Consider the following 55,206-nt stretch of genomic DNA (forward strand, 5'->3'; position numbering starts at 1 on the left):
GACAGCCGCAGCAGCTCTTCCGCCGGCTCGGGCGCCGGGCCGGGCGGCGCCGCGAGGCCCTGCTCCAGACGCGCGAGCGTATCCGCGCCGATGCGCAGGATCAGATCGTCGAGATCGTCGAACACATTGTAGATCGCGCCGACGGCGCAGCCCGCGGCGGCGGCGAGATCGCGCGCCTTCAAATTCTGCAGCCCGCCCTCGGCTATGGCCGCGCGGCCCGCCGCCACCAGCCGCGCGCGCAGATCGGCGCGGCGCGCTGAGGTCTTGGCGCCGGGGCGTTCCGCGGATTCGGATTCAGTTTTTTGAACGTCGTTCATTTTTCTCTTGAGCGCTGTTCAGATCGTGCTATGGTCACGCCTGAACGATGTTCATAACAGGAGGCCACGAATGTTCAAGCCGCCTTTTCGATGACAGTGCGCGCGCTCGCGCCCCCTCCCCGACCCTCCCCCGCTTCGCGGGAGAGGGGGCAGACTCGGCGCTTCATCGAAAATTTCGCGTCACGTGCCGCTTTCCCTCTCCCGCCAAGCGGGGGAGGGTGAGGGAGGGGGCCGCCAGCTCCCGAGAATCTCATCGCCGCGGGCCGCGCCCGCGGCGTAGTATGTGCGGGCGCGCAACGCCTGCCGACCAACCCATCCTTAAACAGAATCGGCGAAACCTGCATGTTCTCGCCGCGCGCCGACGGAATTCACCCATGTCCGATCATCTGCTCCTCACCAAACGTTTCGCACCTTTGTTCTGGTGCCAGTTTTTCGCCGCCTTCAACGACAACTTCCTCAAGAACGCGCTCGTTCTGCTCATATTGTTCAAGATCGGCGGGCATGAGGGCGAGTCGCTCGTCACGCTGGCCGGCGCCATTTTCATCGCGCCCTATTTCGTTCTCTCGGCGCTCGGCGGACAGATCGCCGACAAATACGACAAGGCGCTGGTCGCGCGTCGCTTGAAATTCGTCGAGATGGGCGCGGCGCTGATCGCCGTCGCCGGCTTCGCGCTCTCCTCCGTTCCCGTGCTCTTCGCCGCGCTGTTTTCCTTCGGCGTGCTCGGCGCGCTGTTCGGCCCGGTGAAATACGGCATTCTTCCCGATCATCTGCGCCAGGAGGAATTGCCGGCCGGCAATGCGCTGGTGGAAGGCGCGACCTTCCTCGCCATACTCACCGGCACCATCGCCGGCGGCCTCGCCATGCATGGCGGCGGCGAACCGCTCATCACCACCATCGGCGTCACCGCCGCGGCCGTGGCCGCCTGGGGCGCCGCGCGGCTCATTCCCTCCACCGAGCGCGCCGCGCCCGATCTGCGCATCGACCCCAATATTCTGCGCTCCACCGCCGTGCTGCTGCGCGAATTGTGGAAGGACAAGCGGCTGTGGCGCGTCGGCGTGGTGACGGGAATTTTCTGGCTCGTCGGCGTCATCGCAATGTCGCTGCTGGCGCCGCTGGTGACGCATGTGATGCATGGCTCGGAGCTGGTCGTCACTCTGTTCCTCGCGGTCTTCGCCATCTCCATCGCGGTGGGCTCCGGCCTCGCCTCCTTCCTGCTCGCGGGCCGCATCGTGCTGCTGCCGGCGGCGATCGGCGCGGCGATCATCGCCGGCGCCTCGCTCGATCTCGGCTGGACTCTCGCGACGCTCACGCCGCAGGAGGCGACGACGCCGCTCGAGATCGCCGAATTCTTCGAGCTCTCCGGCGCCTGGCGCGTGACCATCGATCTCGCTTCTCTCGCCATCGCCGGCGGGCTGATGATCGTGCCGAGCTTCGCCGCGCTGCAGGCCTTTGCGCCGGCGCAAGAGCGCTCGCGCATCATCGCCGCGGTCAATGTGCTCAACGCCGCCTTCATGGCCGGCGGCGCCTTCGCCGTCGCGCTGCTGCAGAGCAAGGGCGTCTCCGTGCCGGATCTCTTCCTCGGCATGGGCGTCCTCATGGCGCTCGCTGCGATATGGATCTACAAAGCGGTCGTCGTCTCCCCTTTTCGTGACGCCCTGTCGATCATCTTCCGCGCCTTCTATCGGCTCGAGGTGAAAGGCTTCGGCAATTTCGCCAGGGCGGGCAAGAATCCGATCATCGCGCTCAATCATGTGAGCTTCCTCGACGCCGCCGCCATTCTCTGCGTGCTGCCGGTCGATCCCGTCTTCGCCATCGACTCGACGATCGCGACGAAATGGTGGGTGCGGCCCTTCCTGCGCTATGTGCGCGCCATTCCGCTCGATCCGACGCGCCCGCTCGGCACGCGCACGCTGGTCAATGCGGTGAAGAACGGCGATCCGCTGATCATCTTCCCCGAGGGACGCCTCACCGTCACTGGCAGCCTGATGAAGGTCTATGACGGCGCCGGACTCATCGCGGAAAAATCCGGCGCCTGGGTCGTGCCAGTGCGCATCGAAGGACCGGAAGCGACGATGTTCTCGCGTTTGACCCGCGAGCAGGCGCGCCGCCGCTTCTTCCCCAAATTCACGCTCACCGTGCTGGAGCCGACGCGGCTCGAGGTCGATCCCGCATTGCGCGGCAAGGCGCGGCGCATCGCCTCCGGCGCGGCGCTCTATGAGATCATGTCCGATCTCGTCTTCCGCACCAGCCCCATCGACCGCACGCTGCATCAGGCGCTCGTCGACGCAGCGCGCGAGCATGGCGCCGGCCGCGTCGCGATCCAGGACCCGATCACCGGCGCGCTCACCTATAAGCGCATCATGATCGGCGCCCATGCGCTCGGCCGCAAGCTGCAGCGCATTTCGCAAACGGGCGAGGCGCTCGGCGTCATGCTGCCCAATTCCAACGCCGCCGGCGTGACGATCTTCGCCGTCGTCGGCGCCGGGCGCGTCGCGGCCATGGTGAATTTCACCGCCGGCGCGGCGAACATCGCCTCGGGTCTCAAATCCGCGCAGGCGACGACGCTGCTGACCTCGCGCGCCTTTGTGGAGAAGGGCAAGCTCGACGCGCTGATCGCCGCGCTCGATAAGGAGTTCCGCATCGTCTATCTCGAGGATGTGCGCGGCGAGATCACGCGCGCCGACAAGCTCTCCGCTCTGCTGCGCCACAAGCGTCCGCTGGAGAAGCGGAGCCCCGACGATCCGGCGGCCATTCTCTTCACCTCCGGCTCGGAAGGCGCGCCCAAGGGCGTCGTGCTCTCGCACAAAAACCTGCTCGCCAACGCCGCCCAGGCTGCGGCGCGCATAGACTTCGGCCGCACCGACAAATTGTTCAGCGTGCTGCCGGTGTTCCATTGCTTCGGCCTCAATGTCGGCTTCATCCTGCCGATCGTCTCCGGCGTGCCGGTCTATTTCTACCCCTCGCCGCTGCACTATAAGATCGTGCCGGAGCTGGTCTACAACGCCAACGCCACAGTGCTGCTCGGCACCGACACATTCCTCAACGGCTATGCGCGCGTCGCGCATTCTTACGACTTCCGCTCGCTGCGCTATGTCATCGCCGGCGCCGAGCCGGTGAAGCAGGGAACGCGCGACGTCTATCTCGAGAAATTCGGCATTCGCATTCTCGAGGGCTATGGCGTCACCGAGACGGCGCCGGCGTTGGCGCTCAACACGCCCATGTTCAACCGCTTCGGCAGCGTCGGCCGGCTGCTGCCGGGCATGGAGCTGCGCCTCGAGACTGTTCCCGGCGTCGCCGAGGGCGGACGTCTCTTCGTGCGCGGCCCCAATGTGATGCTCGGCTATCTTTTGGCGGATAATCCCGGCGTGCTCGTGCCGCCGGCGCAAGGCTGGCACGACACGGGCGACATCGTCACCGTCGATGCGCAGGGCTATATAAAAATTCAGGGCCGCGCCAAGCGCTTCGCCAAGATCGGCGGCGAGATGATCTCGCTCGCCGCTGTGGAGACGCTCGCCGCGGAGCTGTGGCCCAATTCGCTGTCGGCAGCGGCGCGCGAGCTCGATCCGCGCAAGGGCGAGCGCATCGTGCTGGTGACGCAGCAAAAGGACGCCACACGTCCCGAGTTCCTCGCCTTCGCCAAATCGAAAGGCGCGTCAGAGCTGATGGTTCCGGCGGAATTCATGATCGTCGACAAATTGCCGCTGCTCGGCTCCGGCAAGCTCGACTTCGCGGGCGTCGCCACAATGGTGCGCGACCGCAACCGTTATGTTCTGCCCAGCCCACGCATTCCGAACGGCCTCGGCCGCATCGTCGGCGATGCGACGACGCAGAACGCCTGAGACGAAAGGTCGAAGACAATGGACTATCGCAAATTGGGCCGCACTGATCTTCGCGTGTCGGCGATCATGCTCGGCACCATGACCTGGGGCCAGCAGAACACCGAAGCGGAGGGACATGCGCAGCTCGACTATGCGCTCGATCGCGGCGTCAATTTCATCGACACGGCGGAAATCTACTCCATCCCGCCGCGCGCCGAGACGCAGGGCTCGACCGAGCGCATCATCGGCTCCTGGCTCGCGGCGCGAAAGAACCGCGACAAGGTGATATTGGCGACGAAAGTCTCCGGCCGCAGCGACAGCGCCTATCTGCGTCCCGAGGGCAAGGGAACCAGGCTCGATCGCAAGAACATCGGATATGCGATCGACGGATCGCTGAAGCGCCTGCAGACCGATTATGTCGATCTCTATCAGCTGCATTGGCCGGATCGCCCGCTGCCGCTGTTCGGCGCCGGCGGGACCATCTATCGCGCGCCGCCGAAACTCGATGAAATTCCCGTCGAGGAGACGTTGGAAGCGCTCGCCGATCTGGTGAAGGCCGGCAAGATTCGCCATGTCGCTTTGTCGAACGAGACGAGCTGGGGCGTCGCGCGCTTTTTGAGCGCGGCGGAGAAAGGCCATGGGCCGCGCGTCGTCTCGATCCAGAACGCCTACAACCTCATCAATCGCACTTTCGAGATCGGCCTCGCCGAATTCGCGACGCGCGAAGATGTGGGGCTTCTCGCCTATTCGCCTCTGGCGCAAGGCTATCTCACCGGCAAATACCAGAATGGCGCGCGTCCCGCCGGCGCGCGCACCACTCTGTTCGAGCGCGGCCAGCGCTATGAGAAGCCCGGCGTCACGCAGGCGATCGACGCCTATCTCGCGCTGGCGAAAGAGATCGGCGTGTCGCCGGCGAAGCTCGCCCTCGCCTTCGTCACCTCGCGTCCCTTCGTGACGTCGAACATCATCGGCGCGACGACGATGGCGCAATTGCAGGAAGATTTGGATTCGGTCGAGGTGACGATCACGCAGGAGATCGAAGCGCGCATCGACGAGATTCATCAGCTGCACAGCAATCCCGCGCCGTGAGGCGCAAGAGGAAAGCGCATCATGGACGTGCGACTGCGGCTCGCGCCGCTCGAGGAAAAGCGAGAGATCGCCGCTCTGCTGCGGCGCTATCTCATCGAGCTCGGCCCTTGGGGCTATGACGAGCCCGACAATTATCCTTTTCTCGATTCCTATTGGCGCGAGCCGCGTCGCTCTCCTTACGTGATCGAAGCCGATGGCGTCGCCGCCGGCTTCACCCTCGTCAACGCCATCTCTATCTCCGGCTATCCGGTCGAAGCTTCCATAGCGGAATTCTACGTGCTGCCGCATCTGCGCCGCGGCGGCTGCGGCGGCGCGGCGGCGCGCCAAGCCTTTCGCACGCGCGCCGGCTGGTGGGAGCTCTCTTTCCATCGCGACAATGCGGCGGCGTGCGCCTTCTGGCCGACGACCGCCGAACGCGCCGGCGGCAAGCGCATTCAGTTTTTCGACGTCGGCGAGAGCCGCATATTGCGCTTTCGTATGGCGCGCTGATCACTTCACCGGAATGAGCAGATCGGTGATCAGCCCTTCGGGCGGCGCGTCATAAGGCGTGTTGCGATAGATCTCGAGCGCCGGCCGATCGTCAGGCTCATGGCCGCTCGTCGGCAGCCATTCGCCATAGAGCCTCTGAAAGGCCACGGCGATGCCGCTATAAGGGCCGATGTGACGGTAGGAGGCGTAGCGCCCGCCGGGAATCTCGGCGATCGTCACCTCGCCCGAGGCCGCGACGCCATCTGGAAAAACCAGGCCGGCGCAATAGCGAAAGCCGCAATCTTCTTCCGGGTCGCCATAGCAGACGCCGATCGGATAGAGCGCCCGCCCGGCGAGGCCCGCCTGCATATGCCAGCGCCACAGGCTCGCCCATGTCTCCGGTATCGACGCCACCGGCCCCTTGTGCTCGAGGAGATGCGCGCGGATCGGCGCCAGCTCGACGATCTCGACATTCATGGCTGCGTCCTTTCTCATGACGACGATGGGGGAAGGCAAAGTGAAATCGGCGGCGGCGCGATGCGTCGCGCGAAACTGCGTAGGGCTCATGGCGACGAAGCCGCGAAAGGCGCGCGCGAAGCTCTGCGCATTCTCATAGCCCGCTTCCAATGCGATATCGGTGACGCTGCGCGCGCTCATCGCCAGCGCCCGCGCGGCGAGGGTGAGGCGGGCGCGGCGAATCGTGTCGGCGATGCTTTCGCCCTGCATGGCGCGATAGACGCGATGAAAATGAAAGGGCGAAAAATTGGCGAGCGCCGCCCACTCCTCGAGCGCGCGCGCTCGCGCGGGATCGCGAAAGATCGCCTCGGTGACGCGCGCGATGCGCCGCGCATAATCATTGCGTGTCGTCTGCTTCATGGATTTCACGAATAAATCAGCGCCGCGCCGGGCGCGTTGCAAGGATTGCTGATTTTCGTCCAATGCGCAAAAACCGCAATTGTCTCGGAATTATCGCATTTGTCGCGATGATCGCATCTCGGGCCGGGGCGAGCGAGAAGGATTTTGAAAATGCGTCTCATCGGAATGCTGGATTCGCCCTATGTCAGACGCGTCGCCGTATCGCTGAACGCATTCGGCCTGCCCTTCGTGCATGAGCCATTGTCGGTGTTTCGCGATTTCGACGCCTTCGCCGGAATTAATCCGATCGTAAAGGCGCCGACGCTGATCACCAACGAAGGGGTGACGCTGCTCGATTCGACTCTGATCCTCGATTATCTGGAACGCCTCGTCCCCGCCGAGCGGAGGCTCACGCCGGAACGGCCGGAGCATTTCTTGCGCGCGCAACGAATCATCGGGCTGGCGCTGGCGGCGAATGAGAAGACCGTGCAGCTCGTCTATGAGTCGAAGCGGCCCGACGAGAGGCGGCACGAGCCCTGGGTCGAGCGCGTCGAAGGCCAGCTTTTGGCGGCCTATCGCCTGCTGGAAAAAGAGGTCGCCGAGGTCGGGGAGAGCTTTCTCTTCGGCGCGCGCCTGCTGCAGCCGGATATAACGACGGCCGTCGCCTGGCGCTTCTCGCGCTTCGTGCTCGCCGATCGCCTCGAGCCTGCCGATTATCCGGCTCTCGCGAATTTTTCCCTACGCGCGGAGGCGCTGCCGGAATTCATCGCCGCGGATTTCGACTGAGGAATGCGAGCCTGAAGGCTCGCGGTCCGAAACGTCTCGGCCCCCGCGAGCCTTTCGGCGAAAATCAGCGGCCGATCTTCCCCAGCAGCCAGTCGAGCGCCTCGGGGAACACCAGCTCTTGCGTCGAGGCGATCTCCTCCGCGCTCCACCAATTCCAGCCGAGCACGTCGCTGCGCTCTATCTCGGTGAAGCCGCGCGTGTCGGGCGTGAACTCGCCCGTGCGAATGGCGTAGAAACGCTCGTCCGCCTGGAACCAATCCTCGCCGAGCTGCATCGGAAACTCGCGCGAGAAGACGATATCGCCGATCTCGACGTCGGTGAGCCCGGTCTCCTCGGCGAGCTCGCGGCGGGCGGCGGCGTCGAAGGTCTCGCCGGGCTCCAAAGCGCCGCCGATCGAGCCCCAGAAATGTGAATGTCCCTGCGCCACGAACACCGGCGACAGGCGCGTCGAATAGCGGAACAGAAGAACGCGATTCTGCTCGTCCAAAGGCAGCAGCCGCGCGGCCGGACGGCGCTCCAGCTTGCGCCCGTCATAGGGCATGACGACGCGCTCGCGCGCGCCCTCCTCCGCCCAGCGCTCGAGCGTCCAGCGTCCGTCCTCATAGAGGAACCAATTGGGCGCGGCGTGGAGCACGGGCGGATCGCGCTTCTCGGAGAGGCCGAGACCAGTCGCGAGGCGATAGCCTATGTCCAGCACGCCCGCATGGGCGACGACGAGCACCGTCTCGCCCGGATGCCGCGCAGCTATGGCGGTCAGCTCATCGCCGACGCGCGCGGCGAAAGCGGAGAGTGTCTCGCCGCCGGGAATGAGAAAATCCGCCTGACGCTGGCGATGCTTGGCGTGCTCGCTCGGAAAGGCGCGGTCGACATCGTCGAAAGTCATGCCGTGCCAGTCGCCATCGTCCTTCTCGCGCAGCGCGACGCTCGTCTCAATGGGTAGGCCGAGCCGGCGCGCCAGCGGCGTGACGGTCTGCACGGCGCGCTTGAGATCGCTGCTGTAGATGCGGTCGAAACGGGTGGAGTCGAGCTCGCGCGCCAGCGCCTCGGCCTGCGCCAGTCCTCTCACATTCAGGGGGATGTTCAGCTGCCCCTGAACGCGCCTCTCGAGATTCCAATTGGTTTCGCCGTGCCGTGCGAGACAGATGCGCGTGCGCGCCATTGACATTCTCCGGGATAGCCGCACGTCCTAGCGATGAAACGCCGTTCCGTCCAGCGGGACTGTGCGCCGCACAATGGCGGGCGACAAATCCTATGGGCGTCGCCGATTTCCTCCGTCGGCGCGCCGCGAGCGAACGGCCGCGTCCAAGCCGGCGCGAGAGCGCAGCCGCGGCCGCCCGCATCACTACAGCATTCTAGTGAATTAGTGATCCGCTCGCAGCACAAAGCGCGCGCGCAGGCGACGGAGCCCTTTCAGCGGCAGAATTTTTCCGCCCGGCGGCGGATTCGATGCTGGCGTTTTCCTTCTTGCGTGATAGTCGATATATCTATTCTATCCGCTTCGCCGTCATGGGTTTCGGCGCGCTCCCCTCGCGTTTCGCCATCGCGAAATCGCCTCGCTCGAGGCGCAGATCGCGAGACAGCCCATGGGGTTTGCCGACTTGCCGGAGGCGAGGCTCGCGCTCACTGCGGCGCGCGGACGGGAGAGATTGCGAACCGATGCTGTCCAACAAAGCGAAATACGGGCTCAAGGCGCTGATCCATCTCGCCGGCGCCGAAGGCCAGTGCCTCGCCGGCGACATGGCGGCGCAGAACAACATCCCGCGCAAGTTCCTCGACGCGATTCTGCTGGAATTGCGCAACGCCGGCATTCTCAACAGCAAGAAGGGCAAGGGCGGCGGCTATAATCTCGCCCGTCCGGCCGACAAGATCACCGTCGGCCAGATCATCCGCATTCTGGACGGGCCGCTCGCGCCCATCGCCTGCGCCAGCCGCACCGCCTATCAGCGCTGCAACGACTGCCCGGACGAGGACGCCTGCGCGATTCGCGATCTGATGCTGGATGTGCGCGACGCCATGGCGCTGATCCTCGATCGCACCAGCATCGCCTCGCTGCGCGGTAGGGGACGGCGATCGGCGCAAATCCTGCGCTGAGTCAGAGTCGTTTCGGTTCGAACCGAAACGACTCTATATCTCTTTGTTTGATCGTGTTTTCTTCACGCGAACCGGTTCCCGCTTCGCTCGAAAACACTCTACCCTCTCCATAAAGACTGGAGAAGGTGGGGCGGCCCGCGCCCCGCGCCGAGCGCGAGCGTGTCGGCAGCGCCGAGCGCCTCTGTCAGAAAATCCTTGGCCGAGCGAATCGCCGGGACCAGCTCGGCGCCATGCGCCAGATGCGCCGCTATGGCGGAGGAGAGCGCGCAGCCCGTGCCGTGCAGATTCCGCGTCGCCACGCGCGCCCCGTGGAACTCGTGAACATCCTCGCCCTCGACGAGAATATCGAGCGGCTCGCCCGAAAGATGCCCGCCCTTCATCAGCACGGCCCGGGCGCCGCGCGCCACGAGCGCCCTTCCCTGCTCCAACATCTCCCGCGGCGTGGCGGCCTCTGGCGCGCCGAGCAGGGCGGCCGCCTCCGGCAGATTGGGCGTGACCAGAGCCGCGAGCGGAAAGAGCCGCGCGATCACGGCCTCGACCAGCCCGGCGGAGGAGAGCGAATCCCCGCTCGTCGCGACCAGCACGGGATCGAGAACGATGCGCTGCGCGCCGGCGCGGGCGAGGGAGTCCGCCGCCGCCTGCGCTATGGCGGGCTCGGCCAGCATGCCGATCTTGACCGCATCCACTTCGATATCGGCGAAGATCGCGTCGATCTGCGCGGCGACAACCGGAGCCGGAACCGCATGGACGAGGCTGACGCCGCGCGTGTTCTGCGCGGTCAGCGCCGTGATCGCCGCCATGCCATAGCAGCGCAGCGCCGAAAATGTCTTGAGATCGCCCTGCACGCCGGCGCCGCCGCTCGGATCGGAACCGGCGATCGACAGAACCTTGGGAATTTGGGCGGCCATCTCGCCTCCCGCTCTTTGTCTTATTTTTTCGGCAGCGTCAGCACGCCGGCGACGCCATTCTCGGCGCCGACGAGGAGCCGCGTTCCCTTGGCGTCCCAGCTCAGAGCCGAAATGCGCGCCGGCTCGCCTCGGTCCGGCGCGCGCACCAGCAGCTCGGAGGCGTCGGTGAGGCGGCAGAGCATTACCATTCCATCCTCATAGCCGATCGCCACGGCGAGCGCGCTCGGATGGAAGGCGACGCGCGTCACCTTCACCTCCGGCCGCACGCCACATTCGCGCGGCGGCTCGCCCATCGGCCCGTCCTTGGATTGGAAGGGCCAGACGACGCAGGCGTCGGCGCCGGAAGTGGCGAGCCATTTGCCGTCATGCGACCAGGAGAGCGAACGCGTCTTCGCCGGATAGCCGGCCATGCGCATATTCTTGCCGTCGGAAACGCGCCAGCCATGCAGCATGTTCTCCTGCATGGTGGTGAGCACGAATTTACCGTCCGGTGAGACCGTCGCGTCGATATGCGAGCCCTTCCACTCCAGAAACTCCGGCGCGCCCGCATTGGGGAACCACAGCGAGACGCCGTTGTAATGAGCGATGGCGAGCCGATAGCCCTTGGGAAAAAAGGCGATTCCGCGCGAGCTCGACGGCAGCGGCAGCGTCTTGACCTCGCCCTTTGGCGTGCGCGCGCGCAGCTCTCGGCCGACGGACCAGGCGAGCGTCCCCTCGAAGCGGGCGGCGACGGCGTCGATCCATTTGCCCTTCTCATCGGCGATGATCTCGCGGCCGCCGGCGCTGTCGGACGCGACGACGAGGCCGTCGTCGCCGCCGGTGATCAGCCGCCGCCCGTCGATGGCCGCCGCCAATATGGCGCCGTCCGCATGGGCGACGAGATGGCGAATCTCGTCCCCATTCGGAAAGGCGAGCCGTCCATCGGCCAGCGCCAGCACGGGCGTCTCCCCGAGAAAGGCGGCGGCGACGACCTCCGCGCCGGCGTCGAAGGGCGTGAAAGCGGAAGTGAGGGAGGGAGCAGCGCCAAAGGTCACGATCAGGAACGCCTCGGGAAAAGCCGCGGCGGCGCGGCCCCTTCTCTATAACGGATTTGCGGGGCCGGGCTCAAATGGCGCGGCGGTGGCGCCGTTCTTTCATGCAAGCTGGGTTTCGAGCCGGCAGGGAGGAGCCCAATGCAGCAAAAGCCCGACAGCGACGATTATCTCGCTCTTTTCGGCCGCTACAAGGAGGATTTCGGGGACGTCTACATGGACCCGGAGGACGAGCGCTTCCGGCTGCTCTTCGACCAGATCTGCCGCATGCTCATGCAGCCTTCCTCTTTCAACCTCAGCCTGCCCGAGCAATTTCGAACGACCGCCTCCCGCTATCTGGCCGGCGACCCTCACACGGTCGCCCATATGAAGACGATCGAGAACCGCCATTTCATGCTCAGCGACCTTTTCGACTACATCCATCTCGTGAAGACGATGGGCGGCTCCTGGGATCAGCGCGGCCGGTGACTCTATATTTCTTTGTTCGGTCACGCGGCGGAGGCCGCCGTCGGCGCCGACGCGTCGGCGGCCATTGCGAGAAAAGCGCCGAGCGGCATCGGCCGGCCGAACAGAAAGCCCTGCAGGCGCTGGCAGCCGGCTAGGCCGAGCACGTAAGCCTGCTCCTCTGTCTCCACGCCCTCGGCGGTCACGGCCATGTCGAGCGCATTGGCCATGTGAATGGCGCCGGCGACGAGCACGCCGGTCGATTTCTCGATCGTCACCCGATCGACGAGCGATTTGTCCAGCTTGATACGGTCGAAGCCATATTTCCGCAGATAGGCGATGCTGGTGTAGCCGGCGCCGAAATCATCCAGCGCCACGGCGACGCCCAGCGTCTTCAAAAAGGCGATCACCGCCGCCGCCCGCTGCGGATGGTCGATCAGATAGCCCTCCGTGACCTCGAGCTCGAGACGCGCGGAGGAAAAGCCGGTCTCCAGCAATGTCCGCATCACCGCGCGCTCGAAATCAGGATCGCGGAACTGGGCCGGCGAGACATTGACGGCGACCTTGATCGCCTCGACATCGAGAAAATCCTCGCAGGCCCGGCGCAGCACGAAGAGGCCGAGCTGATTGATGAGCCCGCTGCGTTCGGCGACCGGCACGAATTGATCGGGCGTGAGCTCGCCCTCCGGCCGCCGCGGCCAGCGCACCAGCGCCTCGACGGCGACGACGCGATTTTCCGCCGCGCCGACGATGGGCTGATAGACCACATCGAGCTCGTCGGCGCGGAGGGCGCGGCGCAGCTGATCCTCTATGTCCTGCTGGCGCTGGCGCTCGAGATCGAGATCGGGCGTGTAGATCCTCATGCCCGATTTGCCATTGGCCTTGACGTGATACATAGCGATATCAGCGCGGCGGAACAGCTCCTGCGCGTCGCAGCCGTCCGCCTCCGTGCAGCAGACGCCGACGCTCGCGCCGATCTGCACCGCGCGATCGCCGATACGGATCGGACGCGCGAGAACCGTGAGCGCGCCGCTGGCGAAGGCGCGCGCCGCGCGCTCGGCGTCCGCGGCCGAGACCACCGCCGCGAACTCGTCGCCGCCGACGCGCGCCAGCATCGCGCCCTCGGGCAGAACGCGGAGGAACTCTTTGGCCACTATGTCGATCAGCCGATCGCCGGTCGAATGTCCGTAAGTGTCGTTGACGTCCTTGAAGCCATCGAGATCGATATAGACGACGGCGGTCGGCGGCGCGCCGGCGCCGCGGCTGCACTGGTCGAGCCTGGTCATCAGCGCGCGGCGATTGGGCAGGCCGCTCAGAGCGTCCATATTGGCGAGACGCGAATTCTCGTCGCTGAGCCGCTGCGTCTCCGCCTGCTTCTCGAGCAGCGAGCGGCGCGAGGCCACGAGATGCGCGAAATCGCGATAATAGATCATCAATATCGCGATCATGCCGACGGCGGCGAGCGCCAGATTGACCGCCGCCGCGCGAAAATGCCCATCATCGGCGAAGAAGAAGAACAGGCTGAAAGGCGCGACGCCGACCAAGGTCACGTTGAGCGCCGCCGACCGAAGATGCATCAGGCAGAAGTTGCAGCTGATCATCGTCAAGGCCAGGAAGAAGACGATCTGCGCCTTCGCATAGGCGTCGCCCTCGCCATAGGTGTAGAGCGACAGGCCCCAGGCGGTGAAGGCCACGGCGATGAAGAAAGCCAGTCTATTGGTGCGCTGCATGTGGCGGATGGCGATGTCGTCCGGCACTTGCGAGCGCCCGATCCGCCACCAGGCGACGCCACGCAGAAGGCAAAGGGCGCAGAGCGCGCTCGGCGCATAGACGGATAGCCAAGGATGACCGAATTTCGCGAAGGTGAACATCACAGCGAGCGCATTGGTCGCCAGGATGAAATAGAGAAGCGGGATCTGCCGCGCGAATGCGCGAAACTGCGCGCGAATCAGCTCCACGTCGTCGGTCGGAACGCTGAACAAATAATGTAGTTTTCTGATGAGATTATTCTTCAAGATCAACGACCTTTCAGGCGCTCGTCACCCGTAAATCGAAAAATGGCCGCACCGGAAGCTTAGACAGGAACGGTGGCGAACTGGTTAAGATCGAGAAAACAATTCCACTGCGACGATGCAACGCGACGTCGCCCGGCGGAGGCCTGGACGAAACGCGAAACGGACCAATGTCATGCGGGGGCCGGCTCCCCCGTCGGAGAGCCGTCGCCTCGCGGCATTCGAAAATTCCGAGGAGCCAAGCATGAGCACGAGCAGCGTATCCGGCGATCCGTTTCGCGGCAGCCCGTTCGATCTGAACAAGCTCGAGGCGAAGAACGCTATTCTCGCCCATAATTGGTGGGCTATCGGCCTGCGCGGCCTCGCGGCGATCATCTTCGGGCTCATCGCCGTGTTCCAGCCCGGCGTGACCATATTGTCGCTGGTGCTGGTCTTCGCGATCTTCGCGGCCGTGGACGGCATAGCGACGATCGTCGCCGCCGTGCGCGCCGCGCGGCAGGGCGAGGCTTGGCTGTTTCTCTTCCTCGCCGGATTGGTGAAGATCGCCGCCGGCGCCTTCGCGGCCTTCTGGCCGGGCATCACCGCCCTCATCTTCGTGGCCGTTTTCGGCGCGGGCGAGGTCGTCGGCGGCGCGCTGACCTTCGGCTCGGCGCTCGATCTGAAGGAGGATCACGGCCGCTGGTGGCTGGCGCTGGGCGGCCTGCTGGCCGTGGTGTTCGGCCTGTTCCTGCTGCTGACGCCGGTCATCGGCGCGGTGGTGCTCACCTGGTGGGTCGGCATCTACGCCATAGCGCTCGGCATTGTGGAGCTGATCCTGGCCTTCCGGCTGCACGCCCGCCATGTCGAGCATCCGCCGCTGGCGCATCCGCAGGGCGCGTGATCGCCGGATCGGACAAAAAAATCGGGGCGCCCGCAGCCACAGGCGCCCCGTGCCCCCTTCCCGCCCCCGCGGAAAGCTCGAAAAATCAGTCGATCGAGGAAATCTTGATCGGCGAATCGAGATCGGCGTGCACGACCTTGAGGCCCGCCTTGGCGACGGCGGCCTCATCGGCGTACCAGGTCGACTCATGGTCGAGTCCGCCGTATTTGTTGAAGACCATCACATATTTGGCCTTCAGATCCACCTCGCAGCGCAGCCCTTTGCCGGGCTGGCCGATGGGCCGCATCTTGCCGTCCCAATCGATGAAATAGCCCCCGGTCTCTTCGGACATTTCCTGTTCCCTTTCGGACATTTGTCTCCGTGTCCGCGAGGAAGCACGTTTCAGGCCAGAGAGGTCGGGAGCGATTATTCGCTGCTCGCTCATATTGCAGAGCCCCTCGCATTTCCCTAACTTCCGCTCATGACTCTCTCCCCCGCCCTTTCCATCACCCGCGATCTCCTTCGCTGCCCCTCCGTCACCCCGGCCGACGCCGGCGCGCTCGGCGTGCTCGAGCAGCGCTTGAAAGAGGCGGGCTTCACGACGCATCGGCTCGTCTTCAAAGAGGAAGGCACGCCGGATATCGACAATCTCTTCGCCAAGATCGGCGAGGGCCGGCCGCATCTCGTCTTCGCCGGCCATACGGATGTGGTGCCGAGCGGCAATCCCGAGCGCTGGCGCTTCGATCCCTTTTCCGGCGAGATCGCCGACGGCAAGATTTTCGGCCGCGGCGCCTCCGATATGAAGGGCGGCATCGCCGCCTTCGCCGCCGCCGCAATCGATTATGTGAAGGAGCATGGCGCTCCCAAGGGCGCCATCTCCTTCCTCATCACCGGCGACGAGGAAGGCCCCGCCGTCAATGGCACGGTGAAGATGCTCGATTGGGCGAAAGCGCATGGCGAGGTCTTCGACCATTGCATCGTGGGCGAGCCGACCAATGTCAAAGAGCTCGGCGACACGATCAAGATCGGCCGGCGCGGCTCGCTCAACGGACGCCTCACCGTGCGCGGCAAGCAGGGCCATTCCGCCCATCCGCATCGCGCCGACAATCCCACGCCCGCCGTGGCGCGCATCGTCACCGCTCTTTCGACTCATGTCTTCGACGAAGGAACGGAGCATTTCGACCGCTCCAATCTCGAGGTGACGTCGATCGACATCGGCAATCAGGCGGCCAATGTCATCCCCGGCGAAGCGCGCGCGCGCTTCAACATTCGCTTCAACAATGTGTGGACGCTGGAAACGCTGCAGGCGGAAATCCGCCGCGTGATCGAGACGGCCGCGGGGGGCGCGAAAGTGGAGGTGGAGTTCCTGCCCTGCAATTCTCTGCCCTTCCTCACAGCGCCGGGCGATTTCAGCACGCTGGTCGCCGGCGCGATCGAGGAGATGACGGGCCGCCGTCCGGGCCTTTCGACCAGCGGCGGAACCTCGGATGCGCGCTTCATCACGCGCGATTGCCCGGTGCTGGAGTTCGGCCTCCTCAACGAGTCGATCCATGCGGTGGACGAGCATGCGTGCGTCGCGGATGTCGATGGGCTGACGGCGATCTACAAGCGCATCATCGAGACTTATTTCACGCGCTGAGGCCCCGAAACAACAAAGGTTCGCGCTCCCTTCTCCCGCGCAGGGGGAGAAGGTGGCCCGACGAAGTCGGGTCGGATGAGGGCTCGCGCCGCCACAGCATTATCTACAATTCAGAGCGCAGCAAACCCGCAGCGGCCCTCATCCGACCTCGCTTCGCGAGGCCACCTTCTCCCACAAGTGGGAGAAGGGGAGCACGCCCTCACTGCGCCAGCGCCTGCGCCGCCGGCACGGCGAGCGTCCATTCGAAGCCGTCGGGCGGAAAGCCGATCGTCGCCTCGCCGCCCAGCGCCTGCGCGACGAGGCGCTTGATGACCTTGTGGCCGAAGCCTTCGGACGGCGCCTCGGAAACAACCGGACCGCCGAACTCGCGCCACTCCACCACAAAGCGCCCGTCCTCGAGGCGCCAATGCAGCTCAATGCGCCCGTCCGGCTGCGCCAGCGAGCCATGCGTCAGCGCATTCACCGAAAGCTCGTGCAATGCGAGGCCGATGTTCTGCGCGGCCTCCGGCTTCAGCATAAGATCGGGACCGCCGGCGCGCGTCTGCTCCTCGACGCAGCCGACGTCGAGACAATAGGACAATTGCGCGCGCGCCAGCTCGACCATGGATGCGCCGCGCCAGTCCTGCGACACGAGAAGATCATGCGCCATGGAGAGCGCCTGCAGACGCGCGGCGAATTTGCGTTGGAAATCGGCGAGCGAAGGCGCGCCCGCCGCCGTCTGCCGCGCCATGGCCTGCACCACGGCGAGAAGATTTTTGGAGCGATGCACCAGCTCGCGCAGCAGCACATGGACATGATCCTCGCGCCGCTTGCGATCGGTTATGTCGCGCGCCGTGCCGATGATGCGCGCGGCGCGTCCGCCTTCGAAGAAAGTGCGGCCGCGCACCGCGATCCAGCGCTCGACGCCGTCGGTCTGGCCGATGACGCGATATTCCGCCTCATAATCGCCGAGCTCGCCGGGATCGAGCGCGGCCTGAACGGCCTCGCGCGTCTGCGCCTTATCGTCCTTGTGCTTGTCGTCCTTATGCATCGCATTGCGGAAAATCTCGAAGCTGCCCGGCGCATCGTCCGGCAGCGCCCAGAGCGCGCGCACGCGCGAATCGAGATGCACCTCGCCGGTGACGAGATCCCAATCCCAAATTCCGGTGAGGCTCGCGTCGAGCGCCATGCGCATGCGCTCGAGCGCCAGAGCTTCGTCGCGATCGTCCCGCCGCTGCGGCGCAGACGACTCGCTTCTTCCGTCGATGTCCGTCAAGCTCGACCTCTCGACGCCCGCCGCCCGCTTCGAGTGGCGCGGACCATAGCCCAATGGCCTCCGGCGGGCGAGAAAATCATTTCCAAATCACTCGTCGCCAATGCGCTCCCAATGCGCTCCATTGCACGAAACGGTAAACGTCGCCGCCCGGGCCGCGGTTCCCGCGTCACACATCCAATTCCGTGGCGAAAGCGGCGCGCTCCTGAATGAAGGCGAAACGCGCCTCTGGCTTGGCGCCCATCAGCCGCTCGACGCAATCGGCGGTCTCCTCGCGCTCGTCGCCGGCGATCACGACCTTGAGCAATGTGCGCTTCTTGGCGTCCATCGTCGTTTCCTTGAGCTGCGCCGGCATCATCTCGCCGAGGCCTTTGAAGCGGCTCGTCTCGATCTTGCCCTTGCCGGTCAGCACTTTCTTCACCAGCTCGTCGCGATGCGCGTCGTCGCGCGCATAGACGGTCTTGGCGCCTTGCGTCAGCTTGTAGAGCGGCGGCACGGCGAGATAGAGATGGCCGCCGTCGATGAGCTTGGGCATTTGCCGAAAGAAAAAGGTGATGAGCAACGACGCGATATGCGCGCCGTCGACATCGGCGTCGGTCATCACGATGATCTTGTCGTAGCGCAAATCCTCGTCGCGATAATGCGAGCCGATTCCGCAGCCGAGCGCCTGCACCAGATCGGCGAGCTGCTGATTGGCGGCGAGCTTCTCGCGCCCCGCCGAGGCGACATTGAGAATCTTGCCGCGCAAAGGCAGCACGGCCTGGCTGGCGCGGTCGCGCGCGGCCTTGGCGGAGCCGCCAGCGGAATCGCCCTCGACGATGAAAATCTCCGAGCCTTGCGATGACGTATTGGTGCAATCGGCGAGCTTGCCCGGCAGGCGCAATTTGCGCGTCGGGGATTTCCTGGCCTGCTCCTTCTCGGCGCGTCGGCGAAGCCGCTCCTCGGAGCGCTCCACCGCGAAATCGAGGAGCTTGGTCGCCTGCGACGGCGCGCCGGCGAGCCAATGGTCGAAAGCGTCGCGCACCGTCCCTTCGACGAGGCGCGAAGCCTCGACATTCATCAACCGCGTCTTGTTCTGGCCCTGGAATTCCGGCTCGCGAATAAAGACGGAGATCATCGCCGCCGACTGGCCCATGAGGTCCTCGGCCGTCACATTGGCGGCGCGCTTGGCCTGGCCGATGCGCTCGGCGTGATCCTTCAAGCCGCGCAGCAGAGCGAGGCGAAAGCCCGCCTCATGCGTGCCGCCGTCCGGCGTCGGAATCGTGTTGCAATAGGAGTGGGAAAAACCGTCCTCATTGGAGAACCAGGCGATGGCCCATTCGAGCGAGCCATGGCCGCCCTCGCGCTGCACCTTGCCGACGAAGGGCTGATCGGCGACCAGCTCCTTGCCCTCGGTCTCGCGCGTGAGATAATCGCGCAACCCGCCGGGGAAACGCAGCACGGCCTCGGCCGGCACATCCGAGCCCGGCTCGATCAGCGCCGGAGCGCAATGCCAGCGAATCTCGACGCCGCCGAAGAGATAGGCCTTGGAGCGCGCCATGCGGAACAGCCGCGCCGGGCGCCAATGCGTCGCCGGGCCGAAGATTTCCGCGTCCGGCTTGAAGCGCACCTTAGTGCCGCGGCGATTGGCGATGCGGCCGAGCTTTTCAAACTTGCTGGCGACGAGGCCGCGCGAGAAGACCTGACGATAGAGCTGCTGCTCTCTGGCCACCTCGACCTCAACCCTCTCCGACAGGGCGTTGACTACGGACACGCCGACACCATGCAGGCCGCCGGAGGTTTGATAGGCCCCCGAATCGAATTTGCCGCCGGCGTGCAGCATGGTCATCGCGACTTCGAGCCCGGTCTTGTCCGGAAACCGCGGGTGTCGATCGATCGGAAAACCGCGGCCATTATCCACGACGGTGAGCCAGCCCCCCGGCTCGAGCGTCACCTCTATGAAGCTGGCGTGGCCGGCGACGGCCTCGTCCATCGCATTGTCCAGCACCTCGGCGAAGAGGTGATGCATGGCGGCCTCGTCCTTGCCGCCGATATACATGCCGGGTCGCCGCCGGACCGGCTCCAGCCCCTCGAGCACCTCGATAGAGGCGGCGTCATATTCCGCCGGCGCCTTGGGCGCTTTCGCGGCGGGAGCGGCGGCGGCGGGCTTGCGCGGAGCACCGCCGAAGAGATCATCGGATTTGGCCATGGAGGGATTTTAGCGATTCGCGAGGGGGAGCGCGAGGGGGTATGAGAACATACAATGAACTTCTTTGAATTGGGACGTCCGCCTATCTCGCGCTCTGCCTGTTCCAGCCGACCAGAACGAAAGCTGCGCCGGACCTGGAGAAGAATCGGGTTGAGGTTTCCTCATCCTGAGGAGGCGGCGCAGCCGCCGTCTCGAAGGACGAGAAAACCGTCAGCGCCGCCTTCTGGAGATCGCCCTCGTGCTTCGAGACGGTCGCTTCGCGACCTCCTCAGCATGATGGCGAGGGGGATTGCCCTTCGCGCGCCCGCCTCACCCAGCAATTGATCGAAAATCTCCCAGCGGCAAATGCGCTCGCGCAGCGCGTCGGCCGCACCTCGTGAAACGCGGCGGAGGGAAAAGCGACGAGACGATCATAGACCGGCGCTATGTCCGCAAAGCCGTCCAGCGAAAAGAGCCGCAGCGCGCCGCCCTCGAAACGCTTGGGCAGCGCGTGAAAATAATAGACGAGCGTGAGCGCCCGCACGCTGTCGTGTCCGTCTGGCCGCGGCGGCGCATCGGCGTGGCGCTTGAAGAAGCCGCCATCGCCATAGCGCACCATCTCGATCTCTTTTTTCGTTTCGGACGGCAGACAAACATTCAGCTCGCGCGTCAAACGCGCGAGAACCACATCGACCGATGCGGCGAAAGCCGCGCGCAGCGGGCCGAGCTCGAGAAGATGCGAAGAATCGCGCACCGACGTATCGACGCGCGCCTCGCGCTCGGCTGTATAGAAACGCGATTGGTGAAATTCGCTCTCATGCTCCAGCGCGAATTGCATCAGCTCGCCGGCGCGCGCCGCGCCGAGAAAGCCGTCGATGACGACATGCGCAGGCGTGGCGGCGGCGGTCATAGGCGCATCCATTGCGGCGACAGAAGCGCTCGATAGAGCACAGAAAGCCGCACCTTAAAAAGCCGCGCCGCGCTCAGCCATGCAAAGCCGCGAAACGCGCCTTTCGCTCGGCGAAACGCGGCGATACGAACTCGACCAGCGCTGCGCCCGCCATCTCTGGACGCCCGCTGTCGAAAGGCGGCGCCGGCGCATATTCGATCGACAATTGGATCGCGCGCGCGACCTGCTCGCCAGCGATATCGGCTGCGAGCGTCAAAGCGAAATCAATGCCCGCCGTCACGCCGCCGCCGGTGACGACACGGCCGTCACGCACGACGCGCGCGGCGTCTGGAACGGCGCCGAACAATGGCAGAAGATCGCGCCAGGCCCAATGGCAGGCGGCGCGCTTGCCGCGCAGCAGGCCTGCGGCGCCGAGCAGCAGCGAGCCGTTGCAGACCGAGGTCACATAGCGCGCGCCTTCCGCGAGCCGCGCGATCTGCTCGAGAAATTCGCGATCGACCGACGCCGCCTCGACGCCGGGGCCGCCGGGAACGCAGAGGAGATCGCAGCGCTCCACGCCGGCGAGCATGCGCGTCGAGCCGAATTCGAGTCCCGTGTCCGAAGCGACGCCGCCGCCCTCGCGCGAGGCGACGACGACCTCCGCGCCGGTCAGCCGCGACAGCACCTCGAAAGGCCCGGTGAAATCGAGCTGGGTGAGACGCGGAAAAATCGCGAAGACGATGCGAAAGCTTTGGTCGGACATTGCGAGCCTCCCCTTGTTGACGAAGGCAGAGTAGCGCCGCTAGGCTCTGTCTCAAATGACGGTTTTCCAACTTTTTCGGACAGAGCCATGAGCGCGCGGATCATCGCTCTGCTGATCTTCGAGGATTTTCAGATTCTCGACGCCGCGGGTCCGATCGCCGCATTCGAGATCGCCGCGCGCATCGTCCCCGGCGCCTATGCGATACGGACCATCGCCGCCGCGCCCGGCCTCGTGCGCTCCTCTTCCGGCGTCGCCATTGCAGCCGCGGGCTTCGCCGCGGCGCGACGCTGCGACACGCTGCTGATCGCCGGAGGCCTCGGCACGCGCGGCGCCGCCACGGACAAAGCAACGCTCGCTTTCGTCGCCCGCGCAGCGACGCGCGCGCGACGTGTGGCGAGCGTGTGCTCGGGCGCCTATGTGCTGGCGGCGGCCGGGCTGCTCGACGGCCGCAGAGCCACGACGCATTGGAGCCGCAGCGGCGATTTTCAGCGACGTTTTCCGAAGGTTCGGCTGGAGCCGGATTTGATCTTCGTACGCGACGGGCCGATCTGGACCTCCGCCGGAATCACCGCGGGGATCGATCTCGCGCTGGCGATGATCGACGACGATCTCGGCGAGGATATCGCGCGCGCCGTGGCGCGGCAGCTCGTCGTCTATCATCGGCGCCCCGGCGGCCAATCGCAATTTTCCGCGCTGCTGGAATTGGAGAGCCGGCAAGACAAATTCGCGACGCTGCTGCGCTGGGCGAGCGAGCGTCTGCAACATCGCCTCACCGTGGAGGAGCTTGCCGAGCAGGCCGCGATGAGCCCACGCAATTTCGCGCGCGCCTTCTCCCGCGCGACCGGCGCGACGCCGGCCAAGGCGATCGAGCGCCTGCGGCTCGACCGAGCGAAGAGCGCGCTGGAGAGCGGCGCCGACGCGATCGAGCAAATCGCGCGCGACAGCGGCTTTCGCGATCCAGAACGAATGCGACGGGCGTTTCTGCGCGTTTACGGGCAGCCGCCGCAAGCGTTTCGGCGTGGGGGGCGGAGCCGGGCATGATTTTGTTCCACACGTTTGGGGCGGCTGATATATTTCCGCGCACTGACCTTGATGACCTTGGGATCGTTCGAATGGATGAAAAGGCATTTTCTGCGGCAATCGAGAAATTAAATCATGCTAATAGAAAGCTCAGGGATATGGAAGCGGCCAAAACTTTAGATCAACTTGCTTTGCTCTGGGAAGAATTTCTGATAGCGCAGAATGGCGTGTACACACGCTTAAAAAAGGCGACCGAGCTTGGAAGCGCCAAAGGCTGGTTTGACAGAATATCAAACGAGCGTAGTTCAGATGAGCTATTGAGATACCTTCTGCACGCCAGAAACGCAGCGGAACATGGAATTGAAAGGATTACCAGTCAGGAACCAGGAAACGTGACGCTTAACAGCGAACCAGGAAAACCTCTGCATATCAAACGTCTTGAAATACGATCTGGCCATGATGGCATGAGAATAATTGGAGATAGGGAAACGCTTAGCCAACTCCGTATTGGCTTTACCCCCGGTGAAGTGCGGCTAATAGCGGTTAAAGATCGTGGCATCATTTATCTACCGCCGAACATGCACTTTGGAAAACCGATCCAGAACGTCAGTCCCGTCGTATGTGCGAATTTAGGAATCGCTTACCTGACGTCAAAGGTCTCTGAGGCAAGAGCAAATTGGTTCCAGAACTCGCTACCGCCGTCCTGAACGATGGCGACCCGGAAAAATGCGCCGACGCTCGGACTCGAACGAACAGCTTCCATTCGCGCACCCTGCAGCGAGGCATCGAACTGGCGGAAGTGGTGTCCGCCGAACTATCGATCCATCGCGTCTCACTGAAAATCACCCTGACGCAATAAGCCAATGAAATATTGGATTATCTGTTTCATGGCGTCTTCCCATGAGTCACGCTATCGCTTATAAGCGCAGTCCATAAGTGGGGCCGGTAGTGGGGCCAAATGTGGGCGGGGCCGATGGCTCGGGCAAGAAATAAGCTAACGGCGCGGCAGGCGGCGGCGCTCACAAAGCCGGGCCGACACTCGGACGGCGGCGGGCTCTATCTGGTCATCGACGGCGAGGGCGCGGCCATGCGCCGACGCTGGCTCTATCTCTTCCCCTGGAGCGGGAAGCGTCGAGAGATGGGCCTCGGCGGCTTCCCTGCGGTCTCGCTCGCCGACGCCCGCAAGGCTCGCGACGACGCCGAGCACGTTGCCCGAGAGGGCCGAGACCCGATCGCGGCGCGCGACCAAAGTCGGGAAGTTCCTGCCAGCAAGCCGACCTTTGGGGAAGTCGCTGATGCGCTCATTGCCGCCAAAGAGGGCGAGTGGCGCAATTCCAAGCATCGCGAACAATGGAAGATGACGCTCCTCAAATATGCCGCGCCGCTGCGTACGCGCCCGGTCGACGAAATCGACACGGCAGCCGTGCTCGACGTGCTGAAACCCTTGTGGACGGCAAAGCCGGAAACCGCGTCCCGCCTTCGCGGCCGGATCGAGGCCGTTCTCGATGCCGCCAAGGCTCAGGGCCAGCGCTCCGGTGAAAACCCCGCCGCATGGCGCGGCCACCTGTCTCACCTTCTTCCGAAGCGCCAGAAGCTCTCGCGCGGCCATCACGCCGCAATGGCCTACGCCGATATGCCGGCGTTTATGGCCAGCCTGCGCGGTCGCGACGCGATGGCGGCGCTGGCGCTGGAGTTCTGCATTTTGACCGCGACGCGCTCGGGGGAAACGCTCGGCGCGCAGTGGTGCGAGATCGACACAGAGAAAAAGGTCTGGACCGTTCCGGCCAAGCGCATGAAGGCCGCACGCGAGCATCGCATACCATTGTCGGATCGCGCCTTGGCGATCGTGAAAACGCTCGAAGAGGGAAAGGCCGGAGACTTCGTGTTCCCTGGACGGAAGGCAACCCGTCCCCTTTCGAACATGGCAATGGAAATGATGCTGCGCCGTATGAAGGTCGAAGACATAACAGTCCACGGATTTCGATCGGCGTTCCGCGATTGGGCTGGAAACGAAACCCATTTCCCGCGCGAGATTGCGGAAGCGGCGCTTGCGCATGTCGTCGGCGACAAGGCAGAACAAGCATATCGGCGCAGCGATGCGCTGGAAAAGCGCCGAGCGCTCATGGCCGCCTGGGCGAGCCATTGCGAGCCGAAGACGGGCGGCAACATTCTGAAATTCGAGAGATCGAGCGGCAATCCAGCCGCTTGAAAGTGACCGAACAAGATGTTCGCGCATCTGGCGCAATGGCGATAAATCCGCTGGAGCTCGCCTGCAAGGACTACTTCGCGCATCTGACGACGCGCCATTTCATCGAGAAGGCGGCGAAAAGCGACATCAAGATACCGATCGTCCGCATGGAAGCGTCGAGCCAGAAGGCGGCACGGGGCGTCCATATCGACGATCTTGCGAATTGGATCGACGCTCAGCGCGAGGCTGCGACGAAAGAGCTGAAGGCGATGACAAGCTAATCTCCGCAGCAGCACGACGCGACCAGATCGACCAACTGGGCACGGAGCGAACCCGCTTCCGTGCCCAGACTGCTTTTGAGCCGCAGATACGCACATCGCGTCCATCGTCGGCTTGCGCGCTGAGGAAGGGCAACTGATTCGAGGCGGCACAAAAAGACACGCCAAGGCCTTCTTGGATATTTTCAAATATACGAAAATCAAACGACCGGAACATGCAGCATTTTTGTTTTGCCAGATTGCGCGTTGTTTCGCGACATTTCAGCGAAGTGCAATTTTATGCTTTGAGGAACTCTCAAATCGAGTGACCATGCCTGCGATCAAATGATCAAGCAGTTTCTCCATAGCTCGCAGGAGACGATAGATGACTGACAACAACACCGCCCGCAAACTCGTCCCGATCCCCGAAGCCCGCGCGCAGCTCGGCGGCGTGAGCCACGCGACTATCTATCGTTGGGCACGCCGTGGCCAAATCAACTTTGTTCGCATCGGGGGTAGGACGTTCGTGAGCGCCGCAGAGATCGCGCGTCTGGCGCGTGGCGACGAGCCCGCTCAGGCCGCCTAAATGCAAAAACGCCCGCTGGGGGCAAAGCCAGCGGGCGCTTACGATTTATGATGCAGGGCAGAGAAATGAATATCGAATGCTCTAATTTCCGTCAAGCTGCCGAACTGCGACGCCGCGCCTTCACAATTTTTGCAGCGACCCCGCGCCTGCATGAGTGCCAAGACGCAATCGACTCGACGGTCAGCAAAACCTTTAATCGCTTGAGGCTCCTCGAACGAGGCCGAACTCCGGGCATGAATGACGAGCCTTTCGAGCATCGTCGATTTTCACGCCTCTCTTTCGAAGAGCGTGAGCGCATCGCCGCCGAAATCTATCTCGCCGTCGATGATTGCGGCTTATCACTCGACGACGCCGAGGATGTAATAGTTGGTGTCCTTATCGCGGTCCTTCACTGAGGAGGACGGCGTGCTCGCTTCGGATATCGACGTTTTCGATCCGCTCGCCTATGCGCCGCCGACCTCTGCGCTCGACGAGCTGCGCGCTATTCCGCACTGGGTCTCGTGGAAATATTTCCATCGACCCGGCGCGCCGAAGCCGACCAAGCCGCCCGTCGATCCGAACACGGGCGGCGCTGGCAATCACAGCGATCCGAAGACCTGGGCGGCCTACGAGAAGGCGTGCTGGCGCACGCGCATCGCGCGCCTCGCTGGCGTCGGCTTCGTTCTCACGGATGGCGACGGGCTCACTGGCATAGACCTCGACGCCTGCAGAAACGTCGAGACTGGCGAGCTGGAGACGTGGGCGGCCGAGATCGTCGAGCTTGCGGAAACCTACGCCGAGGTCAGCCCGAGCGGCACAGGCGTCCGCCTCCTGGCCAGAGGGAAAGTCGAGAGCACGACGAAATGCGATCCGGCGCATGTCGAGATTTACGGCTCGCATCGCTATCTGACGATCACCGGCAACCACATCGAGGATACCCCAGAGGATATCCGCCCTGCCCCGCAGACGATCGAGCGGCTGCTCGCGCGCGTCGCGGCGCACGCTCCTCAGCCAGCGCCAGAGCGCAAGCCTGCGGTGATCCGAGCGGCCGAGAAGCTGCCGGCCGGCGACGGCAAGAGCTTCTTCCGCGCGGTGAATGAGCGCGCGCTCGCCAATCTCGACCTGTGGGTCACGGCGATCTTCCCGCGCGCCACGAAGCAGGGATCGGGCGGGTTCAGGGTCAAATCGAAAGACCTCGGCCGCGATTTGCAGGAAGACATAGGCTTTGACCCAGGCGGGATTATCGACTTCGGCGTGGCCGACATGGGTGACCCGAACCACGGCAAGCGCACGGCCATCGACATGGCGATCGAATGGGGTGGGGCCGAGGATGCGACCGCCGCAGCGCACTGGCTCTGCGACAGGCTCGGCGTGACGCCGGAAGCGCTCGGCTGGCGCGACGAGCAAGCGGAGATCGCGGCGCTTGCCGCAGAGATCGGGCGCACCTTGAACCAGGATGGCGCGGTCGAGCCAGGAATGGCAGCCGGCGCGCCTTTGAACCGGCGGGCGCATGATATTCCAGTCATTCGCGCCACGCCCTTTCGCTGGCCAGACTGCTCTTCGATACCCCCGCGCGAGTGGGTCTATGGCGACCATCTCATCCGAGGATTTGTCTCCGCCACGGTGGCTCCGGGCGGCGTCGGCAAGTCTTCTCTGCTCTTTGCCGAGGCGGCGTCCATGGCGAGCGGACGCGCATTGCTTCACGGCGTCGCGCCAGCCACTCCGCTGAACGTATGGATTTGGAACGGCGAAGACCCGACGGTCGAACTCGAACGTCGACTTTCGGCAACGATGAAGTTCTACGGAATTCGGCGGCAGGACTGTCAGGGGCAACTGTATATCGACTCCGGTCGCGAAATGAAGATCGTGATCGCCGAGACGCAAAAGTCTGGAACGGTCATAATCCGTCCGGTTGTCGATGCGATCAAGGCGGCGATCATCGAACATAAGATCGACGTGGTTGTCATCGACCCGTTTGTGTCGAGCCATCGGGTCCCGGAAAACGACAATACGTCGATCGACGCCATAGCACGCGAGTGGGCCGACATAGCCGACAAGACGAATTGCGCCATCGAGCTTGTTCACCATGTCAGGAAGGTCGGCGACGTCGAGGTAACGGTAGAGATGGCGCGTGGAGCCTCGGCTCTGATTTCGGCGGCGCGCAGCGCTCGCGTTCTCAACCAGATGACATCCGACGAAGGCGAAAAGGCAGGCGTCGAAAATCGACGCCTTCATTTCCGCGTCAATAGCGGAAAGTCGAATATGTCGCCGTCATCCGAGAAGGCCACATGGTTCCGCATGTGCTCTGTCGATTTGGATAACGGCGGTCAGCTACCGTTCGGCGACTCAATCGGAGTTGTGACGGCGTGGAGGTGGCCCGATCCTCTCGACGACATAACGGCAAGAGACCTTATCGCCGTTCAGAGTGCTATTTCCACGGGCGAATGGCGCGAGAATTCGCAGGCGAAGGATTGGGCCGGACACGCCGTCGCAGACGCTCTCAAGCTCGACGTGGGAAATAAGCAGTGCAAGTCCAAAATCGCCGGGCTTCTCAAAATATGGATAAAAAACGGCGCGCTGGTCGTCATCAGGCGGCCTGACAAGAACGGCGACGAACGACCGTTCATCGAAGTCGGGAGGCCAGCCGATGAATGATCGCGATCGGCTTACCCGCACCTTCAAAGGTGCGGTGCGGATATGTGCGGAAGGTGCGGGTTTTTGACCGCCCGCGCTACCCGCACCCGCACCCCCTTATAGGGGTGTGGGGTGCGGTGCGGGTAAGAAACCCAGGATCGAGAGTCGAGAGTGAGGTGCGGGTGCTGCACGGGTTCGACGCCCATGCGGCGGAAGACACGAAAACGAGAGGAGCGATGATATGGCCCGCGATGACCTTAATGCAAAACAGCGTGCTTTCGTTTTTGAATATCTTGTCGATTTAAACGCCACTCAAGCGGCCATCCGAGCCGGATACTCCAAGCGCACGGCGCGGCAGATCGGCGAGGAAAACCTGACTAAACCGTCCATCAAGGAAGCCCTGGCAAAAGCGATGTCCGAACGCGAATGCCGCACAAAAATAAGTCAAGATAGGGTGCTGATCGAGCTGGCTCGACTTGCGTTCTTTGATATCGGTAAAGCTTTTACTACCGATGGCACCTTGCGGCCTATTCACGAGATCGACGAAGATACTCGTCGCGCGCTCATTGGGCTCGAAATCGTGGAGCTGCGCGCCGCCGATGACGCGCCGGCAGGCACGCTCAAGAAGGTCAAGCTCGCGAACAAGATCGAAGCGCTCGACAAGCTCATGAAGCACCTGGGCATGTTCTCGCCTGTGCGTGTGAAGTTCGACGATCCTATCAGCGTGCTCGTCAAACAGGTGCAGGGCTCGTCTTTCAAGACGACCGAGACGAATGAGCAGCCGGCCGCGCTGGTTCAAGGAGACGGCAACTGAAAACGAATATCGGGCCTACCGACGAAAGCAGCCCGTGCCACAGTAGCCGAACTTTGCGGCCGCCCCGCGTCTCCGCCGCGCCCAAAACCCCACACCGGCCGCCGCTCTCCGCGGGATCGAGCGTCGGAGGCGCGATTTGACGACTCGCCCGCTTTCATGAAAAGTTGCTCAGAGGCGTCTCAGTCGTCACAACAGCCTCAATGAGATCAATCACTTCGTTTATCGAACACCCAATGGAATCACTCGATGGCGGGCGCGCGTAACGGTGGGGGCGACCTCGATTTCGAGGCGGAGCTTTTCAAGGCGGCCGACAAGCTGCGGGGTAATCTGGAGCCCTCGGAATATAAGCACGTCGCCCTCGGCCTCATCTTCCTCAAATATATCTCCGACGCTTTCGAGCTTCAGCACGCCAAGCTGCAGCAGGAGGAATTCGCCGATCCCGAGGACCCGGAGGAATATCTCGCCGCCCGCGTCTTCTGGGTGCCGGAGATCGCCCGCTGGTCCTATCTGAAGGCCAACGCCCGCGCCCGCGACCTGGAAATCGATGATCCCGCCACGGGCAAGCCGCGCCGCGTCGACATAGGCGGGCTCATTGACGCCGCCATGGAGGCGATCGAGCAGGCGAACGAATCGACGCTTCAAGGCGTCCTGCCCAAGGATTACGGCCGGCCGGCGCTCGACAAGCAGATGATCGGCGATCTCGTCGAGCTGTTCTCCGACATCGGCATGCATGAGGAGGGTGAGGAAACCAAGGACCTCCTCGGCCGCGCCTATGAATATTTCCTCTCGGGCTTCGCGGGGGCGGAGGGGCGGCGCGGCGGCGAGTTCTTCACGCCGCGCTCGGTCGTGCGCGTGCTCGTCGAGATGCTGGAGCCCTATAAGGGCCGCGTCTATGATCCCTGCTGCGGCTCGGGCGGCATGTTCGTGCAATCGGAGAAATTCGTCGACGAGCACGGCGGACGGCTCAACGACATTTCCATCTATGGGCAGGAGCGCAACAACACCACATGGCGCTTGGCCAAGATGAATCTCGCCGTGCGCAGCATAGACGCGGACATCAAATGGAACAATGAAGGCTCCTTCGTCCGCGACGAATTCTCCAACGTGAAATTCGACTTCATCCTCGCCAATCCGCCCTTCAACGTCTCCGATTGGTGGCGCGCCAGCCTCGAGGAGGATATTCGCTGGAGCGCCTTCGGGACGCCGCCGCAGGGCAACGCCAATTATGCGTGGCTGTCGCATATCTATCACCACCTCGCGCCGCGCGGGACGGCGGGCGTGGTGCTCGCCAATGGCTCCATGTCCTCGCAGCAATCGGGCGAGGGCGACATTCGCAAGCGAATGGTCGAGGCCGACGCCATCGACTGCATGGTGGCCCTGCCGGGCCAGCTCTTCTTCTCGACGCAGATTCCCGCCTGCCTGTGGTTTCTCGCGCGCAACAAGAGCGCCAACGGCCACAGGGACCGGCGCGGGCAAATCCTCTTCATCGACGCACGCAATCTCGGCCGCATGATCGACCGCACGCGGCGGGAGTTCTCGCCGGAGGATATAGAGAAGATCGCCGGAACCTATCACCGCTGGCGCGCCAAGGGCGGGGATTGCGGGCTTTATGAGGATGTGCCGGGGTTTTGCAAATCGGCGACCGTGGAGGAGATCGCGAAGCATGGGTTTGTGCTGACGCCGGGGCGGTATGTCGGGGCGGCGGATGTGGAGGACGATGGTGTTCCGTTCGAGGAGCGGATCGGGTCGTTACGGGCGGAGTTGGAAAAGCATTTCACGGAGGGGCGTGATCTCGAAAGAAGGATCATTGAAGCTTTGGGGCGTGTAAATGCCTCCGCTTGACTGGCGCGAACTCCGAATAGGTGACCTTGTTGCTTCTGGAGCCTTGTTGGTTTCGGACGGGTATCGAATGAAAAACGAGGAACTTGCAATAACTGGTATCCCGTTCGTTCGTGGAGGGGATATCGAAGGCGGTTGGATCAACACCAACACGACGGATCATATCAGGGCAGATTTGATCGAGAAAATTCGATCGAAACTGACTAGACCAGGAGATACGGCCTTCATCACGAAGGGAACCGTAGGGCGAGCCGGATTTCTACGAGAGGGACAACCTCCTGTCGTTTTTGCGCCTCAAGTCGCATATTGGCGATCGCTAGACCCGTCCAAATTAGCGCCTCGATTCTTATACTATTTGATGAAGAGTTCGGCTTTCATTGCCGCTCTCGACGCAGACAAAACGCATGGCGCGATGGCTGCCGATTATGTGAGCATTTCGCAGCAACTCAATTTTCGATTCATCTTTCCGCCTGTGCGCGAGCAACAAGAGATTGCCTCCGTTCTGGGCGCCCTCGACGACAAGATCGAACTGAACCGGCGGATGAACGAGACGCTGGGGCAAATGGCGCAGGCGATTTTCAAGGATTGGTTCGTCGATTTCGGCCCCGTCCGCCGCAAGCAGCAAGGCGCGACCGATCCCATCGCCATCATGGGCGGGCTCGTGCAGAATGCGCACCGCGCGGCGGAACTCGCAGCGCTTTTCCCGGAGTTGCTTGGCGGTGATGGTTTGCCGGAAGGATGGACAAACCAAGCAATCGGAGCCCTTGTCGAGACTGTCGGCGGCGCAACTCCGAGCACTTCAGACGCTTCGCTGTGGGAGGCTGGTGAGCATTTTTGGGCGACACCGAAGGACTTATCAACCAATTCGGACCCGGTCTTATTCGCGACGGAACGACGAATCAGTAGTGCGGGTCTCGCTCGTATCTCATCGGGCCTGCTGCCTGTAGGAACAGTCTTGCTCTCTTCGCGCGCGCCGATTGGATACTTGACCATTGCACAAGTTCCCGTTGCGATAAACCAGGGTTTCATCGCGTTGAAACCAAACAGCGCCCTGGGAAGCTCTTTCCTATACCTATGGTGCAAAGCGAATATGGACAAAATTATAGCCAACGCGAATGGCTCGACGTTTCAGGAAATCAGCAAAAAGAATTTTAGACCGATCGCGAGCCCGTTTCCCGATAAAATGGAAGTGTTGCAGGCGATAAACGGCTTGATCGACCCATTGTTTGCGCGCATCGCGGGTTCTGTGGCCGAGACGCGCACCCTCGCCGGAACCCGTGACTACCTTCTTCCGAAACTCATGTCAGGCGAAGTGCGCGTGCGCGACGCCGAATCCTTCTTGTAAGGCGTTGAATTATGGAATATTTTCGTCAACGCTTTAAAGACAGTCTGGACCAGAATTGGCCGGTCAGGATTGGCGAGTTTAGTTGGCCGAGCGCTGATGTTTTTGAGGCGATGGCCGGAGGCGATTATGAGGCCTCTTTTTCAGAGTGGGTCCAGCGCCAAAAGCAGGAAGCAAAAGATCGAGCAAAAGAGTTTCTCGAAGCAACCCGGTGCCTGGAACGATTTCGTACTCTTACGCACCGATTCAAATCCGGGCATGTAATCCCATTTGTCGGAGCAGGTCTCTCGATACCCAGCGGCTTTCGACCGTGGGGCGCGTTCTTGATTTCATTGTTGGCAGATGCGCCTCAGCTTAGAAGGCAGGTTGATCTATTACTATCGCAAGGTCATTACGAAGAAGTCGCCCAACTTGTCCACGACACGTTAGGGGCCGGCGTTTTTGCAGAAGAGATTCACAATCAACTAGGCAGTCATTACCGTACGGTCCTCGGCCCTGTCGCGCTTTTGCCACATCTGTTCCGGGAAGAAGTAATCACGACAAATTTTGATTACGTGCTGAAATACGCCTACACAAACGCTGAACTCCCTTTTTCAAATGATTTTTGCGGACGCCGATTGAGAGAGGCGAGGCAGAGGATCGGCAATGAGCCACACAGTCTGTTACGCCTGCACGGCGAAGCCGACGTAGAAGATGGTCGAGTGTTGACGCAGCGCGAATATGATGACGCTTATAATGGCAGTGTGACGCTGACGAACATTCTCGGCGGTCTTTTGGGGGCCAGAAGCCTCCTTTTCATGGGCAGCAGTCTGCAATCTGACCGGACTTATTCGGCTTTATGCGACTTGAAAGCGGCGGCGAGCGACTCTCCGACAAGGCATTACGCATTCTTGCCGTGCCCAATAGATGACGAACGCGGTGCGCGGCGTGCCTTTCTCGCGAACGCTGGAATCCACCCGATTTACTATCCTGCAGATGATCACGATGAGCGAATTGAAGACTTGCTCGTCACGCTTATGGAAGGAGGCGTAGATGACTGATCGCTCGGTCTCCGGCTTCTCCGAAGCCCATGTCGAGCACGCCGGCATAGAGACGCTGAAATCGCTCGGCTGGAATTATTTCCACGGCGGCGATATTTCGCCGGAAGGCGTGGCGCCGCAGCGCCCGACCTTTCGCGAGGCCATTCTCGTCAAGCGCCTCGAATCCTGCGTCGCCGGCATCAATCCGACCATTCCCGAGGAGGCGCGCGCCGCCGCGATCCGCAAAATCCTCGCCGCCGAGACGCCCGATCTCGTAGAGGAGAACCGCCGCCTGCATCGGCTCGTCACCGAGGGCGTCGATGTCGAATATAAGGACAAGGGCCGCATCGTCAGCGCCAAAGTCTGGCTCGTCGATTTTTCCGACCCCGCGGCCAATGACTGGCTCGTCGTCAATCAATTCACCATGATCGAGAAGCGCAACAATCGGCGCGCCGATGTCGTGCTCTTCGTCAATGGCCTGCCGCTCGCCGTGCTGGAGCTGAAAAATCCCGGCGACGAGACTGCGACGCTCGGCGCCGCCGTCCGCCAGATCGAGACCTATAAGGAGCAAATCCCCTCGCTGTTTCGCGCCAATGGGGCGCTCGTCGTCTCCGACGGCGTCAGAGCGCGCATCGGCTCGCTGACGGCCGATGAAGAGCGATACATGCCATGGCGCACGGTGAACGGCGAGGATTACGCGCCGCCCGGCGCGCCCGAGCTGGACACGCTGCTGCGCGGCGTCTTCGACCATCGCAATTTTCTGGACCTCCTCCGCGACTTCACCGTCTTCGGCGATAAGGGCGAAGGGCCATTCAAGATCATCGCCGGCTATCACCAGTTTCATGGCGCGAAGAAAGCCATAAGGCACGCGGTGGAGGCCTCGCGTCCCGATGGCGACCGCAAGATCGGCGTCATCTGGCACACTCAGGGCTCGGGCAAGAGCTTTCTGATGGCCTTTTTCGCCGGCCTCGCCGTGCGCTCGCGGGAGTTGGCCAATCCGACGCTCCTCGTGCTGACCGACCGCAATGACCTCGACGACCAGCTCTTTGCGACCTTCAGCCTGTGCCGCGACCTCATTCGCCAGACGCCCGAGCAGGCGACGAGCCGCGAGGATTTGAAGCGCCTTCTCGACCGCTCGGCCGGCGGCGTCGTCTTCACCACCTTGCAGAAATTCTCGCCCGCGCCCGGCGAGGAGAATTTCCCGCTGCTCACCGACCGCCGCAATGTCATCGTCATCGCCGACGAGGCGCATCGCAGCCAATATGGGCTCGACGCGCGGTTGAACACGAAGACGGGCCTCCGCCGCTATGGCTACGCCCATTATCTGCGGCAGGCCTTGCCCAACGCCTCCTTCATCGGCTTCACGGGAACGCCGGTCGAAGGGGAGGACCGCAACACGCCGGCGATTTTCGGCGACTATATCGACATCTACGATATTTCCCGCGCGGTGGAGGATCGCGCGACCGTGCCGATCTATTACGAGAGCCGCGTCGCCCGCATTCAGCTCGACGAGGAGGAGAAGCCGAAGATCGACGCCGAAATCGAGGAGATGCTCGAAGACGAGACGCTGACCGAGGCGGAGAAGTTCAAGGCGAAATGGTCGACGATCGAGGCGCTCGTCGGCTCCGACAAGCGGATCGAGCAGATCGCTGCCGACCTCGTGCGGCATTTGGAGGCGCGCCTCTCGGCCTTGCAGGGCAAGGCGATGGCGGTTTGCATGAGCCGCCGCATCTGCGTGAAGCTCTATGACGAGATCATCGCGCTCCGGCCGGACTGGCATTCCGACGACGACGCCGAGGGCGCTGTGAAGATCGTCATGACGGGCGCCGCCTCCGATCCGCTCGCATGGCAAAAGCATATCGGCGGGAAGCGACGACGCGATGCGCTCGCCAAGCGCGCGCGCAACCCCGACGATCCGCTGAAGCTCGTCATCGTGCGCGACATGTGGCTCACCGGCTTCGACGCGCCTTGCATGAACACGATGTATATCGACAAGCCGATGCGCGGCCATGGGCTCATGCAGGCCATCGCCCGCGTCAATCGCGTGTTTCGCGACAAGGAAGGCGGCCTCGTCGTCGACTATATCGGCATAGCGCAGAATCTTCGGAAAGCGCTCGCCGATTACAGCGATTCCGATCGCGACAAGACGGGCGTCGATGAAGAAGCCGCCGTCGCAAAAATGCTGGAATGCGTCGAGCGCATCCGCGGCGTGTTTCACGGTTTCGACTATGCGGATGGCCTGGCCGGAGCGCCGCAGCAACGCCTCGCGGCGCTCGCAGGCGCGATCGACTGGGTCTTGAAATGGCAGGAGAGCGAAGCCGCCAAAAAGACCAGCGACGAGGACAAAAAGCGCGCTCATCGCGCCTATCAGGACATGACGCTGGAGCTGACAAAGGCCTATTCGCTGTCGTCAGCGAACGACGCCGCGGCGGAGCTTCGCGACGAGGTCGGCTTCTTTCAGACCGTGCGCGCCGCCATCGCCAAGACGACTTTGCGCGGAGAAATCGGCAAGGCCGAAAGAGCGCTCGCCGTCCAGCAGCTCATCGACCGCGCCATCGCCTCCTCGGAAGTCGTCGACATTCTGAAGGCGGCGGGCCTCTCCTCCCCAGACATATCGATCCTCTCGGACGAGTTCTTGGCCGAAATTCAAGGCATGAAGCGCAAGAACCTCGCGCTGGAGGCGCTGAAGAAGCTCTTGAACGGCGAGATCGTGAGTCGCTCGAAATCCAATCTGGTCGAGAGCCGCAAGTTCTCCAAGCGCCTCGAGGAGGCCGTCGCCCGCTACCACGTCAACGCGATTTCGGCGCTCGAATTGATCAATGAATTGATCGCGCTCGCCAAAGACATGCAGGCGGCGCGTGTGCGCGGCGAAGAGATGGGCCTCTCGCCGGAAGAGAAGGCCTTCTATGAGGCGCTCGCCGAGAATGAGAGCGCCGTTCAGGCCATGGGCGACACGAAATTGCGTGTGATCGCGCATGAGCTGCTCGAAAGCCTGCGAAAGAATGTGACCGTCGATTGGGCGAAGCGCGAAAGCGCGAGAGCGAATATGCGCGTTCTCATAAAGCGTATATTGAAGAAATACGGCTATCCGCCAGACCTCGCCGACGAGGCGGTTCAAACAGTGATTGCTCAGGCGGAGAACTTGCTGCAGGAAATCGTATAGCGTTTGAAGCCCTCCGACGTCGGAAAATTTTTGGAATTTAGCAGGTCTCTGCTCCGCTACCATTCTCTCTGAGCTCTATTGCTTTTATCAATTCGTCTGCGGCGTGACTGAGCACGATTTCCTCCAATTGGGTGTAAAATGGAGCCTTAATATCGATTACAGGTGTTGGCTGTGCATCACCCGTCGTCCGACCAAATTGGATGAATTCGCCGTGTTCGCCTTTGCGTTTTTCTCGTTCGAATAATTCGCGATAGCGTCGAGGCGTCACGCCGTGAAAATGCTCAAATACGACTGTAGGAAAGCCAGAATATGAACCTCGATCTTCGCCCTCGATTTCCAACGCGTCACAGTGCAGTTCAGAAGCGAGACTCTTAGGATAAGGCTCAAGGAAAATGACCTTCTTTATCCCGGATGCGATAATGTGCTTTGCACACATATGACAAGGAAATGTCGTGCAATAAAGCACCGCATTTTCAAGAGCGCGACCGACACGTGCTGCATCGCAGATTGCCGACATTTCTGCATGAACAATTCGACCATATTCGAGGGCGCCCATGAACTGCGAGTCTCGGATACTCTTTTTTGCCGCAAGTTCGCGGGCATCAATATCTGGTCTATCCGTTTCAGTTTTAATCAAACCTATCAGCTCGGCAAGCAATTCCTGTTTGCGTTTATCATTCGAATCAAAACCGCGTTTATATTCACGATCATCGATTTCCTCATGGGGCCAATAAGAGCCTCCGCCTGCTTTTGGGACCTCATTTGATCCAAGCGCTATCACCTCGCCCTTTACACCAAAAATTGCTGCACCAACTTGTCGTGAGAGGTCTAGGCTTTGCATGGCCGCCGCCTTCGCGACAAACAGACCGTACTCCGTCCGCGTTGGCGATGTGGCGTTCGACGAAAAAATCAGATCGCAAAATCTCTCAACCTGCTTGTCGGTGCCACCGGCTCGATCGTCGAGACTGATAATAAAATCGGCATCATGAAATATTTTTCCGACTCTCTGCCCGTGGCCAACGCCACGCTCATCTTCGTCTCGCTGGATAAGCGCTTCTGCGCCGCTGCGATAACTCCGTGCATCTGCAGAGTTTTCGCTATTCGCAAATTTCCGTGAAAGATAGTCGACGCGAGCGCCTCGCCTCGAATAAATCGATACCTGAAAAAAAAGACGCCCGTAGACCGAACGCAAAAGCTCAATTTCCTCCTTGCGCTTAAATTGATGCATCAAAAAAACGGTCTTGCTGAATTTAGCATCATCGGCACGATTGAGACGAAGGCGCTGGCGAATAACTCGGCAAATTGCCGAAACCGCAAGGGTTTCATCGCCGAACGTTGCGCGGAGCTGATTTCCATACGCGATGTGCGTCTCATACCGCTTTTGCAGCGGGCGCTTAAGGAGCGGCTTTTCAGGCGCATGATATGTTGCGAAGGCCGGGAAAATATCGGTGACCTTAATCTCAACGACGTCATATTTTCTGGCCTCGAAATAGGATTTGAACGATTGCAATGTGTCGCTTATGTCAGCGCCAATCGGCGCAACGAAGCCGAAAAAAAGCTCAGGGAACGGAATTCGCGGTATTGAATTTTTCATTATATCCCCGTTAAAAAAGCTGAAGCGAGCTTTTTCCGATTCACCCGTTGAGACCGCGGCGCATGGCAAAAACGCAATCGACGGCAAAAACGCCACAGCAGATCAGGGCCGGCACTGAGAAGCTGATTAATCGGCATCGGGCCAGCGTTCAAGGCTGGCTTTCGGCGCATCATCCGGGCGTCACGATAGGCGACCGGAATTCGACGTCGACCTCCCAGGCCGGCGATCTCGGCACCGTGCCGCAAAAGGCGCGCAATTAGGATTTGAAAAGTCGTTAGGCACGGGGTCAAGAACGCTGGACATTACCAGTGTTGACCGAACGGCCCCCTTCAACCACCAAATCAACTTCCGTCACCATCTGAAGCGTTGAGGGATGCTATCCCTGTTTCGCGATTCCTGGTCGCTCAAGCCAGGAGGAAGTTGATCGGCGAAGCGCCGATCTCGGGAGGCGGGAGCGTCCTTGGCGCATTACGCCTCAGCGCGTCTCACCAAATCTCAAGCCGAAAGTGGGGCCTAAAGTGGGGCCAATTTCAAAATATCTCACAAACCATTGATTTTAAATCATCACTGGCGGAAGGGGTGGGATTCGAACCCACGGTGAAGTTTCCCCCACGGCGGTTTTCAAGACCGCTGCCTTAAACCACTCGGCCACCCTTCCGAACCCGGAGCCGGACCGGACTCGCGGCGAAGCCTATCGCTTCTCTATGACCGCGCGTCAACCGGCCGCGCGCGTCTAGCGGAACCAGACATAGACGATCGCCGCCGCCAGAGCCAGGACGAGGCCGATCGCCGTGTTGCGCAGAAAGCCGCCTTCGAACTCGTCCATTCCGTCTTCCCTTCTCGCCCTCGCGGCGATTCGACGCATTTCTAAAACTGCATCCAACGCTGAGAATAGTCGATGAGGGCGGTTAATTCCCAGGGGCCGCTCTCGGTTGGGAGCCCGGCGCAGGCCGGGCTCTTTTTCTTTCCGCGAGGGGCGCCCGCGGCGCCTCGCCCGCCGCGGCGCTATGCGCTAAGGTCCGCCGCCGCTCGGAAAGACCACATGCCTCTCTATTTCGCCTATGGCGCCAATATGGACGTCGCCGCAATGGCCGTCCGCTGTCCCCATTCGCGGCCGCTCGGCCTCGGCCGGCTGGCGCGCTATCGTTTCACCATTTTGGAGACGGGCTACGCCACTGTCGTGCCCGATGCGCGGGCGCAGGTCCATGGCCTGCTCTATGACCTCGCCGTGGCGGATGTGCCGGCGCTCGACCGTTACGAGGAGATCGGCCGCCGGCTCTACCGCAAGGTGGTGCAGCCGGTGCTGCGCGCGCCGGTGGGCTCGGCGCGGGCGCTCGTCTATATCGGAACCGCGACGCGCGAGGGGCTGGCGGCGCCGGGCTATGTCGAGAATATCGTCGCCTCGGCGCGCGCGCTCGGCCTGCCGAGCGCCTATATCGCCTTTCTGGAGAGCCATGCGCCCAATGCGCAGCAGAGGATGAGCCGAAGATGAGCGCTTTTCCCGTTCCCACCGTCCATACGCTGGCCGAGCTGCGCGAGCGCGTCGCGCAATGGCGCGCGCGCGGCGAGCGCGTCGGCTTCGTCCCCACCATGGGCGCGCTGCACAAGGGCCATCTCGCTCTGGTGGAGGAGGCGCGCCGGCGCGCCGATCGCGTGATGGTCTCGGTCTTCGTCAACCCGACGCAATTCGGCGCAGGCGAGGATTTCGACCGCTATCCGCGCACGCTCGCGGCCGATGTCGAGAAGCTCGCGAGCGTTGCGGCCGATCTCTGCTATGCGCCGGCGGTGGAGGAGATGTATCCGCCGGGCTTTTCCACCACGGTCGCGGTGGGCGGGCCGGCGGTCGCCGATCTCGAGGATCATTTCCGGCCGACGCATTTCGCCGGCGTCGCGCTCATCGTCGCCAAGCTGCTCAATCAGGCCGATTGCGACGTCGCCGTCTTCGGCGAGAAGGATTATCAGCAATTGCTGGTGATAAAGCGCCTGGCGCGCGATCTCGATCTGCGCGCGGAGATCATCGGCGCGCCCACTTTGCGCGAGGCGGACGGCCTCGCAATGTCCTCGCGCAACATTTATCTCTCTGCCGAGGAGCGGCGCATCGCGCCGGCGCTGCATCGCGCGCTGAACGAGGCCGCGCAGCGCATCGCCGCGGGCGAGCCGATCGGCCATGTGATGGCGGAGGCGCGCGAGCAGATCGCCGCCAAAGGCTTCCTCATCGACTATCTCGAGGCGCGCCACGCGCAGACTCTGGCGCGCGTCGCCCGCCGTCACGAGGGACCGATCCGCCTGCTTGTCGCGGCGAAGCTCGGCGCGACGCGGCTCATCGACAATATCGCCGTGGAGGCGGCGCAATGAGCGAGAGGCGCCGCGTGTTCCGCATCATCGTGCGCGGGCGCGTGCAGGGCGTCGGCTTTCGCGCCTTTGTGGCGCGGGAGGCCGGGCGCCTCGCGCTCGCCGGCTGGGCGCGCAATTGCGACGATGGCGCGGTGGAGATCGTCGCCGCCGGGCCGCAGGGCGCGCTGCAAGCGCTGGTGGAGGCGGCGCGGCGCGGACCGCCCGCGGGACGCGTCGACGATCTGCGCGCGGAAGAGACGAACGAGGCCGCTCTCGTCGAGCGGCGCGGCGATTTGGAGTTCTAAAAGGCGTGCGGCTCGAGAGCGACGACGATTTCGACGCGCTGGCGGCGGCTTTCGCCGATCTGGCGACCCGCGCCGGCGCCATTGCGATGGGTGTTCTCGCCGCGCCGACGATCGACGCGCGCGCAAAGAAGGATGCGAGCCCGGTCTGCGAGGCGGATGAGAGGATCGAGGCCTTTCTGACGCCGCGTCTCGCCGAGCTGCTGCCCGGCCTTCCCATCGTCGCGGAAGAAGCCGCCGCCGCGGGCGCCGATTTCGCCCGCGCCGAGACTTTCCTGCTCGTCGATCCGCTCGACGGCACGCGCGAGTTTCTGGCGCGCAGCGGCGAGTTCACCGTCAATATCGGCCTTATCGTCGCGGGCGCGCCGCGCGCCGGCGCGGTCTATGCTCCGGCGCTCCGGCGATTATGGTTCGCCGGCGCGCGGGCCTTCGGCGCCGAGGCTGCGCCCGGCCTGCCGGCGCCGCCGCGCGCGGCCTGGCGCCCGTTGCGCGTGCGCGCCCTACCGGCCGAAGGGCCGACGGCACTGGTCAGCCGCTCGCATCTCGACGCGGCGACCACGGCCTTTCTGGAGACGCATCGCGTCGCCGCGACGCGCGACGTCGGCTCCTCGATCAAATTTTGCCTTCTGGCGGAGGGCGCGGCCGATCTCTATCCGCGCTTCGGCCCGACAATGGAATGGGACACGGCGGCCGGCGACGCCGTGCTGCGCGCGGCCGGCGGCGGCGTCATCGATCCCACGGGCCGCCCGCTTCTCTACGGCAAGGCGGGCGAAGCCTATCGCAACGGGCCTTTCATCGCTTTCGGCGATCCCGCCGCCGCAAGACTTTATTAAGAACGCAGCGAGATTCTTCCTCTCGCGAAGAAGAGCCGTCGCGGCGCCACAGGCGCGACACGATCGCATCGAAACTTCGGCAGATCGATTCGCAAACGCCCAATGGGGAAGCTTCGTCATGCGCGCCGCAGATTCAACTCGCCGAGAAACGCGCACAACGCGCAGAGAAGCGACGCTCGCAACGCGCAGAGAGATGCTGGCTCTCGCCACGGCCGCCGCGCTGTCGCCGCTGGCGCCGGCGCGCGCCGCCTATGACGTGCGGGCGGAGCCGAGACCCGAGCCCATGTCCGGCGACGAGGTGGTCCGCAGCGGCCATCGCTTCTTCGGCGCCATAGCGCGCGACCTCGCCCAGGGCGTCGAGCAATTGGCGCGACGCTGGGGACGGCCCAACGCCTATGTGCTCGGCCAGGAGGGCTCGGGCGCCTTCGTCGGCGGCCTGCGCTATGGCGAGGGGGTGATGTACACGCGCAACGCCGGCCAGCGCCGCGTCTTTTGGCAGGGGCCTTCGCTCGGCTTCGACGCCGGCGCCGATGGCGACCGCACCATGATGCTGATCTATAATCTGCCCTCGGTGGACGCCATCTACACGCGCTTCGGCGGCGTCGCCGGTTCGGCCTATCTGGTCGGCGGATTGGGCTTCACCGAGCTGTCGGCCGACGGCGTCGTCGTCGCGCCGATCCGCGCCGGGCTCGGCGCGCGCCTCGGCCTCAATCTCGGTTATTTGAAATTCACGCCGGAAGCGACCTGGAATCCGTTCTGACGCATCGCGCGATGACGATCTGCGTCTCGCCATAGCGGCGACGCTCTTTCTCGACGACGCCCTCCGGCAGCGATAACGGCGCGTCCGCCGCCTCCTCGACGACGATCAGCGCGCTCTCGGCGAGCCAGCCGCCTTCGATCAGCGAGCGCAGCGCGCGCGAGGCGAGATCGCGCCCATAGGGCGGATCGAGAAAAGCGAGCGTGAACAATTCGCCCGGCGGCGCGAGGCCGAGCTTGGTCGCGTCCCGCCGAAAGACGCGCGTCACGCCGCCCGCGCCCAGCGCCTCGACATTGGCGCGCAGCAGCGCGCGCGCCTCGGCGCCATCGTCGATGAAGAGGATTTTCGCAGCGCCGCGCGACAAGGCCTCGAGGCCGAGCGCGCCCGTGCCGGCGAAGAGATCGACGACGCGTGCGCCCGGAACCGGATCGTCATAGGCATGGGCGAGAATGTCGAAGACGGATTCGCGCAGGCGATCCGAAGTGGGACGGATCGCCTGCGATTGCGGCGTCTTCAGCACGCGGCCGCGAAAGCTGCCGGCGACGATGCGCATGGGCTAGCGCGGCTTGCGCGGCGCGCCGCCCGGCTTGCGCGGCCCCTTGCCGGGGCCTTTGCCCGCTGGCCCTTTGCCCGGTCCGCCTCTGCCAGGAGCCGCTCTGCCCGGAGCCGCTCTGCCCGGCTCCTTGCCCGCGCCGCTCCGCGGCGGACCGCGACGCTCGCCCGACGGCGGACGCGCATCCCCGTCACGACGCGGCGGGCGCCCCTCGCCTTCCTTGCGCGGCGCGCGCTCGCCCCGCGGCGCGTCGCCGGAGTCGAAACGCTTGCCGGCGCCCTTGCCCGCGAAGCTCTTGCCAGCGCCGAAGCTCTTGCGTTCGCCGAAGCTCTTGCCAGCGCCGGACGTCTTGCCGGCGCCGAAACTCTTGCGCTCGCCACGCTCGAAACGCTCGCCAGAGGGCGCACGGGCGGCCGCTCCCTCGCGACGCGGCGGACGCTCCTCGCCCTCACGACGCGGCGCGCGCTCACGGCGCGGCCCATCGCCAGCGCCGAAGCTCGACCCGCGACGCTCGCCCCGATCGAAACGCTCCGTCCGCTCGCCGCTGCGCGAACGCTGCTCCACCCCCTCGCGACGCGGCGGACGACCCTCGCCCTCGCGACGCGGCGCGCGCTCACGGCGCGGCCCATCGCCGGCGCTAAAGCTCGACCCGCGACGCTCGGCACGATCGAAACGCTCGGTCCGCTCGCCCGTGCGCGGACGCTGCTCCGCCCCCTCGCGACGCGGAGGACGCCCCTCGCCCTCGCGACGCGGCGCGCGCTCACGGCGCGGGCCATCGCTAGCGCCGAAACTCGAACCGCGACGCTCGCCACGATCGAAACGCTCCGTTCGCTCGCCAGCGCGCGGACGCTGCTCCGCGCCCTCACGACGCGGCGGACGCCCCTCGCCCTCACGACGCGGCGCGCGCTCACCGCGCGGCCCATCGCCGGCGCCGAAGCTCGAACCGCGACGCTCGCCACGATCAAAACGCTCCGTCCGCTCGCCCGATGCGGCGCGCGCCGGCATTCCTTCGCGCCGTGGCGCGCGACCCTCGCCCTCACGCCGCGGCGGACGACCTTCGCCCTCGCGACGAGGCGCACGCTCACGACGCGGCCCATCGCCGGCGCCGAAGCTCGGACCGCGACGCTCGCCGCGATCGAAACGCTCGGTCCGCTCGCCAGCGCGCGGACGCGCAGCAGCGCCCTCGCGACGCGGCGGACGTCCTTCGCCCTCGCGCCGAGGGGCGCGCTCGCCCCGCTCGAATCGCTCCTTGCGCTCTCCGCCAGAGGCCCGCGCATCATCGTCACGGCGCGGCGGGCGGCGCTCGCCGGCAAAACGCGCAGGACCCGCCTCGCCCTCGGCCCTCTCGGCGCGGAAGCGGCGGGCGTTGCGCGTCGTCGCCGGCTCCTCGGCGCGGCGCACCGGCACGATCTTCTCCACCGGCACGGCGCGACCCTTGCGGTCGCTGGTCGCGGCGCGCTCGATGCGGGCGCGCGGGCCTTTGCCGCGCGTCTCCTCGCGCTCTGCGCGCAAGGTCGTCACATGCTTGCGCGTGCGCGTCTTGGCGCGCTGGCGCGCCTCCTCGGCGGCGACATGCGGCGGCTCGTCCGAGTCGCGGCGGGACGACGAAAAATCGACGCCGGCGAGCTCGGCCAAGCCCTTGCCGAGCTGCTCGCGCAACGTCTTCAGCTTCACCTCCTCGACGACGCCCTCCTCCAGCTCGCCGAGCTGGAAGGGGCCGAAGGAGATGCGAATCAGCCGATTGACGTCGAGCCCCAAATGCTCGAGCACGCGCTTGATCTCGCGATTCTTGCCCTCGCGCAGCGCCATGCTGATCCAGACATTGGCGCCCTGCACGCGATCGAGCTTGGCGTCGATCGGCGCGTAATCGACATCGTCGACGGTGACGCCCTTCTTCAACTCATCGAGTTGCGCCTGGTCGATCTCGCCATGGGCGCGGACGCGATAGCGGCGCGTCCAGCCCGTCGCCGGAAGCTCGAGCGTGCGCGCGAGGCCGCCGTCATTGGTCAGCAGCAGCAGGCCTTCCGTATTGATGTCGAGCCGCCCGACGCTGACGAGGCGCGGCAGATCGGGAAAGCGCTCCTCGAGGAAGCCGAAGACGGTCTCCCGCCCCTCCGGGTCCTTGGCGCTGGTGACGAGGCCGGCCGGCTTGTGGAACAAAAACAAGCGCGTCGGCTCACGCTCGGCGAGCGGCTGGCCGTCCACCTCTATGCGGTCGCCCTCCTGCACATTGAAGGCGGGGCTGTCCAGCACGCGGCCGTTGACGGAAACGCGCCCTTCCGTGACCCAGATCTCGGCGTCGCGGCGCGAGCATGCGCCGGCGCGCGCCATGACCTTGGCGATGCGCTCGCCCTCGAAGGCGCTGGCGGCGGCGTCGGGCTCGGCCGCTGCCGGTTTCTTGGCCGGGATGCGGCGACGCGGCGGCTGGTCGCCGCCGTCCTTACGGCGGGCGGGTCTTTCTGGCTTTTTGTCGGTCATCACGCCCTGATAGCAGGTCGCGGGGCCAAAGAGAAAGGCGCGACGGCCGCTTTTTCACTCGTCATTCGCCATGAATCCGAGTTATGGCCTCGAATCCACGTAGGGAGTCGGCCGCAGCCCCGCGAAAGCCGGCCGCGGTCCCCTATTTCGGCGCATAGAGGCAACAGACGTCTGGAGGCGGTATGGCTCATCTGATCGTGCATGGCGGACGTCCGCTCAGCGGCAGGATCATCCCTTCCGCGAATAAGAACGCCGTGCTGCCCATTCTCTGCGCCACGCTGCTGACCAGAGAGCCGCTGCGCATCCATGGCGTGCCGGAGATCACCGACGTCAAGAAGATCCTCGAATTGTTCCGCACGCTCGGCAGCGACGTGCGGATGGATTTTGCGACCGGCCTGCTCGAGCTGCGCCATGAGGACACGCGCTTCGATCCGTCGATCCATCGACTGCCGGCGGAGATGCGCTCCTCCATCATGCTGGCCCCGCCGCTGCTGGCGCGCTTCGGCGTCGCGCGCATAGAGGACGATGTGAAGGGCTGCACGCTCGGCGCGCGCGAGATCGACCCGCATATAGAAGTGCTGAAATCCTTCGGCGCGACGATCGAGCGCAGCGATGATTCGCTCGTCATCCGCTCCGACGGCCCGCTGCGGGCGACGCGACATTGGCTCGATTACGCGTCCGTCACCACGACGGAGAATTTCGTGCTGTGCGCGGCGCTGGCGAGCGGCCAGTCCAAGCTCAACAACGCCGCCTCCGAGCCGCATGTGCAGGAGTTCTGCGCCTTCATGGAGACGCTCGGCGCGCGCATCTCCGGCATCGGCACCTCGCAGCTCACCATAGACGGGGTCGACTCCCTCACTGGCGGCGAGTTCCATCTCACGGAAGACTTCCACGAGGTCGCGACCTTTCTGGCGCTGGGCGCGATCACCGGCGGCGGCGTCGAGGTGAAGAATTCCGCGCCCGACCAGTTTCCGCTGATCGACCGCACTTTCGCGAAATTCGGCGTGCATGTCGTCCATGAGGACGGCTGGTCCAAGACCAGGGCCAATGGCCCGCTGAAAGTGGCGGAGCCCTTCACCCGCAATGTGCTGCAGAAAGTGGAGGCGGCGCCCTGGCCCTATCTGCCGGTCGATCTTCTGCCCATCTTCATCGCGCTCGGCGTCAAGGCCGAAGGCAGCGTGATGTTCTGGAACAAGGTCTATGACGGCGCGCTCGGCTGGACCGGCGAGCTCTCCAAATTCGGCGCGCATGTGTTTCTGTCGGACCCGCATCGGCTCATCGCCTTCGGCGGCAAGCCGCTGGTCCCGGCGCAGGTGGAGAGCCCCTATATCATCCGCGTCGCCATCGCTCTGCTGATGCTGGCGGCGAGCATAGAAGGGCGCTCGATGATCCATAACGCCACGCCGATCAAGCGCGCGCATCCGCGCTTCGTCGAGAATTTGCGCATGCTCGGCGCGGAGGTGGAATGGACCGGCGGGGATTGAGGCGGCGGCGCGCCCATCGCGGCTAGAACGCGATCGCCCCAACGAAAGAATGCGAGACTAACCACGATCCTAAAAATAATTTCCGCAGGGAAACAAGAGCTCGATGAAAATTGATCCTGAGATGGCGATGTCTTTATTGACATACTACATAATATCAGGAGTTCCGATCGCAATGCTGGTTCCGGCATTGGCGACTCATAGCTCCCTGTGCCCGCTTGATAGTGATTTTCTCAAGAATGGGATTTTTTTGCAGTTTTCACAGCATGGCGTCGTATCAAGCACCGAAATTTGCACATTCCGATGCTTATTTATCGTATACGTTATTGCAACAACTATTTTTGTCATTTTTTTACGAAAACCTTTGCAGGTTGCCATCAGCCGGCGGCAAATGCGCTTGGAAGGTGAGGTGAAAGGCACGACCGCGATATTTGTCAGCTTTCTCATGCTAGGCTTATTCGCGCTTGTTCCTTCATTTTTGCCAAATTTACTTCCACTGAGAGGAGACGCTGACATTTACTTTGAGCAAAAAAGCGCACATATGCTTATGTTTTCGCTTTGCGCGGCCGTTTGGTCATTCGGCTTTGCTTTTCTCCATTGGGGCCGAATTCTCGATCCAGATGCCTAAACAAGTTCCAGCTCAATCGGATAGCGCTCTAGAAGATCGCTTCTATGCCCTTACGGCGGATGAGGTCGAGCAGAACGAGCGCGGGGCCGGTCGGCCGCTTCGCGCCGCGCTCGAGCTGAGAGACATAGCCCACCGTAAGGTTGAGATAGCGGGCGAAGACCGCTTGGCTCAACCGCGCCTTTTCGCGGAGGTCGCGGATTTCCTCGCCCGTGATCGGCGCGGGCGCTGGCGCGCGGTCCTTGTCCAGTTGACGCAATGTGATCTTTGCGTGACTCGCCTCGTCCATGATGCCGAGGCGGCGCATGTCTCCCGCAGTTTCGAGAATGGCGTCACGCAAACGGCTCGTAGCCTCGCTAGGCGTCGCTTTCTTTGTCATGCCGCACCTCCTGAATTGCTCCATCCTCGAGAGCCGCCTCGATGCGTTCCGATGTCGCTTCGAGCCATCCGCGCGCCACGAGGCGCAAATCCTCCAATTCGTCCGGCTCGATATTTTCCCTTTCGTTCTTGGCGAAGCCGTAAAGAAAAACGGCGCGCTCCTCGACGCGAAAAGCGATGATCATGCGATAGCCGCCGGAACGTCCTCGGCCCCGTCTGGCGACGCGCTGCTTGATGAGGCCGCCGCCCAAATCAGCGTCGATGAGGCCGCGCGCGGCGCGCCCGATCGCTTCGCTCAAGTTCTCGTCGTCGATCCGCTCGCTGCGGGCGAACCGCGCAAACCATCTGATTTTGAAGACGCGCACCACGGCCCCATAGTTCTACGAACTATAGCTCTTTGAACTATAATTTCAAGCAGCCGATCGGGCGGCCGACAGTTCAGCCGCTTGATTCGCGTCGGGCCGTGTTCGATATTCAGCGCGCTCGGCCGACGAGAGCCCTGTGGCGCCCATTTGGCGCGAGACCAAGCGAACAGGGCGAATGACCGACCCCCTCACCGCCGCCTTCGACGCCGCGCGCGAAGCCTTCGCGGCGAATGAGGTGCCCGTCGGCGCGACGATAGCGCGCAATGGCGAAATCATCGCCGTCGCGGGCAATCGCACTTTGCGCGACAAGGACCCCACGGCTCATGCGGAGATGCTCGCCATACGCGCCGCCTGCGTGGCGCTCGGGAGCGAGCGGCTCGTCGATTGCGATCTCTATGTCACGCTCGAGCCCTGCGCCATGTGCGCGGCGGCGATCTCCTTCGCGCGCATTCGCCGGCTCTATTATTCGGCGGAAGACTTGAAGGGCGGCGGCGTCGATCATGGCGCGCGCTTCTTCTCGCAGAAGACCTGCCATCATGCGCCGGAGGTCTATGGCGGCTTGCGCGAGAGCGAGGCGGCCGAGCTGCTGCGCGCCTTTTTTCAGGCGCGGCGCTGAAGCGAAAGCCGCGCGGCGGCGCTCTGCAATCCTTCGATCACCTCCGCGCGGCAGGCGTCGCCCGCCTCGAAGATGCGCTTGGCCTTGAAGAGATCCAGCGCGAGATATTGATTGACCGCGGGCGAGATCAGAACGTCGGGCGGGCTCTCCTCGATCATGCGCTCGCTGATGGCGTTCATCATGATCTGGCTGGCGACGATGATCGTCTCTATCGGCGAGGGCGGCCGATTACGCGCGCGTCCGCTCGCTGTTCCCGAGACATCGACGGCGAGCACGATATCGGCGCGGCCGGCGAGATGATTATACGGCAGCGGATTGACGAGGCCGCCGTCGATCAGAAAGCTGTCGCCATAGGCGACCGGACGCACCAGGCCCGGAATCGCCATGGAGCCGCCGACCGCCGGACGCAGCAAACCAGACGAGATCGCCGCCTCACGGCGCAGGCGAAAATCCGTTGTCACGGCGGTGAAGGGAATTTGCAGCACTTCGAATGTCTCCGGCATGCCCTGCGGCCAAAAGGCGTCGAGGAAACGCTCGGCGTCGATGAGCGCCGGATGCGCGAGATCGGAGAAGGTGCGCGCCCGTCGTCGTGCCCGCGAGCGCAGCAGGCGCCGCGCGAGACGCATGCGGTTGCGGAACGCAGCCTCCGCATGGGCGCGCAATTGCGCGCCGGAAAAGCCCGCGGCGTAAGCGGCGCCGATGATCGCGCCGATCGACGTGCCGGCGATGGCGCAGGGGCGCACGCCCAATTCGTCCAGCGTCTCCAGCACCGAAATATGGGCGAGGCCGCGCGCGCCGCCGCCGCCGAGCGCCACAGCGACGCTGAAGGGAAAATCGCTCACAGAAAAAGGTCGAGCGCGGCGAATGTCGCCTCGGGCGCCTCCTCGGCGAGATAATGGCCGCTGTCGATCTCAACGCCGTGAAGATCATCCGCCCATTCGCGCCATTGCTCGAGCAGAGCGGCGCCATGGCCGGAAAAGCTCGCCGCGCCCCATAGCGCCAGAGTGGGGACGACGATCTTCTCGCCCGCCGCGCGATCGGCGAGATCGAGCTCGCGATCCGGCCCCGCGCCGGCGCGAAAATCCTCGCAAAAGGCGTGGATGCGCGAGGGCTCGTCGAAGGCGGCGCGATAATGGGCGAAGGCCCGCGCATCGAAAGCGTCGAGCGTTCCGCTCTTGGTTCCGCTCGCCAGCGTATCGGCGAGAAAGGCTTTCGGATCTAGGCCGATCAATTGCTCGGGCTTGGGCGCCGGCTGCGACAAGAGCCGCGCGCGGCCGAGGCGCTTGAGATTTGCATCGCCGAGCGATTCCTCGAGCGGAGCTATATCGAGCAGAGCGAGCTTCTCCAGCCGCCCCGGATGATCGAGCGCCAGACGAAAGCCGACGCGCGCGCCGCGATCATGGCCGATGAGCGAGAAACGCACATGGCCGAGCTGCTCCATCACGACAATGACGTCCTCGCCCTGCGCGCGCTTCGTATAGGCCTCGCCCTTCTCGCTCGCAGGCGCGGAGGACCAGCCATAGCCGCGCAGATCCATGGCGACGACGAAGAAGCGCTCGGCGAGCCGCGGGGCGATCTTCTCGAAGGCGACATGAGTCTCGCCGAAGCCGTGCAGCAGCAGCAGCGGCGGACCGGAGCCGCCGGAGCGGGCGAAAATCGAGCCGGCGGGCGCATCGATCCAATGCGAGGCGAAGCCGGGAAAAAGATCTGGGAGATCTGACATCTGACCTTAGCCCTTCCGTTGGAGGCGCGAAGATTCGGCGCGAAGATTCGTCTGAAGCCTTTCTCAGCGCGAAAGATTTTCAAAAGAGCCGGGCGCGAGCATGCTCCAGGTCTTGCCGTGTCTCTTATCCACAACAAATAATCTGGTGCGGCCGAACGGCCGTGGCGCGCGATTTGCGAAGTCTCCGTGATCCCCGAGACCGCTGTCGGAAAACCGACAAAGGCCTCTAGCCAGAACCGGAACGGTACGTTAAGCTACTGAAATCACAGCTAGTTTACAACCCTTCCAAACTAGGTGCGGAGATGATCGTCTGCTCTTGCAATGTGCTCTCGGACGGGCAAGTCCGCGAGGTTCTCGGAGGAAGATCGGATCGCCCCAGCGTCGGCGCGATCTTCCGGCATATGGGGTGCGAGCCGCGCTGTGGCCGATGCGCGCGCAACATCAGCGCGATCGTCGATCAGCATGCGGCGATCCCCTCCGATCATTGCAGTGGGGCCGGCGAATGCGATAATTGTCGCGCCGACGAATTGGCTGCATGACCCGGTCCGCTCTGGCCGGGCGGAAGGGGGAACCATGCGCGGTGACGCGAAGCTCATCGAATATCTGAACCGTGGCGTCCGCGCCGAGCTGACGGCGATCAATCAATATTGGCTGCATTATCGTATCCTCGATAATTGGGGCTTCAAGGAGCTCGGCAAGAAGTGGCGTCACGAATCCATCGAGGAGATGGAGCACGCCGATAAATTCGTGCATCGCATCCTCTTCCTCGAAGGCTTCCCGAACATGCAGAGTCTCGATCCTCTGCGCATCGGCCAGTCCGTCGAGGAGATCATCCGCCTCGATCTCGCCACGGAAGTCGACGCCCGCGCGCTCTATCTCGAGGCGGCGGCCTATGCGCTGTCGATCAACGACCGCGTCAGCAAGCTGCTGTTCGAAGAGGTCGTCGAGAGCGAGGAGCGCCATATCGACTTCCTGGAGACGCAGCTCGAGCTGATCAAGCAGCTCGGCGTGCAGCTCTACTCGCAAAAGCACATGGGCGACCTCTCGTAAGAGGCGCCCGGGAGCCCGCGCCGATCGCGGGTTTACCCGAGCTCCGCATGACAATGCCCAAGTCGGGCGAGCCCGACTTGGGTGCGAGCGTCTCAAAAGGAGGCTTCATGCGCCGCCGCTCAAGCGCGTGAATGCTCGGGCTCGGCGTGAGCGTTCCGCGCCGCTTCCGTCCGAGCGTGACGGCCGGCGCAGAGATGCGCCACCGCGAAGGAGAGCAGCAGGCCGAGAAAGGCCGCCGCCGCCATCGCCAAATAGGCGCGCTCCCCCGCCTGCGCATAGAGCGGTCCGGACAGGAAGGTGAGCAGGCTATTGCCGCCGGCGATGGCCGCCGCCAGCCAGGCTTGCGATTGCGCGAGGCGCTCCTTGCCGCCGAGCTCGGCGAGCAGATAGGCGGGGCCGATCTGCACCGCCGCGCATGAGGCGCCATGCAGCGCCTGGGCGAAGAAAATCCCATAGGGGCCGGGATCGGCCGACATCAGCAGCCAGCGCAGCACGGCGCCGATCGCGCCGACGAGCAGAAAGGCGCCCGCTTTCGACTCGCCGCCGAACCAGCGCGCCGCCATCAGAAAAGCGATCACCTCGGTGGCGAGCGCCGCGACCCAGGCGAAAGAGACGAAAGTGTCGCTATGGCCCTGCTCTTTCCAATGCAGCGCGCCGAATGTGTTCACCATCGAATGCGAGCTCTGCACCAGCGCCGCGGCGACGATGACCAGCGCCACCAGCTCCGGCCGCGCGATGCGGCCGACGGATTGCCGCTCCTCTCTCGCTCCCGACGAGCCGAAGCCGATCAGCGAGCCCATGCAGGCGAGGCAGGCGAAGGCTCCGACAGCGGTGAGCAGCCAGACGATATCCTCCACCGCGAGCGCGCCGGCGACCGGCCCGCTGGCGGCGAGAAAGACCAGGATCGACATGGAGCCCCAGCCGCGCACCCATGAATAATGCAGCTGCGGCAGGCCGGCCTCGCGCCGGCGCCGCGCCTCGCCGAAGGTGACGCCATCGGCGAGCGGCGCCAGCGGCCCCTGCGCCAGCGCCACCATGGCCCCGGCGACGAGCAATGCGAAGAAGCCGGAGGAGAGCCCCATCACCGCATAGGCCGCGGCCACGGCGGCCATGCAGCCGACGAGCAGCGCGCCATGATCGCCATGCTGATCGGCCCGGCGCGAGGCGAGCAGCATGGAGCCGATGCGAATGACCGGCTGCACGGCGAGAACGGCGGCGATCTCGAAAGCATCGAGCCCGCGCGCCGACAGCCAGATGGAGAAGAAGGGCAGCTGGACCCCGACAATGGCGTAGATGGAGGCCTGCAGCAGCGACAGCCTCAGCTCCGCATGGCGCCCGGCCGCCGTCTCGCCGCTCGGTAGTTTCGTCAAATGGTCACTCCATCGCGGCCGCTTTGAGAATGCAGACCATGGTTGCATGGGCGGCGCTCCGCCCCAGATTGCGGATCACATGCGGGCGGTCGCAGCGGTAACGCAACGTCTCGCCCGCGCGCACGATCTCCTTGGCGCCGGCGACCTCCACCTCGAGCTCGCCCTCGCGCATGGACAGGCTCTCGACAGAGCCGCGCTGATGCGCGTCGGATTCGAGAACTCCCCCCGGATCGGCGGAGAATTCATAACATTGCAGCCATTCTACGGTCTTGATCCATCCGATGATCTCGAGCCGGCACTTGCCGTCGTCGGAGACGAGAATCGGCGTGTCCGCTCGGCTGGTCTTCTCGAGGAAGGGCTCGTCCTCCGTCGTCTGCAGCACACGCTCGATGGACACATCGAGAGCCTGGGCGAGGCGCCAGATCGTGGCGAGCGTCGGATTGGTCTCGTTGCGCTCGATCTGGCTGATGATCGATTTGGCGACGCCGGACTGCTGGGAGAGTTCCGACAGCGACAGATTATAGGCCTTGCGCAGACGCTGGACAGTCGCGCCGAGCTGCCCGGACAAAGCCAAGGCTCCGGCTTCCAGAATCTTCTGCTTTTCCCGGCCTTCCACGCCCATGACGCCCGTTCCTTTCGACATGATCGCGTTGATAATCGAATTCGTTCGAAATATCGAACGGGAAATTCGCCACGACTCCGCGCGCCTCGCGCGGTGTCATCGTTACGCAACAAGAATCTGGTGGGAAGGAGACGCTGCGGCACAAAAAGAGGCGGGCGCGTCAAAATGACCGCAATCGATTCATTGGCCGATTCGCAGAGCGCCAAGCGCTTCAGGACACTGTTCCTGTCGGATCTCCATCTCGGCACGAGAGGGCTTCAAGCCGAGCTTCTGCTCGACTTTCTGAAGCATCACGACGCCGACACCATCTATCTCGTCGGCGATATCGTCGACGGCTGGCGCTTGAAGGGCGGCTGGTATTGGCCGCAGGCGCACAATGACGTCGTGCAGAAGCTGCTGCGCAAGGCGCGCAAGGGCGCGCGCGTCGTCTATGTGCCCGGCAATCACGACGAATTCGCCCGCGACTATACGGGCATGGAGTTCGGCGGCGTCGAGGTCGCGGAGACCGATATTCACGAGACCGCCGACGGCAAGAAAATGCTCGTCATCCATGGCGATCAGTTCGACATAGTGGTGCGCCATGCGCGCTGGCTCGCCTTTCTCGGCGACTGGGCCTATGAGGCCGCGCTCTTCGCCAACACCTGGGCCAATCGCGTGCGCCGCCTGTTCGGCGTCGATTATTGGTCCTTCTCCGCCTGGGCCAAGCTGAAGGTAAAGAACGCCGTGAACTTCATCGGCGATTTCGAGCAGACGCTGGCGGCGGAAGCGGCGCGGCGCGGCGTGGACGGCGTCGTCTGCGGCCACATTCATCACGCGACGATCCGCCACATAGAGGGCATGCTCTATGTGAACACCGGCGATTTCGTCGAGAGCTGCACGGCGATCGCCGAGCATGCCGACGGACGCTTCGAGATCCTCTATTGGCGGAAGACCGCCAAGGAGCAGGAGGCGGCGGCAGAAGCCGCCGCGCAGCAGCCGCCGGCCCTGCCGCAGGCGAGGGCCGCCGCCTGATGCGGATATTGATCGCGACGGACGCCTGGCGTCCGCAAGTCAACGGTGTCGTGCGTTCCTTGGAGGCGATGGCGAGCGCGGCGAGCGCGCTCGGCGCGTCGATCGATTTCCTGACCCCGCAGGATTTCTCCTCCATCCCCATGCCGACCTATCCGGAAATTCAGCTCGCCTTCGCCTCGGCGGGAGCGGTGGCGAAGCGTCTGGCGCAGGGCTACGACCATGTCCATATCGCCACCGAAGGGCCGGTGGGCATGGCGACGCGCGCCTGCTGCCTGCGCCAGGGGCGGCGCTTCACCACGAGCTATCACACGCGCTTTCCCGAATATATTCACGCCCGCACGCGCTTTCCGGTCGGCGTGACCTATGCGCTGCTGCGCCGCTTCCACAATAGCGGCGCGGGGACGATGGTCTCGACGCAGACGCTGGCGCAGGAGCTCTCCGCGAGAGGCTTCCGCCGGCTAATGCGCTGGTCGCGCGGCGTCGATCACCAGCTCTTTCACCCAGATAAGGCGGTCGATCTCGGCTATCCGCGGCCGCTCTATCTCTATGCCGGCCGGCTCGCGGTGGAGAAGAACATCGAGGCGTTCCTCGCGCTCGATCTGCCGGGCACCAAGCTCGTCGCCGGCGACGGGCCGGCGCGCGCGGCGCTCGAGGCGGCCTATCCGCAGGCGCGCTTTCTCGGCGTGAAGACCAGCGCGGAACTGGCCACGCTCTACGCCAGCTCGGATGTGTTCGTCTTTCCGAGCCGCACCGACACTTTCGGAATGGTGCTGCTGGAGGCAATGGCCTGCGGCCTGCCGGTCGCCGCTTTTCCAGTAGCGGGGCCGCTGGATGTGGTCGGCGCGAGCGGCGCCGGCGTGCTGAGCGAGGATTTGCAGGCGGCCT

54 protein-coding genes and 1 tRNA gene (2 of these 55 only partly in view) are annotated in these 55,206 nt (G+C 63.8%); 33 read left to right on the top strand and 22 right to left on the bottom strand.

The window, feature by feature from the left end; all coding sequences use genetic code 11:
- Window positions 1-317 carry the start of a TetR-like C-terminal domain-containing protein gene (locus tag METLW3_RS0116035; RefSeq protein WP_024880879.1) on the bottom strand. It extends 355 nt beyond the left edge of the window, so the window shows 317 of its 672 coding nt (coding positions 1-317); the start codon lies at window positions 315-317; its stop codon lies beyond the left edge, outside the window.
- 374 nt (window positions 318-691) lie between these two features.
- Here METLW3_RS0116035 and METLW3_RS0116040 point away from each other — a divergent pair, with 374 nt between their 5' ends.
- The 3 genes from METLW3_RS0116040 to METLW3_RS0116050 are packed head-to-tail and all read left to right on the top strand — an operon-like array spanning window position 692 to window position 5,713.
- A complete protein-coding gene (locus METLW3_RS0116040) occupies window positions 692-4,156 on the top strand; it encodes an acyl-[ACP]--phospholipid O-acyltransferase (RefSeq protein ID WP_024880880.1) in 3,465 nt (1,154 codons plus the stop codon).
- Between the two features lie 18 nt (window positions 4,157-4,174).
- Window positions 4,175-5,224, top strand: coding sequence for an NADP(H)-dependent aldo-keto reductase (locus tag METLW3_RS0116045; protein ID WP_024880881.1), 1,050 nt, complete (start codon window positions 4,175-4,177; stop codon window positions 5,222-5,224).
- Window positions 5,225-5,245: 21 nt separating this feature from the next.
- The gene (locus METLW3_RS0116050) at window positions 5,246-5,713 is read left to right on the top strand and encodes a GNAT family N-acetyltransferase (RefSeq protein WP_024880882.1); all 468 of its coding nucleotides are present in this window, start codon (window positions 5,246-5,248) and stop codon (window positions 5,711-5,713) included.
- Here METLW3_RS0116050 and METLW3_RS0116055 read toward each other — a convergent pair whose 3' ends face one another.
- On the bottom strand, window positions 5,714-6,568 hold the full coding sequence (locus METLW3_RS0116055; protein WP_024880883.1) for an AraC family transcriptional regulator: 855 nt from the start codon (window positions 6,566-6,568) through the stop codon (window positions 5,714-5,716).
- Between the two features lie 150 nt (window positions 6,569-6,718).
- Here METLW3_RS0116055 and METLW3_RS0116060 point away from each other — a divergent pair, with 150 nt between their 5' ends.
- The gene (locus METLW3_RS0116060) at window positions 6,719-7,333 is read left to right on the top strand and encodes a glutathione S-transferase (RefSeq protein WP_024880884.1); all 615 of its coding nucleotides are present in this window, start codon (window positions 6,719-6,721) and stop codon (window positions 7,331-7,333) included.
- A 64-nt stretch (window positions 7,334-7,397) separates the two neighbouring features.
- On the opposite strand, the gene METLW3_RS0116065 is transcribed toward METLW3_RS0116060, so the two are convergent.
- Window positions 7,398-8,492, bottom strand: a complete 1,095-nt coding sequence (locus METLW3_RS0116065; protein ID WP_024880885.1) for a histidine phosphatase family protein — start codon at window positions 8,490-8,492, stop codon at window positions 7,398-7,400.
- Window positions 8,493-8,989: 497 nt separating this feature from the next.
- Here METLW3_RS0116065 and METLW3_RS0116070 point away from each other — a divergent pair, with 497 nt between their 5' ends.
- The gene (locus METLW3_RS0116070) at window positions 8,990-9,424 is read left to right on the top strand and encodes an Rrf2 family transcriptional regulator (RefSeq protein ID WP_024880886.1); all 435 of its coding nucleotides are present in this window, start codon (window positions 8,990-8,992) and stop codon (window positions 9,422-9,424) included.
- Window positions 9,425-9,522: 98 nt separating this feature from the next.
- Here the strand turns inward: METLW3_RS0116070 and thiD are convergent, their stop codons facing one another.
- A complete protein-coding gene (thiD, locus tag METLW3_RS0116075; protein WP_024880887.1) occupies window positions 9,523-10,332 on the bottom strand; it encodes a bifunctional hydroxymethylpyrimidine kinase/phosphomethylpyrimidine kinase in 810 nt (269 codons plus the stop codon).
- 20 nt (window positions 10,333-10,352) lie between these two features.
- A complete protein-coding gene (locus METLW3_RS0116080; RefSeq protein WP_024880888.1) occupies window positions 10,353-11,366 on the bottom strand; it encodes a WD40 repeat domain-containing protein in 1,014 nt (337 codons plus the stop codon).
- A 138-nt stretch (window positions 11,367-11,504) separates the two neighbouring features.
- On the opposite strand from METLW3_RS0116080, the gene METLW3_RS0116085 reads away from it, so the two are divergent.
- Window positions 11,505-11,831: a hypothetical protein gene (locus tag METLW3_RS0116085; RefSeq protein ID WP_024880889.1), complete on the top strand. Its 327-nt coding sequence runs from the start codon at window positions 11,505-11,507 to the stop codon at window positions 11,829-11,831.
- Between the two features lie 20 nt (window positions 11,832-11,851).
- Here the strand turns inward: METLW3_RS0116085 and METLW3_RS0116090 are convergent, their stop codons facing one another.
- On the bottom strand, window positions 11,852-13,828 hold the full coding sequence (locus METLW3_RS0116090) for an EAL domain-containing protein (RefSeq protein ID WP_024880890.1): 1,977 nt from the start codon (window positions 13,826-13,828) through the stop codon (window positions 11,852-11,854).
- A gap of 235 nt (window positions 13,829-14,063) precedes the next feature.
- Between METLW3_RS0116090 and METLW3_RS0116095 the strand changes: the two genes are divergently transcribed.
- Window positions 14,064-14,699, top strand: coding sequence for an HdeD family acid-resistance protein (locus tag METLW3_RS0116095; RefSeq protein WP_024880891.1), 636 nt, complete (start codon window positions 14,064-14,066; stop codon window positions 14,697-14,699).
- A gap of 85 nt (window positions 14,700-14,784) precedes the next feature.
- Here METLW3_RS0116095 and METLW3_RS0116100 read toward each other — a convergent pair whose 3' ends face one another.
- A complete protein-coding gene (locus METLW3_RS0116100) occupies window positions 14,785-15,030 on the bottom strand; it encodes a hypothetical protein (RefSeq protein ID WP_018266465.1) in 246 nt (81 codons plus the stop codon).
- Between the two features lie 129 nt (window positions 15,031-15,159).
- Between METLW3_RS0116100 and dapE the strand changes: the two genes are divergently transcribed.
- Window positions 15,160-16,317 (top strand): succinyl-diaminopimelate desuccinylase, encoded by a 1,158-nt coding sequence (gene dapE / locus METLW3_RS0116105; RefSeq protein ID WP_024880892.1) that lies wholly within the window; start codon window positions 15,160-15,162, stop codon window positions 16,315-16,317.
- Between the two features lie 199 nt (window positions 16,318-16,516).
- Here dapE and METLW3_RS0116110 read toward each other — a convergent pair whose 3' ends face one another.
- The 4 genes from METLW3_RS0116110 to METLW3_RS0116125 all read right to left on the bottom strand — a co-directional run bounded on the left by METLW3_RS0116110 (window position 16,517) and on the right by METLW3_RS0116125 (window position 21,388).
- Window positions 16,517-17,572, bottom strand: coding sequence for a sensor histidine kinase (locus tag METLW3_RS0116110; RefSeq protein WP_024880893.1), 1,056 nt, complete (start codon window positions 17,570-17,572; stop codon window positions 16,517-16,519).
- 166 nt (window positions 17,573-17,738) lie between these two features.
- Window positions 17,739-19,757: a DNA topoisomerase IV subunit B gene (gene parE, locus METLW3_RS0116115; RefSeq protein ID WP_024880894.1), complete on the bottom strand. Its 2,019-nt coding sequence runs from the start codon at window positions 19,755-19,757 to the stop codon at window positions 17,739-17,741.
- Window positions 19,758-20,025: 268 nt separating this feature from the next.
- On the bottom strand, window positions 20,026-20,646 hold the full coding sequence (locus METLW3_RS26975; RefSeq protein WP_024880895.1) for a 2OG-Fe(II) oxygenase: 621 nt from the start codon (window positions 20,644-20,646) through the stop codon (window positions 20,026-20,028).
- Between the two features lie 73 nt (window positions 20,647-20,719).
- On the bottom strand, window positions 20,720-21,388 hold the full coding sequence (locus METLW3_RS0116125) for a DJ-1/PfpI family protein (RefSeq protein WP_024880896.1): 669 nt from the start codon (window positions 21,386-21,388) through the stop codon (window positions 20,720-20,722).
- Between the two features lie 99 nt (window positions 21,389-21,487).
- Between METLW3_RS0116125 and METLW3_RS0116130 the strand changes: the two genes are divergently transcribed.
- From METLW3_RS0116130 to METLW3_RS28325, 6 genes are all read left to right on the top strand, one after another.
- Window positions 21,488-22,429 (top strand): GlxA family transcriptional regulator, encoded by a 942-nt coding sequence (locus tag METLW3_RS0116130; protein ID WP_024880897.1) that lies wholly within the window; start codon window positions 21,488-21,490, stop codon window positions 22,427-22,429.
- The gene (locus METLW3_RS28320) at window positions 22,426-23,115 is read left to right on the top strand and encodes a hypothetical protein (RefSeq protein ID WP_157516583.1); all 690 of its coding nucleotides are present in this window, start codon (window positions 22,426-22,428) and stop codon (window positions 23,113-23,115) included. The genes METLW3_RS0116130 and METLW3_RS28320 overlap by 4 nt, the downstream gene beginning before the upstream one ends.
- A 251-nt stretch (window positions 23,116-23,366) precedes the next feature.
- The gene (locus METLW3_RS0116140) at window positions 23,367-24,617 is read left to right on the top strand and encodes a site-specific integrase (RefSeq protein ID WP_245267380.1); all 1,251 of its coding nucleotides are present in this window, start codon (window positions 23,367-23,369) and stop codon (window positions 24,615-24,617) included.
- 2 nt (window positions 24,618-24,619) lie between these two features.
- Window positions 24,620-24,877: a pyocin activator PrtN family protein gene (locus tag METLW3_RS0116145; protein WP_036309725.1), complete on the top strand. Its 258-nt coding sequence runs from the start codon at window positions 24,620-24,622 to the stop codon at window positions 24,875-24,877.
- Between the two features lie 361 nt (window positions 24,878-25,238).
- A complete protein-coding gene (locus METLW3_RS0116150; protein WP_024880900.1) occupies window positions 25,239-25,439 on the top strand; it encodes a helix-turn-helix domain-containing protein in 201 nt (66 codons plus the stop codon).
- Between the two features lie 47 nt (window positions 25,440-25,486).
- Complete coding sequence (locus tag METLW3_RS28325; protein WP_157516584.1) at window positions 25,487-25,834, top strand: hypothetical protein; 348 nt, start codon at window positions 25,487-25,489, stop codon at window positions 25,832-25,834.
- Here METLW3_RS28325 and METLW3_RS28330 read toward each other — a convergent pair.
- Window positions 25,815-26,420: a hypothetical protein gene (locus METLW3_RS28330; RefSeq protein WP_157516585.1), complete on the bottom strand. Its 606-nt coding sequence runs from the start codon at window positions 26,418-26,420 to the stop codon at window positions 25,815-25,817. The two genes, METLW3_RS28325 and METLW3_RS28330, sit on opposite strands and share 20 nt — an antisense overlap.
- A 33-nt stretch (window positions 26,421-26,453) precedes the next feature.
- On the opposite strand from METLW3_RS28330, the gene METLW3_RS27600 reads away from it, so the two are divergent.
- The 6 genes from METLW3_RS27600 to METLW3_RS0116195 all read left to right on the top strand — a co-directional run bounded on the left by METLW3_RS27600 (window position 26,454) and on the right by METLW3_RS0116195 (window position 36,229).
- Window positions 26,454-28,073 (top strand): AAA family ATPase, encoded by a 1,620-nt coding sequence (locus METLW3_RS27600; RefSeq protein ID WP_245267381.1) that lies wholly within the window; start codon window positions 26,454-26,456, stop codon window positions 28,071-28,073.
- Between the two features lie 220 nt (window positions 28,074-28,293).
- A complete protein-coding gene (locus METLW3_RS27605; protein WP_084484852.1) occupies window positions 28,294-28,866 on the top strand; it encodes a terminase small subunit in 573 nt (190 codons plus the stop codon).
- 246 nt (window positions 28,867-29,112) lie between these two features.
- A complete protein-coding gene (locus METLW3_RS0116175) occupies window positions 29,113-30,708 on the top strand; it encodes a class I SAM-dependent DNA methyltransferase (RefSeq protein ID WP_024880903.1) in 1,596 nt (531 codons plus the stop codon).
- On the top strand, window positions 30,695-32,050 hold the full coding sequence (locus METLW3_RS27610) for a restriction endonuclease subunit S (protein ID WP_036308960.1): 1,356 nt from the start codon (window positions 30,695-30,697) through the stop codon (window positions 32,048-32,050). Before METLW3_RS0116175 ends, METLW3_RS27610 begins: the two co-directional genes overlap by 14 nt.
- Before the next feature lie 11 nt (window positions 32,051-32,061).
- Window positions 32,062-33,087, top strand: coding sequence for an SIR2 family protein (locus tag METLW3_RS27615; RefSeq protein ID WP_084484853.1), 1,026 nt, complete (start codon window positions 32,062-32,064; stop codon window positions 33,085-33,087).
- On the top strand, window positions 33,080-36,229 hold the full coding sequence (locus METLW3_RS0116195; RefSeq protein ID WP_024880905.1) for a type I restriction endonuclease subunit R: 3,150 nt from the start codon (window positions 33,080-33,082) through the stop codon (window positions 36,227-36,229). The genes METLW3_RS27615 and METLW3_RS0116195 overlap by 8 nt, the downstream gene beginning before the upstream one ends.
- A gap of 37 nt (window positions 36,230-36,266) precedes the next feature.
- Here the strand turns inward: METLW3_RS0116195 and METLW3_RS27620 are convergent, their stop codons facing one another.
- A complete protein-coding gene (locus METLW3_RS27620) occupies window positions 36,267-37,823 on the bottom strand; it encodes an anti-phage dCTP deaminase (protein ID WP_084484854.1) in 1,557 nt (518 codons plus the stop codon).
- A gap of 62 nt (window positions 37,824-37,885) precedes the next feature.
- On the opposite strand from METLW3_RS27620, the gene METLW3_RS0116215 reads away from it, so the two are divergent.
- Complete coding sequence (locus tag METLW3_RS0116215) at window positions 37,886-38,083, top strand: hypothetical protein (protein WP_024880909.1); 198 nt, start codon at window positions 37,886-37,888, stop codon at window positions 38,081-38,083.
- 308 nt (window positions 38,084-38,391) lie between these two features.
- On the opposite strand, the gene METLW3_RS0116220 is transcribed toward METLW3_RS0116215, so the two are convergent.
- A tRNA-Ser gene (locus METLW3_RS0116220) sits at window positions 38,392-38,481 on the bottom strand.
- A 384-nt stretch (window positions 38,482-38,865) separates the two neighbouring features.
- Here METLW3_RS0116220 and METLW3_RS0116230 point away from each other — a divergent pair.
- The 5 genes from METLW3_RS0116230 (at window position 38,866) to METLW3_RS0116250 (ending at window position 42,052) form a co-directional block, all read left to right on the top strand.
- Window positions 38,866-39,315: a gamma-glutamylcyclotransferase family protein gene (locus tag METLW3_RS0116230; protein WP_024880910.1), complete on the top strand. Its 450-nt coding sequence runs from the start codon at window positions 38,866-38,868 to the stop codon at window positions 39,313-39,315.
- Entirely contained in the window at window positions 39,312-40,178 is an 867-nt protein-coding gene (gene panC, locus METLW3_RS0116235) for a pantoate--beta-alanine ligase (RefSeq protein WP_024880911.1), read from the top strand. The genes METLW3_RS0116230 and panC overlap by 4 nt, the downstream gene beginning before the upstream one ends.
- Entirely contained in the window at window positions 40,175-40,462 is a 288-nt protein-coding gene (locus METLW3_RS0116240) for an acylphosphatase (protein WP_024880912.1), read from the top strand. Before panC ends, METLW3_RS0116240 begins: the two co-directional genes overlap by 4 nt.
- A gap of 5 nt (window positions 40,463-40,467) precedes the next feature.
- The gene (cysQ, locus tag METLW3_RS0116245; protein WP_024880913.1) at window positions 40,468-41,292 is read left to right on the top strand and encodes a 3'(2'),5'-bisphosphate nucleotidase CysQ; all 825 of its coding nucleotides are present in this window, start codon (window positions 40,468-40,470) and stop codon (window positions 41,290-41,292) included.
- A gap of 193 nt (window positions 41,293-41,485) precedes the next feature.
- On the top strand, window positions 41,486-42,052 hold the full coding sequence (locus METLW3_RS0116250; RefSeq protein WP_024880914.1) for a DUF1134 domain-containing protein: 567 nt from the start codon (window positions 41,486-41,488) through the stop codon (window positions 42,050-42,052).
- Here the strand turns inward: METLW3_RS0116250 and rsmD are convergent.
- Together rsmD and METLW3_RS0116260 are read right to left on the bottom strand one after the other, a co-directional pair.
- Entirely contained in the window at window positions 42,021-42,602 is a 582-nt protein-coding gene (gene rsmD / locus METLW3_RS0116255) for a 16S rRNA (guanine(966)-N(2))-methyltransferase RsmD (protein ID WP_024880915.1), read from the bottom strand. The two genes, METLW3_RS0116250 and rsmD, sit on opposite strands and share 32 nt — an antisense overlap.
- A gap of 3 nt (window positions 42,603-42,605) precedes the next feature.
- Window positions 42,606-45,080 carry a pseudouridine synthase gene (locus tag METLW3_RS0116260; protein ID WP_024880916.1) on the bottom strand — a complete coding sequence of 825 codons (2,475 nt, stop codon included), beginning with the start codon at window positions 45,078-45,080 and terminating at the stop codon, window positions 42,606-42,608.
- Window positions 45,081-45,262: 182 nt separating this feature from the next.
- Between METLW3_RS0116260 and METLW3_RS0116265 the strand changes: the two genes are divergently transcribed.
- Entirely contained in the window at window positions 45,263-46,564 is a 1,302-nt protein-coding gene (locus METLW3_RS0116265) for a UDP-N-acetylglucosamine 1-carboxyvinyltransferase (RefSeq protein ID WP_024880917.1), read from the top strand.
- A gap of 103 nt (window positions 46,565-46,667) precedes the next feature.
- Window positions 46,668-47,189 (top strand): hypothetical protein, encoded by a 522-nt coding sequence (locus METLW3_RS28335; RefSeq protein WP_157516586.1) that lies wholly within the window; start codon window positions 46,668-46,670, stop codon window positions 47,187-47,189.
- A 28-nt stretch (window positions 47,190-47,217) separates the two neighbouring features.
- On the opposite strand, the gene METLW3_RS0116270 is transcribed toward METLW3_RS28335, so the two are convergent.
- Entirely contained in the window at window positions 47,218-47,565 is a 348-nt protein-coding gene (locus tag METLW3_RS0116270) for a helix-turn-helix domain-containing protein (RefSeq protein ID WP_024880918.1), read from the bottom strand.
- A complete protein-coding gene (locus METLW3_RS0116275; RefSeq protein ID WP_024880919.1) occupies window positions 47,543-47,929 on the bottom strand; it encodes a type II toxin-antitoxin system RelE/ParE family toxin in 387 nt (128 codons plus the stop codon). Before METLW3_RS0116275 ends, METLW3_RS0116270 begins: the two co-directional genes overlap by 23 nt.
- A 175-nt stretch (window positions 47,930-48,104) precedes the next feature.
- On the opposite strand from METLW3_RS0116275, the gene METLW3_RS0116280 reads away from it, so the two are divergent.
- Window positions 48,105-48,545, top strand: a complete 441-nt coding sequence (locus tag METLW3_RS0116280; protein WP_024880920.1) for a nucleoside deaminase — start codon at window positions 48,105-48,107, stop codon at window positions 48,543-48,545.
- On the opposite strand, the gene METLW3_RS0116285 is transcribed toward METLW3_RS0116280, so the two are convergent.
- Together METLW3_RS0116285 and METLW3_RS0116290 are read right to left on the bottom strand one after the other, a co-directional pair.
- Window positions 48,530-49,387 carry a patatin-like phospholipase family protein gene (locus tag METLW3_RS0116285; RefSeq protein ID WP_024880921.1) on the bottom strand — a complete coding sequence of 286 codons (858 nt, stop codon included), beginning with the start codon at window positions 49,385-49,387 and terminating at the stop codon, window positions 48,530-48,532. The two genes, METLW3_RS0116280 and METLW3_RS0116285, sit on opposite strands and share 16 nt — an antisense overlap.
- Window positions 49,384-50,268, bottom strand: a complete 885-nt coding sequence (locus METLW3_RS0116290; RefSeq protein ID WP_024880922.1) for an alpha/beta hydrolase — start codon at window positions 50,266-50,268, stop codon at window positions 49,384-49,386. Before METLW3_RS0116290 ends, METLW3_RS0116285 begins: the two co-directional genes overlap by 4 nt.
- Before the next feature lie 302 nt (window positions 50,269-50,570).
- Here METLW3_RS0116290 and METLW3_RS25775 point away from each other — a divergent pair, with 302 nt between their 5' ends.
- Both METLW3_RS25775 and bfr read left to right on the top strand, forming a co-directional pair.
- Entirely contained in the window at window positions 50,571-50,807 is a 237-nt protein-coding gene (locus METLW3_RS25775) for a (2Fe-2S)-binding protein (protein WP_018264260.1), read from the top strand.
- A gap of 34 nt (window positions 50,808-50,841) precedes the next feature.
- Window positions 50,842-51,318: a bacterioferritin gene (gene bfr / locus METLW3_RS0116300; protein WP_018264261.1), complete on the top strand. Its 477-nt coding sequence runs from the start codon at window positions 50,842-50,844 to the stop codon at window positions 51,316-51,318.
- Window positions 51,319-51,437: 119 nt separating this feature from the next.
- Here bfr and METLW3_RS0116305 read toward each other — a convergent pair whose 3' ends face one another.
- Together METLW3_RS0116305 and METLW3_RS0116310 are read right to left on the bottom strand one after the other, a co-directional pair.
- Window positions 51,438-52,688: an MFS transporter gene (locus tag METLW3_RS0116305; RefSeq protein WP_024880924.1), complete on the bottom strand. Its 1,251-nt coding sequence runs from the start codon at window positions 52,686-52,688 to the stop codon at window positions 51,438-51,440.
- A 4-nt stretch (window positions 52,689-52,692) separates the two neighbouring features.
- Window positions 52,693-53,310, bottom strand: a complete 618-nt coding sequence (locus tag METLW3_RS0116310; RefSeq protein ID WP_024880925.1) for an XRE family transcriptional regulator — start codon at window positions 53,308-53,310, stop codon at window positions 52,693-52,695.
- Between the two features lie 165 nt (window positions 53,311-53,475).
- Between METLW3_RS0116310 and METLW3_RS0116315 the strand changes: the two genes are divergently transcribed.
- Window positions 53,476-54,321 (top strand): UDP-2,3-diacylglucosamine diphosphatase, encoded by an 846-nt coding sequence (locus tag METLW3_RS0116315; RefSeq protein WP_051465450.1) that lies wholly within the window; start codon window positions 53,476-53,478, stop codon window positions 54,319-54,321.
- Window positions 54,321-55,206, top strand: the 5' portion of a protein-coding gene (locus tag METLW3_RS0116320; protein ID WP_024880927.1) for a glycosyltransferase family 1 protein. Its footprint extends 209 nt past the window's final position; 886 of the gene's 1,095 nt are visible here — the first part of the coding sequence; it begins with the start codon at window positions 54,321-54,323; its stop codon lies off the right edge, out of view. The genes METLW3_RS0116315 and METLW3_RS0116320 overlap by 1 nt, the downstream gene beginning before the upstream one ends.

This window comes from Methylosinus sp. LW3, from assembly GCF_000527115.1.
In the GTDB taxonomy this organism is placed as follows: Bacteria; Pseudomonadota; Alphaproteobacteria; order Rhizobiales; family Beijerinckiaceae; genus Methylosinus.

Bases quoted from the DNA above. Each gene is read 5' to 3' on its own strand.
- METLW3_RS0116040 (WP_024880880.1), top strand. From the start codon at position 692: ATGTCCGATCATCTGCTCCTCACCAAACGTTTCGCACCTTTGTTCTGG.
- METLW3_RS0116045 (WP_024880881.1), top strand. From the start codon at position 4,175: ATGGACTATCGCAAATTGGGCCGCACTGATCTTCGCGTGTCGGCGATC.
- METLW3_RS0116050 (WP_024880882.1), top strand. From the start codon at position 5,246: ATGGACGTGCGACTGCGGCTCGCGCCGCTCGAGGAAAAGCGAGAGATC.
- METLW3_RS0116055 (WP_024880883.1), bottom strand. From the start codon at position 6,568: ATGAAGCAGACGACACGCAATGATTATGCGCGGCGCATCGCGCGCGTC.
- METLW3_RS0116060 (WP_024880884.1), top strand. From the start codon at position 6,719: ATGCGTCTCATCGGAATGCTGGATTCGCCCTATGTCAGACGCGTCGCC.
- METLW3_RS0116065 (WP_024880885.1), bottom strand. From the start codon at position 8,492: ATGGCGCGCACGCGCATCTGTCTCGCACGGCACGGCGAAACCAATTGG.
- METLW3_RS0116070 (WP_024880886.1), top strand. From the start codon at position 8,990: ATGCTGTCCAACAAAGCGAAATACGGGCTCAAGGCGCTGATCCATCTC.
- thiD (WP_024880887.1), bottom strand. From the start codon at position 10,332: ATGGCCGCCCAAATTCCCAAGGTTCTGTCGATCGCCGGTTCCGATCCG.
- METLW3_RS0116085 (WP_024880889.1), top strand. From the start codon at position 11,505: ATGCAGCAAAAGCCCGACAGCGACGATTATCTCGCTCTTTTCGGCCGC.
- METLW3_RS0116095 (WP_024880891.1), top strand. From the start codon at position 14,064: ATGAGCACGAGCAGCGTATCCGGCGATCCGTTTCGCGGCAGCCCGTTC.
- METLW3_RS0116100 (WP_018266465.1), bottom strand. From the start codon at position 15,030: ATGTCCGAAGAGACCGGGGGCTATTTCATCGATTGGGACGGCAAGATG.
- dapE (WP_024880892.1), top strand. From the start codon at position 15,160: ATGACTCTCTCCCCCGCCCTTTCCATCACCCGCGATCTCCTTCGCTGC.
- parE (WP_024880894.1), bottom strand. From the start codon at position 19,757: ATGGCCAAATCCGATGATCTCTTCGGCGGTGCTCCGCGCAAGCCCGCC.
- METLW3_RS26975 (WP_024880895.1), bottom strand. From the start codon at position 20,646: ATGACCGCCGCCGCCACGCCTGCGCATGTCGTCATCGACGGCTTTCTC.
- METLW3_RS0116125 (WP_024880896.1), bottom strand. From the start codon at position 21,388: ATGTCCGACCAAAGCTTTCGCATCGTCTTCGCGATTTTTCCGCGTCTC.
- METLW3_RS28320 (WP_157516583.1), top strand. From the start codon at position 22,426: ATGATTTTGTTCCACACGTTTGGGGCGGCTGATATATTTCCGCGCACT.
- METLW3_RS0116140 (WP_245267380.1), top strand. From the start codon at position 23,367: ATGTGGGCGGGGCCGATGGCTCGGGCAAGAAATAAGCTAACGGCGCGG.
- METLW3_RS0116150 (WP_024880900.1), top strand. From the start codon at position 25,239: ATGACTGACAACAACACCGCCCGCAAACTCGTCCCGATCCCCGAAGCC.
- METLW3_RS28325 (WP_157516584.1), top strand. From the start codon at position 25,487: ATGATGCAGGGCAGAGAAATGAATATCGAATGCTCTAATTTCCGTCAA.
- METLW3_RS27605 (WP_084484852.1), top strand. From the start codon at position 28,294: ATGGCCCGCGATGACCTTAATGCAAAACAGCGTGCTTTCGTTTTTGAA.
- METLW3_RS0116175 (WP_024880903.1), top strand. From the start codon at position 29,113: ATGGCGGGCGCGCGTAACGGTGGGGGCGACCTCGATTTCGAGGCGGAG.
- METLW3_RS27610 (WP_036308960.1), top strand. From the start codon at position 30,695: ATGCCTCCGCTTGACTGGCGCGAACTCCGAATAGGTGACCTTGTTGCT.
- METLW3_RS27615 (WP_084484853.1), top strand. From the start codon at position 32,062: ATGGAATATTTTCGTCAACGCTTTAAAGACAGTCTGGACCAGAATTGG.
- METLW3_RS0116195 (WP_024880905.1), top strand. From the start codon at position 33,080: ATGACTGATCGCTCGGTCTCCGGCTTCTCCGAAGCCCATGTCGAGCAC.
- METLW3_RS27620 (WP_084484854.1), bottom strand. From the start codon at position 37,823: ATGAAAAATTCAATACCGCGAATTCCGTTCCCTGAGCTTTTTTTCGGC.
- METLW3_RS0116215 (WP_024880909.1), top strand. From the start codon at position 37,886: ATGGCAAAAACGCAATCGACGGCAAAAACGCCACAGCAGATCAGGGCC.
- METLW3_RS0116230 (WP_024880910.1), top strand. From the start codon at position 38,866: ATGCCTCTCTATTTCGCCTATGGCGCCAATATGGACGTCGCCGCAATG.
- panC (WP_024880911.1), top strand. From the start codon at position 39,312: ATGAGCGCTTTTCCCGTTCCCACCGTCCATACGCTGGCCGAGCTGCGC.
- METLW3_RS0116240 (WP_024880912.1), top strand. From the start codon at position 40,175: ATGAGCGAGAGGCGCCGCGTGTTCCGCATCATCGTGCGCGGGCGCGTG.
- METLW3_RS0116250 (WP_024880914.1), top strand. From the start codon at position 41,486: ATGCTGGCTCTCGCCACGGCCGCCGCGCTGTCGCCGCTGGCGCCGGCG.
- rsmD (WP_024880915.1), bottom strand. From the start codon at position 42,602: ATGCGCATCGTCGCCGGCAGCTTTCGCGGCCGCGTGCTGAAGACGCCG.
- METLW3_RS0116260 (WP_024880916.1), bottom strand. From the start codon at position 45,080: ATGACCGACAAAAAGCCAGAAAGACCCGCCCGCCGTAAGGACGGCGGC.
- METLW3_RS0116265 (WP_024880917.1), top strand. From the start codon at position 45,263: ATGGCTCATCTGATCGTGCATGGCGGACGTCCGCTCAGCGGCAGGATC.
- METLW3_RS28335 (WP_157516586.1), top strand. From the start codon at position 46,668: ATGAAAATTGATCCTGAGATGGCGATGTCTTTATTGACATACTACATA.
- METLW3_RS0116270 (WP_024880918.1), bottom strand. From the start codon at position 47,565: ATGACAAAGAAAGCGACGCCTAGCGAGGCTACGAGCCGTTTGCGTGAC.
- METLW3_RS0116280 (WP_024880920.1), top strand. From the start codon at position 48,105: ATGACCGACCCCCTCACCGCCGCCTTCGACGCCGCGCGCGAAGCCTTC.
- METLW3_RS0116290 (WP_024880922.1), bottom strand. From the start codon at position 50,268: ATGTCAGATCTCCCAGATCTTTTTCCCGGCTTCGCCTCGCATTGGATC.
- METLW3_RS25775 (WP_018264260.1), top strand. From the start codon at position 50,571: ATGATCGTCTGCTCTTGCAATGTGCTCTCGGACGGGCAAGTCCGCGAG.
- bfr (WP_018264261.1), top strand. From the start codon at position 50,842: ATGCGCGGTGACGCGAAGCTCATCGAATATCTGAACCGTGGCGTCCGC.
- METLW3_RS0116310 (WP_024880925.1), bottom strand. From the start codon at position 53,310: ATGGGCGTGGAAGGCCGGGAAAAGCAGAAGATTCTGGAAGCCGGAGCC.
- METLW3_RS0116315 (WP_051465450.1), top strand. From the start codon at position 53,476: ATGACCGCAATCGATTCATTGGCCGATTCGCAGAGCGCCAAGCGCTTC.